General features: G+C 49.9%; 57 protein-coding genes and 2 tRNA genes (2 of these 59 cut by a window edge). 18 read left to right on the top strand and 41 right to left on the bottom strand.

Annotated elements, in window-relative coordinates; genetic code table 11:
* Nucleotides 1-425, top strand: partial view of a 4-hydroxybenzoate octaprenyltransferase gene (gene ubiA, locus GS501_RS05655; RefSeq protein WP_160830896.1) — the end only. It extends 490 nt beyond the left edge of the window; 425 of the gene's 915 nt are visible here — the last part of the coding sequence; the start codon falls outside the window, past its left edge; it ends in the stop codon at nt 423-425.
* Nucleotides 426-443: 18 nt separating this feature from the next.
* Here ubiA and GS501_RS05660 read toward each other — a convergent pair whose 3' ends face one another.
* From GS501_RS05660 to GS501_RS05680, 5 genes are all read right to left on the bottom strand, one after another.
* Nucleotides 444-1,856: an MFS transporter gene (locus GS501_RS05660; RefSeq protein ID WP_370517945.1), complete on the bottom strand. Its 1,413-nt coding sequence runs from the start codon at nt 1,854-1,856 to the stop codon at nt 444-446.
* A gap of 4 nt (nt 1,857-1,860) precedes the next feature.
* Nucleotides 1,861-3,273, bottom strand: a complete 1,413-nt coding sequence (locus GS501_RS05665) for a sugar porter family MFS transporter (RefSeq protein WP_160830897.1) — start codon at nt 3,271-3,273, stop codon at nt 1,861-1,863.
* Nucleotides 3,274-3,391: 118 nt separating this feature from the next.
* A complete protein-coding gene (der, locus tag GS501_RS05670) occupies nt 3,392-4,771 on the bottom strand; it encodes a ribosome biogenesis GTPase Der (RefSeq protein WP_160830898.1) in 1,380 nt (459 codons plus the stop codon).
* A complete protein-coding gene (locus tag GS501_RS05675; RefSeq protein WP_160830899.1) occupies nt 4,764-6,182 on the bottom strand; it encodes a PQQ-binding-like beta-propeller repeat protein in 1,419 nt (472 codons plus the stop codon). The genes der and GS501_RS05675 overlap by 8 nt, the downstream gene beginning before the upstream one ends.
* Nucleotides 6,179-6,871 carry a hypothetical protein gene (locus tag GS501_RS05680; RefSeq protein ID WP_370517946.1) on the bottom strand — a complete coding sequence of 231 codons (693 nt, stop codon included), beginning with the start codon at nt 6,869-6,871 and terminating at the stop codon, nt 6,179-6,181. The genes GS501_RS05675 and GS501_RS05680 overlap by 4 nt, the downstream gene beginning before the upstream one ends.
* Before the next feature lie 110 nt (nt 6,872-6,981).
* Between GS501_RS05680 and GS501_RS05685 the strand changes: the two genes are divergently transcribed.
* Complete coding sequence (locus GS501_RS05685) at nt 6,982-7,908, top strand: glycosyltransferase family 2 protein (RefSeq protein ID WP_160830901.1); 927 nt, start codon at nt 6,982-6,984, stop codon at nt 7,906-7,908.
* 105 nt (nt 7,909-8,013) lie between these two features.
* Here GS501_RS05685 and GS501_RS05690 read toward each other — a convergent pair whose 3' ends face one another.
* From GS501_RS05690 to GS501_RS05720, 7 genes are read right to left on the bottom strand one after another with little or no spacing between them, the layout of a single operon-like run.
* Nucleotides 8,014-9,336 carry a dihydroorotase gene (locus tag GS501_RS05690; RefSeq protein WP_160830902.1) on the bottom strand — a complete coding sequence of 441 codons (1,323 nt, stop codon included), beginning with the start codon at nt 9,334-9,336 and terminating at the stop codon, nt 8,014-8,016.
* Nucleotides 9,326-10,249 carry a glycosyltransferase family 9 protein gene (locus GS501_RS05695; RefSeq protein ID WP_160830903.1) on the bottom strand — a complete coding sequence of 308 codons (924 nt, stop codon included), beginning with the start codon at nt 10,247-10,249 and terminating at the stop codon, nt 9,326-9,328. Before GS501_RS05695 ends, GS501_RS05690 begins: the two co-directional genes overlap by 11 nt.
* On the bottom strand, nt 10,246-10,944 hold the full coding sequence (dnaQ, locus tag GS501_RS05700; RefSeq protein WP_160830904.1) for a DNA polymerase III subunit epsilon: 699 nt from the start codon (nt 10,942-10,944) through the stop codon (nt 10,246-10,248). Before dnaQ ends, GS501_RS05695 begins: the two co-directional genes overlap by 4 nt.
* Nucleotides 10,945-10,954: 10 nt before the next feature.
* Complete coding sequence (gene coaE / locus GS501_RS05705; protein ID WP_160830905.1) at nt 10,955-11,566, bottom strand: dephospho-CoA kinase; 612 nt, start codon at nt 11,564-11,566, stop codon at nt 10,955-10,957.
* Nucleotides 11,567-11,569: 3 nt separating this feature from the next.
* Entirely contained in the window at nt 11,570-12,415 is an 846-nt protein-coding gene (locus GS501_RS05710) for a shikimate dehydrogenase (RefSeq protein WP_160830906.1), read from the bottom strand.
* Between the two features lie 4 nt (nt 12,416-12,419).
* Complete coding sequence (locus GS501_RS05715) at nt 12,420-13,190, bottom strand: N-formylglutamate amidohydrolase (RefSeq protein WP_160830907.1); 771 nt, start codon at nt 13,188-13,190, stop codon at nt 12,420-12,422.
* Nucleotides 13,190-13,765: a TlpA family protein disulfide reductase gene (locus GS501_RS05720; protein ID WP_160830908.1), complete on the bottom strand. Its 576-nt coding sequence runs from the start codon at nt 13,763-13,765 to the stop codon at nt 13,190-13,192. The genes GS501_RS05715 and GS501_RS05720 overlap by 1 nt, the downstream gene beginning before the upstream one ends.
* A gap of 10 nt (nt 13,766-13,775) precedes the next feature.
* On the opposite strand from GS501_RS05720, the gene argH reads away from it, so the two are divergent.
* Nucleotides 13,776-15,209 carry an argininosuccinate lyase gene (gene argH, locus GS501_RS05725; RefSeq protein WP_160831104.1) on the top strand — a complete coding sequence of 478 codons (1,434 nt, stop codon included), beginning with the start codon at nt 13,776-13,778 and terminating at the stop codon, nt 15,207-15,209.
* A 14-nt stretch (nt 15,210-15,223) separates the two neighbouring features.
* Complete coding sequence (gene lptM, locus GS501_RS09865) at nt 15,224-15,382, top strand: LPS translocon maturation chaperone LptM (protein ID WP_202405346.1); 159 nt, start codon at nt 15,224-15,226, stop codon at nt 15,380-15,382.
* Nucleotides 15,383-16,074: 692 nt separating this feature from the next.
* On the opposite strand, the gene GS501_RS05730 is transcribed toward lptM, so the two are convergent.
* From GS501_RS05730 to GS501_RS05765, 8 genes are all read right to left on the bottom strand, one after another.
* Complete coding sequence (locus GS501_RS05730) at nt 16,075-16,632, bottom strand: T4SS efffector SepA family protein (RefSeq protein WP_160830909.1); 558 nt, start codon at nt 16,630-16,632, stop codon at nt 16,075-16,077.
* Nucleotides 16,633-17,281: 649 nt separating this feature from the next.
* Complete coding sequence (locus GS501_RS05735) at nt 17,282-18,076, bottom strand: MBL fold metallo-hydrolase (RefSeq protein ID WP_160830910.1); 795 nt, start codon at nt 18,074-18,076, stop codon at nt 17,282-17,284.
* Nucleotides 18,073-18,858 (bottom strand): TatD family hydrolase, encoded by a 786-nt coding sequence (locus GS501_RS05740; protein WP_160830911.1) that lies wholly within the window; start codon nt 18,856-18,858, stop codon nt 18,073-18,075. The genes GS501_RS05735 and GS501_RS05740 overlap by 4 nt, the downstream gene beginning before the upstream one ends.
* Before the next feature lies 1 nt (nt 18,859).
* Nucleotides 18,860-20,389 carry a methionine--tRNA ligase gene (gene metG / locus GS501_RS05745; RefSeq protein WP_160830912.1) on the bottom strand — a complete coding sequence of 510 codons (1,530 nt, stop codon included), beginning with the start codon at nt 20,387-20,389 and terminating at the stop codon, nt 18,860-18,862.
* Between the two features lie 46 nt (nt 20,390-20,435).
* A complete protein-coding gene (locus GS501_RS05750) occupies nt 20,436-21,362 on the bottom strand; it encodes a DNA polymerase III subunit delta' (RefSeq protein ID WP_160830913.1) in 927 nt (308 codons plus the stop codon).
* A complete protein-coding gene (gene tmk / locus GS501_RS05755) occupies nt 21,359-22,015 on the bottom strand; it encodes a dTMP kinase (protein WP_160830914.1) in 657 nt (218 codons plus the stop codon). The genes GS501_RS05750 and tmk overlap by 4 nt, the downstream gene beginning before the upstream one ends.
* A complete protein-coding gene (locus tag GS501_RS05760; protein ID WP_160830915.1) occupies nt 22,015-23,265 on the bottom strand; it encodes a D-alanyl-D-alanine carboxypeptidase family protein in 1,251 nt (416 codons plus the stop codon). The genes tmk and GS501_RS05760 overlap by 1 nt, the downstream gene beginning before the upstream one ends.
* A gap of 95 nt (nt 23,266-23,360) precedes the next feature.
* Nucleotides 23,361-24,377 (bottom strand): lytic transglycosylase domain-containing protein, encoded by a 1,017-nt coding sequence (locus GS501_RS05765; protein WP_160830916.1) that lies wholly within the window; start codon nt 24,375-24,377, stop codon nt 23,361-23,363.
* 148 nt (nt 24,378-24,525) lie between these two features.
* On the opposite strand from GS501_RS05765, the gene GS501_RS05770 reads away from it, so the two are divergent.
* A complete protein-coding gene (locus GS501_RS05770; protein WP_160830917.1) occupies nt 24,526-25,089 on the top strand; it encodes a VTT domain-containing protein in 564 nt (187 codons plus the stop codon).
* Between the two features lie 8 nt (nt 25,090-25,097).
* Nucleotides 25,098-26,165, top strand: coding sequence for an ATP-grasp domain-containing protein (locus GS501_RS05775; protein WP_160830918.1), 1,068 nt, complete (start codon nt 25,098-25,100; stop codon nt 26,163-26,165).
* Nucleotides 26,166-26,214: 49 nt separating this feature from the next.
* Here the strand turns inward: GS501_RS05775 and GS501_RS05780 are convergent, their stop codons facing one another.
* Nucleotides 26,215-26,673 carry an MlaD family protein gene (locus GS501_RS05780; RefSeq protein ID WP_160830919.1) on the bottom strand — a complete coding sequence of 153 codons (459 nt, stop codon included), beginning with the start codon at nt 26,671-26,673 and terminating at the stop codon, nt 26,215-26,217.
* Nucleotides 26,674-26,817: 144 nt separating this feature from the next.
* On the opposite strand from GS501_RS05780, the gene GS501_RS05785 reads away from it, so the two are divergent.
* Genes GS501_RS05785 through GS501_RS05795 form a run of 3 tightly spaced genes read left to right on the top strand, consistent with a single transcriptional unit; the run spans nt 26,818 to nt 30,823 of the window.
* The gene (locus GS501_RS05785; protein WP_160830920.1) at nt 26,818-27,657 is read left to right on the top strand and encodes an undecaprenyl-diphosphate phosphatase; all 840 of its coding nucleotides are present in this window, start codon (nt 26,818-26,820) and stop codon (nt 27,655-27,657) included.
* A gap of 52 nt (nt 27,658-27,709) precedes the next feature.
* Nucleotides 27,710-29,242 (top strand): APC family permease, encoded by a 1,533-nt coding sequence (locus GS501_RS05790; RefSeq protein WP_160830921.1) that lies wholly within the window; start codon nt 27,710-27,712, stop codon nt 29,240-29,242.
* A 57-nt stretch (nt 29,243-29,299) separates the two neighbouring features.
* Nucleotides 29,300-30,823, top strand: coding sequence for an amino acid permease (locus GS501_RS05795; protein ID WP_160830922.1), 1,524 nt, complete (start codon nt 29,300-29,302; stop codon nt 30,821-30,823).
* 138 nt (nt 30,824-30,961) lie between these two features.
* Here GS501_RS05795 and GS501_RS05800 read toward each other — a convergent pair whose 3' ends face one another.
* A complete protein-coding gene (locus tag GS501_RS05800) occupies nt 30,962-32,140 on the bottom strand; it encodes an MFS transporter (protein WP_160830923.1) in 1,179 nt (392 codons plus the stop codon).
* A gap of 260 nt (nt 32,141-32,400) precedes the next feature.
* Here GS501_RS05800 and GS501_RS05805 point away from each other — a divergent pair, with 260 nt between their 5' ends.
* Nucleotides 32,401-33,312, top strand: a complete 912-nt coding sequence (locus GS501_RS05805; protein WP_160830924.1) for an AraC family transcriptional regulator — start codon at nt 32,401-32,403, stop codon at nt 33,310-33,312.
* A gap of 154 nt (nt 33,313-33,466) precedes the next feature.
* Here the strand turns inward: GS501_RS05805 and GS501_RS05810 are convergent, their stop codons facing one another.
* Nucleotides 33,467-34,696, bottom strand: coding sequence for a mechanosensitive ion channel family protein (locus tag GS501_RS05810; RefSeq protein ID WP_160830925.1), 1,230 nt, complete (start codon nt 34,694-34,696; stop codon nt 33,467-33,469).
* A 178-nt stretch (nt 34,697-34,874) separates the two neighbouring features.
* Here GS501_RS05810 and GS501_RS05815 point away from each other — a divergent pair.
* Nucleotides 34,875-34,949: transfer RNA gene (locus GS501_RS05815), tRNA-Met, on the top strand.
* Between the two features lie 152 nt (nt 34,950-35,101).
* Here GS501_RS05815 and GS501_RS05820 read toward each other — a convergent pair.
* Both GS501_RS05820 and prmC read right to left on the bottom strand, forming a co-directional pair.
* Nucleotides 35,102-35,602, bottom strand: a complete 501-nt coding sequence (locus tag GS501_RS05820) for a DUF4167 domain-containing protein (protein ID WP_160830926.1) — start codon at nt 35,600-35,602, stop codon at nt 35,102-35,104.
* Nucleotides 35,603-35,791: 189 nt separating this feature from the next.
* Complete coding sequence (gene prmC, locus GS501_RS05825) at nt 35,792-36,682, bottom strand: peptide chain release factor N(5)-glutamine methyltransferase (protein WP_237442442.1); 891 nt, start codon at nt 36,680-36,682, stop codon at nt 35,792-35,794.
* On the opposite strand from prmC, the gene GS501_RS05830 reads away from it, so the two are divergent.
* Nucleotides 36,676-37,149, top strand: coding sequence for a hypothetical protein (locus GS501_RS05830; RefSeq protein ID WP_370517947.1), 474 nt, complete (start codon nt 36,676-36,678; stop codon nt 37,147-37,149). The genes prmC and GS501_RS05830 overlap by 7 nt on opposite strands.
* A gap of 7 nt (nt 37,150-37,156) precedes the next feature.
* Here the strand turns inward: GS501_RS05830 and prfA are convergent, their stop codons facing one another.
* From prfA to GS501_RS05860, 6 genes are all read right to left on the bottom strand, one after another.
* Nucleotides 37,157-38,230, bottom strand: coding sequence for a peptide chain release factor 1 (prfA, locus tag GS501_RS05835; protein ID WP_160830927.1), 1,074 nt, complete (start codon nt 38,228-38,230; stop codon nt 37,157-37,159).
* The gene (hisS, locus tag GS501_RS05840; protein WP_160830928.1) at nt 38,227-39,477 is read right to left on the bottom strand and encodes a histidine--tRNA ligase; all 1,251 of its coding nucleotides are present in this window, start codon (nt 39,475-39,477) and stop codon (nt 38,227-38,229) included. The genes prfA and hisS overlap by 4 nt, the downstream gene beginning before the upstream one ends.
* The gene (gene ispG, locus GS501_RS05845) at nt 39,477-40,622 is read right to left on the bottom strand and encodes a flavodoxin-dependent (E)-4-hydroxy-3-methylbut-2-enyl-diphosphate synthase (RefSeq protein ID WP_160830929.1); all 1,146 of its coding nucleotides are present in this window, start codon (nt 40,620-40,622) and stop codon (nt 39,477-39,479) included. The genes hisS and ispG overlap by 1 nt, the downstream gene beginning before the upstream one ends.
* A 72-nt stretch (nt 40,623-40,694) precedes the next feature.
* Nucleotides 40,695-41,852: a helix-turn-helix domain-containing protein gene (locus tag GS501_RS05850; RefSeq protein ID WP_160830930.1), complete on the bottom strand. Its 1,158-nt coding sequence runs from the start codon at nt 41,850-41,852 to the stop codon at nt 40,695-40,697.
* Nucleotides 41,853-41,933: 81 nt separating this feature from the next.
* Nucleotides 41,934-43,004 (bottom strand): nitronate monooxygenase family protein, encoded by a 1,071-nt coding sequence (locus GS501_RS05855; protein WP_160830931.1) that lies wholly within the window; start codon nt 43,002-43,004, stop codon nt 41,934-41,936.
* The gene (locus tag GS501_RS05860) at nt 42,997-44,229 is read right to left on the bottom strand and encodes an aspartate kinase (RefSeq protein WP_237442455.1); all 1,233 of its coding nucleotides are present in this window, start codon (nt 44,227-44,229) and stop codon (nt 42,997-42,999) included. The genes GS501_RS05855 and GS501_RS05860 overlap by 8 nt, the downstream gene beginning before the upstream one ends.
* Nucleotides 44,230-44,442: 213 nt before the next feature.
* Between GS501_RS05860 and ubiG the strand changes: the two genes are divergently transcribed.
* Nucleotides 44,443-45,189, top strand: a complete 747-nt coding sequence (ubiG, locus tag GS501_RS05865) for a bifunctional 2-polyprenyl-6-hydroxyphenol methylase/3-demethylubiquinol 3-O-methyltransferase UbiG (protein WP_160830933.1) — start codon at nt 44,443-44,445, stop codon at nt 45,187-45,189.
* A gap of 62 nt (nt 45,190-45,251) precedes the next feature.
* On the opposite strand, the gene GS501_RS05870 is transcribed toward ubiG, so the two are convergent.
* The 7 genes from GS501_RS05870 to GS501_RS05900 form a co-directional block, all read right to left on the bottom strand.
* A complete protein-coding gene (locus GS501_RS05870) occupies nt 45,252-46,505 on the bottom strand; it encodes a lactonase family protein (protein ID WP_160830934.1) in 1,254 nt (417 codons plus the stop codon).
* Between the two features lie 117 nt (nt 46,506-46,622).
* Nucleotides 46,623-47,144, bottom strand: coding sequence for a DUF2147 domain-containing protein (locus GS501_RS05875; protein ID WP_160830935.1), 522 nt, complete (start codon nt 47,142-47,144; stop codon nt 46,623-46,625).
* A gap of 3 nt (nt 47,145-47,147) precedes the next feature.
* Nucleotides 47,148-47,408, bottom strand: a complete 261-nt coding sequence (grxC, locus tag GS501_RS05880; RefSeq protein ID WP_160830936.1) for a glutaredoxin 3 — start codon at nt 47,406-47,408, stop codon at nt 47,148-47,150.
* Complete coding sequence (locus tag GS501_RS05885; RefSeq protein ID WP_160830937.1) at nt 47,395-48,192, bottom strand: ComF family protein; 798 nt, start codon at nt 48,190-48,192, stop codon at nt 47,395-47,397. The genes grxC and GS501_RS05885 overlap by 14 nt, the downstream gene beginning before the upstream one ends.
* A 23-nt stretch (nt 48,193-48,215) precedes the next feature.
* Nucleotides 48,216-49,622: a phosphoglucomutase/phosphomannomutase PgmG gene (gene pgmG / locus GS501_RS05890; RefSeq protein WP_160830938.1), complete on the bottom strand. Its 1,407-nt coding sequence runs from the start codon at nt 49,620-49,622 to the stop codon at nt 48,216-48,218.
* A 7-nt stretch (nt 49,623-49,629) separates the two neighbouring features.
* Nucleotides 49,630-50,499: a UTP--glucose-1-phosphate uridylyltransferase GalU gene (gene galU / locus GS501_RS05895; protein WP_160830939.1), complete on the bottom strand. Its 870-nt coding sequence runs from the start codon at nt 50,497-50,499 to the stop codon at nt 49,630-49,632.
* Nucleotides 50,500-50,743: 244 nt separating this feature from the next.
* Nucleotides 50,744-50,830: transfer RNA gene (locus GS501_RS05900), tRNA-Leu, on the bottom strand.
* A gap of 57 nt (nt 50,831-50,887) precedes the next feature.
* On the opposite strand from GS501_RS05900, the gene lipB reads away from it, so the two are divergent.
* A complete protein-coding gene (lipB, locus tag GS501_RS05905) occupies nt 50,888-51,589 on the top strand; it encodes a lipoyl(octanoyl) transferase LipB (RefSeq protein WP_370517960.1) in 702 nt (233 codons plus the stop codon).
* Here the strand turns inward: lipB and GS501_RS05910 are convergent.
* On the bottom strand, nt 51,570-52,211 hold the full coding sequence (locus GS501_RS05910; protein ID WP_237442443.1) for an outer membrane lipoprotein carrier protein LolA: 642 nt from the start codon (nt 52,209-52,211) through the stop codon (nt 51,570-51,572). The genes lipB and GS501_RS05910 overlap by 20 nt on opposite strands.
* Complete coding sequence (locus GS501_RS05915; RefSeq protein WP_160830941.1) at nt 52,208-52,507, bottom strand: BolA family transcriptional regulator; 300 nt, start codon at nt 52,505-52,507, stop codon at nt 52,208-52,210. Before GS501_RS05915 ends, GS501_RS05910 begins: the two co-directional genes overlap by 4 nt.
* Nucleotides 52,508-52,629: 122 nt before the next feature.
* Here GS501_RS05915 and GS501_RS05920 point away from each other — a divergent pair, with 122 nt between their 5' ends.
* The 4 genes from GS501_RS05920 (at nt 52,630) to GS501_RS05935 (ending at nt 57,202) form a co-directional block, all read left to right on the top strand.
* Nucleotides 52,630-53,232 carry a DnaJ domain-containing protein gene (locus tag GS501_RS05920; protein ID WP_160830942.1) on the top strand — a complete coding sequence of 201 codons (603 nt, stop codon included), beginning with the start codon at nt 52,630-52,632 and terminating at the stop codon, nt 53,230-53,232.
* 61 nt (nt 53,233-53,293) lie between these two features.
* Complete coding sequence (locus GS501_RS05925) at nt 53,294-54,262, top strand: AAA family ATPase (RefSeq protein ID WP_160830943.1); 969 nt, start codon at nt 53,294-53,296, stop codon at nt 54,260-54,262.
* A 6-nt stretch (nt 54,263-54,268) separates the two neighbouring features.
* Complete coding sequence (locus GS501_RS05930) at nt 54,269-56,095, top strand: cobaltochelatase CobT-related protein (RefSeq protein ID WP_160830944.1); 1,827 nt, start codon at nt 54,269-54,271, stop codon at nt 56,093-56,095.
* A gap of 222 nt (nt 56,096-56,317) precedes the next feature.
* On the top strand, nt 56,318-57,202 hold the full coding sequence (locus GS501_RS05935) for a hypothetical protein (protein WP_160830945.1): 885 nt from the start codon (nt 56,318-56,320) through the stop codon (nt 57,200-57,202).
* 92 nt (nt 57,203-57,294) lie between these two features.
* Here the strand turns inward: GS501_RS05935 and dnaE are convergent, their stop codons facing one another.
* Nucleotides 57,295-57,671, bottom strand: partial view of a DNA polymerase III subunit alpha gene (gene dnaE, locus GS501_RS05940; protein ID WP_160830946.1) — the 3' end only. 3,049 nt of this gene lie beyond the right edge of the window; only the last 377 of its 3,426 coding nucleotides appear in the window; its start codon lies off the right edge, out of view — the gene reads right to left on this strand; it ends in the stop codon at nt 57,295-57,297.

The raw sequence follows: 57,671 nt of genomic DNA on the forward strand, positions 1-57,671 counted from the left end.
CCTTCGGTTTCGCGGCCCCTATGGGCTATATCGCGAGTGCAGGCTCGTTCGATCTCACGGGAAGTCTTCTCTATGCCGGCGTCATTATCTGGCAACTTGGCTTTGACACCATCTACGGCTTTCAAGATATGGAAGACGATGCACGAATTGGCGTTAAATCCACCTCACGCCGTATGCTGAACCACGCCAGTTTATTTGTAAGTGGTTGCTATGCCACCGCGCTGTTTCTCTTCACTCTGAGTGCGATACGCGCCCACTTAACGCCTTTCTTTTGGCTCGGCTTCATTCCCGCTGCGGGATGGCTGCTCTTTCAGGGCTTTTCCCTCGCCCCACATAATGCACCAGATTGCCTCAAGAAATTCCGCCAAAACATTCCTATCGGTATTCTGCTCGCCCTTGGCTTCATTATGGGAAGAGTTTTCTAACTCTTCCCTAACGCACAGCTAAATTGTTTTACGCACCACTTTAGCTTTAAAAACCGCTCGCGCTGCGCTCAGACTTGCCCCAAGCACAGCCACACACGCTGCTGCCCCTAAGCAAATAAAGGCCGGATGCGGGAAAAGAGTAAACAACCCCGCGACAAACAAGGCTCCTGTTGTCTGACCAGAAAGACGTGAGACAGACAACATACCACTCGCCCCCCCTTCACGCCCTGGAGGTGCCGTTACCATAATGGCACGGTTATTAGGGGGTTGGAAAAACCCAAATCCCATTCCCGCCACTAAGGTCCGCCACGCGATATCAACGTTACTCGCATGCTCAGGCAATATAGCAAGGAGAAGAAAACCACAGGCCGTTACGCATAACCCAATGGATGACAACATCGACGCAGGAAAACGGTCTGCAACACGCCCGACCACAAAAGACATTGACGCTGTGCCAACAGCCCAGGGCGCAATCAATAAACCCACCGTCGCAGGATTACGATGAAAGGCCACCGTCAGCGTAAAGGGCATTGCCACAATGTAAAGGTTGGAAGCAACGAACCCAAAGAAACTAACCAAACATGCAATAAGAAACGGGCCACGTTTTAGCAAATCCAGAGGCACAATCGGCTCAGCGCGACCTTTTTGCCAACGAAGCAACAAGAACCAGCTCACTAAACTGCCCCCTGACAGCACAACCCCTGGCCCAAAATCCCCATGCATGAGGCTATCAAGCCCAATACCCGTTAGGGCAAACGATAGAATTGTAAGCAACGACCCCGGAACATCCGTCTTCACAGAACTCTTGGGTGTTTCTGGAAGAGCCATGCTGGATAGAATAAACGCTATCGCGCCCAGCGGTAAATTTACCCAAAAAATCCATGGCCACGAGGCAACAGAAAGAATAAATGACCCGATAGTTGGCCCAAGTGCCACGCCCATCCCAATGAATAATCCATTGATCGCAATACCACGCCCAATCAACTTGTGAGGGTAAATAAAGCGAACAAGCGCAATATTAACACTCATTACACATGATCCCCCAACCCCTTGCAAAGCGCGCGCAAGGGTCAGTTCGAGCATGTTTTGTGAAAGTGCACAGGCTGCTGACGCGACCAAGAAGACCAAAATACCAATCTGGCTCATCCGTCCAAAGCCAATCCGAGAGCCTAACGACGCAAGGGGCAATAAACACGCCAAACTGGCAAGCTGATACGCGTTGATCACCCAGATTGCTTGCGACGGTGCAGAATGTAGGTCAGAAGCAATACTCGGCAACGCAACATTGGCTACAGCATAATCAAGAACAGAAAGTAAAAGGGCGAGCAAAACAGCAGTCATCGCCTTGAGGCGTTGTATCCCATAGAGGCCAGCATGGCGCTCCGGGTCATATTCTCCCTCTAAACTGATATCTACTGTTTGGTCGCCCACTCTTTTACTCTCCTAATTTACGTAACGCTTTGCCTGAAAAAAGATTGGTTTCAATTTTTTCGAGGGACGCACCACGAGTCTCCGGCACGAACCCTAACGTTATCAAAAGGAAAATACCATTGAAGAGAGCGAATAAGACGAATGTCCAAGACGCACCAGCAGCCAACATCAAAAGTGGGAAAATACTGGAAATTACCCAGTTTGCAGCCCAGTTTGTCACTGTTGAGCAACCAATGCCAAAATCACGCCCTCGTGTTGGTTGAACCTCCGAGCACAATGCCCACACAAGCGGCCCTTCACCAATGGCAAATCCTGCAACGAAAAGAAGAATAAGCCCACATAGAATAAAAGCCGTGACCGTACTTTGATGCCCTAGCCCCAAGATGATAGCCACTCCAAGCAAAGACACACCTACAATCGAACAACTCATAATCAATAGAGGACGACGCCCCCAACGGTCCGCATACCGAATGGCCACAGCAGTAAAGGCCATATTGGTTAGCCCCACCAGAGTGGTCGCCCAAATCGAGGCGTTTGTCCCAAAATGTGCCGCTTCAAACACACGCGGCGCGTAATAAAGCAGCGCGTTAATCCCGCTAAGTTGCTGCATAATTTGCAGAACAACGCCTAGAAACACTGAACGGCGGAAATTCCGATTACTGCGAAAAAGCCCAAACCCGGCATCACTACTTTTTTCTAAACGTCCACGAATATCAAGCAGCTCTGCTTCAGCGACTTCTTCATCTGACCGCAATAAATGCAGCACACTTCGCGCTTCATCATGTGCGCCCTTCATCATTAACCAGCGCGGGCTATGAGGAAGAATAAGCACCACAATGACGAAGAGTAACGCTGGGACCATCATAATCCCTAACATCCAGCGCCAATGTCCTCCGTCAGACAACACGCTATCAGAGACAAAAGCGAGAAAAATCCCCAGCGCAACCATCAATTGATAGAGCGAGATCATCGCTCCGCGCGCAGATTCCACGGTGATTTCAGAAATATAAAGCGGTGCCGCAAACGCCGCGACCCCTACAGCAAGGCCGAGGAAAATACGCCCTATCACTAAGAGCGTCACTCCAGGAGCCAACGCGCACAGCAACGTACCTATGAGGAAGAGAATACCGGCGCCAAACATAGCCCCAGTGCGCCCGAATGTAACCGAAATCCGCCCGGCGAATAAGGAACCAAAAGTTGCCCCCGCCATCATGGAAGAAACAATCCAACCTTGCATGGCCGTACTGGCATGGAAATCCGTCGCGATAAAAGGCAAAGCCCCTGCAACGACCCCTGTATCCAGCCCAAACATCAGCCCAGACAAAGCTGCTAAAATACCCAGAACAGTCGCCCGCCCCGTGCTCCGTTGTGAGGTTACGTCTCCCTCGCTACGGGATGTTGTTGGCACCCCAACCATGTTCTTCTCCTCATTCTAGAATCGCTGACGAGCCCACGATTCCTCCACGCAGAACAAGCCAGGAGAAGGTTCTTCTCCTGGCCCATGCCACGGTAAATTTACATCAATAGACTTACTTCTACTTGTTGTCGCCTTGATTTACATATGGATTGCGACTTCCACGTAATTGCAGACGTATAGGTGTTCCTGGCAGATGAAACGTCTCTCGTAAACCATTGATAAGATAACGTTTATAACTTTCTGGCACCTGCTCAGCGCGCGTCCCGAAGATCACAAAGGTAGGAGGGCGTGACTTTACCTGTGTAATATAGCGCAATTTTAACCGTCGCCCATCAACGAGTGGAGGCTGATGGCGCTCTAGCGCATCCTCAAACCAACGGTTTAAGTCACTTGTGCCCACACGTGCGTTCCATACCTCACTAGCACGACGCACTGTTGGTAAGAATCGATGGAGCCCTTCTCCCGTCAATGCCGAGAACGTCACCACGGGGATGCCACGCATCTGCGCCAATGAGATTTCAATACGGTCACTCACCGCACGTCGGGTCGCTTGTCGGTCTTCAACCGTATCCCATTTATTAAGCGCGAGTACACAGCCACGCCCCTCTCGCTCAATCAAACGCGCAATCTGCAAATCTTGCTCATCAACACCACGCGTTGCGTCCAGCACGAGCACGACAATCTCCGCCATTTTCATGGCTTCAATCGACGCAGAAACAGAGACCCGCTCCAGCCCCTCTTGCACACGCGCTCGTTTACGCATCCCCGCCGTGTCAATAATCTCAATCGGGCCATGCTCATCTTCAAGCTGCGCATTAATCGCATCTCTCGTGAGGCCTGCCTCTGGCCCGGTAATGGAACGTTCCTCTCCCAACAACGCGTTGAGCAAGGTTGACTTCCCCGCATTGGGACGCCCGACAATAGCGATACGAAGCGGGCGAACCACCTCGCCATCTTCATGATTAGCTGCGGACTTTTCTTTTGGTAAACGATCCACAATGGCGGACATAAGGTCGGCAATACCTTCCCCATGTTCAGCCGACAGGGCCAGCGGCGTTCCAAGCCCGAGAGAATAGGCCTCTAACGCCGCATCCGTTCCCGCACGCCCTTCTGCTTTATTAGCCACTAGAAGCACCGGCTTATTCTGCCGGCGCAACCAACTCGCAAAATGAGCATCAGCAGGGGTGATACCTGCACGTGCATCCACGCAAAAAACCACTAAATCCGCTTGGGAAATCCCCTTTTCAGATGATGCACGCATCCGCCCAAACAACGTCTCAGGCGCCGCTTCTTCTAACCCAGCCGTATCAATGAGCTTCACACGACGCCCACGCAATAAAGCTTCACCTTCTTTGCGGTCACGCGTCACACCCGGCGTGTCGGACACAATCGCCTGACGACGCCCAACTAACCGATTAAAAAGTGTTGATTTCCCAACATTTGGGCGACCCGCCACCACAACAACGGGCAAATCGCCCTCTTTCTTATGTTCAACCATATGCGCGTAGCACACCATCCTGTGTCAGTGCTAGCACCTGCCCATCACAGACAATAGGCGGTACCTGGCAAGAAGCTTGTATTGCAGTTTGTGCTTCCACACGCCCTGTCATGGCATTCACCACAACCATTCCCTCTTTCGGAAGGGACGAGAAGCACACAATGCGATTATTAACGAGTAAAGGCCCAACCCACTGGACAGACCCCTTCTGACTGTCCTCATGCTCAAAGCGACGCAGCTGCGTGACCCACGCTACTTGGCCTGAAAGCCGATCTAAACAGGCAAGTTGTTGATCAAGCGAGATGACATAAAGCCAATCCCCACACACACAAAGTGAGTTCTGACTGCTGGCTTCACGCTCCCATAAGCGACGCCCCGAACGCATATCAATCGCCACAAGAACTTGGGACATTGACACCGCATAGGCCGTACCATCAGCAATAACGGGAGCACCCCGTACACAAGCGAAGTCTAGCATGGCGCCCATACCATTCCCGCCACCTAAGCTGTCACTCCACACCACCTCACCAGAGGTTGCACGCAGAGCTACAAGATCACCACTGCCAAAACCAGCCAACACAATCCCATCCACAATGGCAGACGTTGCTTGTCCGAAAATACCGGTGCTGACTTCCGTTGCCTGATACGTCCATACTTGATGGCCCGTTGCGGTATCCAAAGCATAAAGACGCTCATCAATGGTTGAGAAAACCATCAAACCATTCTTAATGGTTGGTGCTGAACGGCCTGGCGTTACGAGATCAACAGCCCATTTCCGCCGCCCTGTTGCGGCATCCACAGCTAAAGCTTGGGCAACACCATCAACGATATAAAGCGTATCGCCGACTAAGGCCGTTCCACCACCGATATTGGTTGAACGCGTGTGCTTAGCAGGCTGATAATGCCACAACAAATCCAATTGCGGCCAGCTCCACGCCCGCACATGTCCTTGCGCGTCTGTGGTGAAAATACGCTGATTGCCAATGACAGGCGGCGATTGCAAAGCACCGCGACGATTCGGCACCATGGCGATCATCGCGATATAGCTAACCGGATCGACCTCAGCCCCAATTGAATGGTGCCAAAGCTGCTTCGTCCCACCGGACCACCGCGCATTAACAGCCTCATGCGAGGGTACACGCCCATCAAAACACCATTCCGTAACATTTTGAACAGAAGGCAAACTTACGGAGAGTTTATTATGGGAGTCAGTACTTAACCCAGCCCCTGTTGAAAGCACGTCAATTCGCCGTCCGGGCAGAGCTTGCTTGCGCCCGTCATCACTAAACAGATCGCACCCACCCAAAGCCAAAAGCGCTCCGCTAGCGCAAGCGGCCTTCAAAGCCTCACGCCGAGGCATCCCTTTTGCCCCTTTGCGCTTGGGCTCTGAAGCAAGAAAACGACGAATCATCCAGCATCTCCCAACGTCTGTAACAACAACCCTGCCCGATCACGCAATGCTTCACCACTATCAGGTGAAGACCGCACTTCTTGTAATAAACGGCGTGCTTCCCCACGCTGAGCGTCTGTGCTGCCTGGGCGCATATCTAAAACAGCCAAACCTTCCCGCGCGAGAGAAGCCCAGCTTCCCCCTTTTTTAACCAGTTCCTCGTAGCCTGACCGTAACATTTCTGGCTTTGCCGTATCCATTTGCGCATTAAGGCTGAGATACACCGCCATATCCTTTAATGCTGGATTAGATGTTTTGTCCTGCTCTACTTGTTTCCATAGCGAAAGAGCCGCCGCTCCCTCGTGATGGCGCTGCTTTATATCAGCAAGAGACATAGCCGCATAGCTTCTTACACCGTCAGGGCCATGCTGTGCCAAACCGGTAAACGTTTCTTCTGCCTTTTGCTCAGCCTGCGCGCTCGTCCTAGCCTGTGGGCCATGCTTGCTCAGCGATTGAATGGCTTCCAAATAGCGTTCCGAAGCCGCATGTTGGGCCATATGAAGGGCGTGCACACGCCACCCCCACACGCCACCCCCGATGCCCCCAACAAGCACCACCCCCGCAAGCACAGCTCCGACACGACGTGCCACAACCCGAAGGCGCTGTGCTCGCAGCTCCTCATTAATTTCCTGAATAATTTCGTCAGCCACGCTGTTTCCCTGCTGGATCAGTCGGTTATCTTCAGGCAAGCATACAGCGACGGCCCCTCTGCGGCAAACAACCTCTCCGACAGATTGCTATAAAAAGAAGGAAAAATAGGATGGCCATTGTCAAGGTTATGATGATGCAGAAAAATGAAGGACCTCGCTTAGCGCGGTGGTTAACGCATTACGGCCAAATTTTCGGCATGGAAAACCTTCTAATTTTCGATAATGGTTCCAGCGATAAATTTACCATTTCCCTTCTTAATGAAGCAGAATATCGCGGCGCCCATGTGCGACGTGACCTGAATAGACCGGTCGATTTTCAAATGAAAGGGCAGCATTACAACAATGTGATTGCCTCTCTCGACCATGATGAGGAGTATGATTTTGCCCTCCCGGTCGATTGTGATGAAACACTGTGCGTCTTCACAGAGGGCGGCTTGTCCCTCGATGCACGCGATATTCATGCCGAGTTTGAGCGTCTAAAATCCTATCGCGGTGCTTTTTCCATCGGCCTTTCTCTCTTCAACGTCCCCAATAGAGAGGGATGGTACGCCCCTAACCGTTTTTTCCCTAAAGGGTTTGTTCCTGCACGCTGTGGCGCCCGAATCGATAACGGTCACCACTTTCCTACTTCCAGTGAAGTGCCTGAATCCTTCTTAACGCGCTTTACCTACCTGCATAATCACCATCGCCCCTATCGTGAGATGATCCGCAATGCACGCGCTAAACTTGCTTTAGAAGTTGAGAATGTCACTGACAAAGAGCTTCTCAGAGAACATGCCCGCCGTGCTCTTCCAGGCGGACATTTGGTTCATCTCCTGCTGGGAACTCAAGCAGACTATTACACCATGTATAAAAATGAAGTACAGCTCTACTTTCAAGGTAATGATGTGCTGCTACAAGAACCCGGGAAAAAGAATGTCCGTTATTGGGACGCAAAACGTTACCGGGAGTGCCATCCTGATACAGTCGTCTATGAAGCTGGGCTTCTCAGCCACTATCTCACCTACGGGGCTCCAGAGGGACGAGAACTTCCCTAATCTTTGCAGAACAAGACATCGAGAGAGAGAGCCAATAAACCACCAACACTCTCTCTGATGCGCATTTTTTTACTTAATAAAGAAGTATTTCCGTCCTTGCGTATATTAAGGCTGGAAAGAAACAATCTTTCCTTTCTGCGATGAGATAATCGTATCATCCTGCATGACCACATGCCCACGCACGATGGTGCTCACCGGCCACCCTGTGACCTCTACCCCATCGAAAGGTGTATGCCCAACAGGTGATGCAATCCACTCTTTGGTGATCGTCCGGCGTTTCTTCATATCAACGAGCGTAAAATCGGCATCAAACCCAACAGCAAGACGGCCTTTTGTCGGCACACCATAGACACGTGCTGGCCCTGCAGCCATGAGGTCCACGAAGCGCGATAAGCTCAAGCGCCCTGCATTAACATGATCCAGCATCACAGGAACAATTGTCTGCACACCCGTCAAACCAGCCGAACATTCCATCCAAGGCTTGTTTTTATCCTCTAAGGGATGTGGAGCGTGGTCAGAGGACACAACATCTACGCGGCCATCGCGAATAGCAGCCCAGCTTTCCTCATAATGGCGTCGCTCATTACGTAAAGGAGGGTTCATAACCGCCATGCCCCCCAAACGCTCATAGCATTCTGGCCCTACTTGCGTGAGATGATTAACCAACACCTCAACCGTGGACACGTCCCGGTTTTCTGAAAGGTAAACAAGCTCTTCAGCGGTTGAGACATGCAAAATATGAACAGGACGCCCTGTCTTACGAGCTAGAGCAATAATGCGCCTTGTCCCTAAAAAAGCACATTCAACATCACGCCACTCAGCATGATTGGCGTAAGGTTGGCCTTTATGGAACAATTTCTTACGCTCTTGCAGGCGATATTCATCCTCGGAATGAAAGGCCACACGACGATGCCCTGAGCGTAAGACAGCCTCAATCCCTGCATCATCTTCAATCATCAAATTCCCGGTTGAAGAACCAGCAAATACTTTCACAGCACAGACACCAAGCTGCGTCTCTAGTTCCTTTAATGCTGGCGTGTTGTCACGCGTGGCACCAACATACATCCCTACATCAATATGAGCGGTTTGTGCAATATGGTCCCGCTTCCATTTCAGCATATCAACGGAGGTAACGGCCGGGTTTGTATTGGGCATATCAAACACCGTCGCAATACCACCCAGCGCAGCAGCCCGCGTTCCGGTCTCTAACGTTTCCACTTCTGGCTTACCAGGATCCCGCAAATGCACATGAGCATCAATCAACCCTGGTAAAACATGCAGCCCCGTCGCATCAATCACACGGTCAGCTTCATCCGAGGCCGCAACAGAGAGTGACGCAATGTGATGATCCTTCACCCCAATATCTGTCTGGGCTTCTCCCCACGGGAAGACACAAACCCCATTTCGTATAATCAGATCATAATGCATGCTTTCTCTCCTCTCGGTGTGTACTCATATGATGTAAAGACTGCGCCGCCTTAAAAACCTCATCCACGCTCAACGCCTCCATACGACCTTGGCCTTCTGGCCCCGGAGCACAAAGCGTTTGGGTATAAGGACCTGATGGCGCATATTGTGAGACAAAACTTGGGCCAAACAAGCCCAATGTAGGCACCCCAGCCGCCGCTGATAAATGCATCAAACCGGAATCACTCCCGACGAAAATCTGACAACGCTGCAACAAACAGGCGACTTCCCCTAAAGGGCGGTTTCCCCCCATATCCAAGGCCTCTGGCAATGCCTGCACAATGGGAGACGCATAATGCTTCTCAACCTCTCCAGGACCGTAGAAAATAACAGGACGAAATCCTTCTGCCATGAAGCGTTGCGCCAACTGCACAAAAGACCGTGCAGGCCATGATTTGGTGGGTGTCCCTGCCGTCGGTGCCAACGCTAGCAACAGTTGAGAAGACTGCAGCAATTGCTGAGCTGCATGTTTCTCTTCAGGACGGAGCCATAAGCGCGGCATGAGCGGGGTCTCGCAACGAAGAGCGCGTGCGTGTTGTGCAATCTTTAATCCCGGCCGCCGCCCTCCACGTACGATAATACGATGGCGCGCCCATAAACCCCAACTCACCACAGATGACCGGAGATCTACCACCATAAACCAACATTTGCCGACAGACTGCCGCCAAAGAGAGAGCCAATGCCGATTATGACGTTTCTTCGTAAGTGATATCACGCGTTCACAACGCGGAACCGCCGTAAAAAGACTTTCAACCGCAGGTCCACACACAATGGTAAAAACAGCACGCGGATAGCGTTCTTGTAACAGATTGAGGACAGCTGTTGATATTACGGCATCACCCAAACGATGCGCCGTAATAAAGAGAATTTTCATTTTTCACGCTGCCAGAGAGGATTACTGATCCCGTCAAGGAAGGCCCGATGCCGCGCCAGTGTCCCTTCATCAGGCATCGCCATAGGGCGTGGTGTCCGTCCCGTCACACGGCGCCGTTGGCGTGCCCCCGCCTCTCCTCCTTCTGATTGTGACGGCCCTGAAAGCCCTAACCCACGCTGCCGCCCACCAATCAGCTCAACATACACATCGGATAACAAGCGACAGTCAAGCAACGCGTTATGCGTTCCACGTTCTGAAAGGTCGATCCCAAAACGGCGGCACAGCGCATCCAAACTGGCCGGCATCCCCGGATATTTCTTGCGCGCCATGATAACTGTATCAACAGCTCGGCTTGCATAATCCAAAACAGGGCGGCCACATTTCTTCAGCTCAGCATTGACGAACTTAAAGTCAAACGGTGCATTGTGAGCGATCATACGGCTATCGCCAATAAATTCTAAAAAATCATCGGCAATGTCAGCAAAAATGGGCTTATCGCGCAGATCATCAAGCGTAAAACCATGCACACGTGTCGCTTCTGGCGGAATATCCCGCTCTGGATTAATCAAGACATGGTAATGACTGCCCGTCCGCAGATCATTCACCAATTCAAGCGCTGCGATTTCAATAATGCGGTCACCTTGGTCAGGATCAAGCCCTGTTGTTTCCGTATCAAAAAGAATAGACCGTGTCATACTACGCTACTCACTGCGCTCTTTCTGTTTCCAGCCGATGAACCAAAGCATGCACTTGGCGTGCCAAATGCCCTCGGGACAGCCCTGTTTGTAACACAATATCCGCCCGCCGTCGCCGCTCTTGGTCTGACATTTGACGCGCGATCAAACGACGCGCCTCTGCCTCACTCATCTTCCCATCTCGACGAAAGCGCTTCCGAATACGGGCCAAGCGAACAGACAAAGGGGCCTGCACGACCAGCACAAGGTCACATTCTTTATCAGCCCCTGTTTCCATCAAAAGAGGAATATCCAACACGCATAAATGCACCCCATAATGCCGGCATTTTTGGAGAAAGGCTTTTCTCTCTTGCCTGACCAAGGGATGAATAATGGCTTCTAACTGGGCCAATGCGCCTTCTTTTTGTGCGATGATGGCGCGCAATTTCTCACGCTGCAACACTCCTTCTTTCACCGCTTCTGGGAAAGCGCGCTCAATTTCTGGAATGGCTTTCCCGTGCGGTTTTTGCAGGTCACGCACACAGGCATCAGCATCAAAGACGGGGACACCTGCCCGGCGGAAAAGCTTTGAAACGGTGCTTTTCCCCGCTGCCATACCACCGGTCAGGCCAAGGATATACATCCCTTACTCCGCCGCCTCTAAGTTGAGATCACGCACGAGAAGATTAAAAACAGCCTCTGTGATCTCAGGCATAACCCCAAACCATTGGTGGAACCCTGCCCGCGCTTGATAGATCAACATGCCAAGCCCATCCACTGTCTGCCATCCACGCTGACGCGCCGCTTTGATCAGAGGCGTTTGGCGAGGTGTATAAACAATATCCGCAACGGCCAATCCATCATGCCCATTCGCCAAGGCTTCAAACCACTCTAACCCAGGGACACCCCCCATGCCTAATGATGTCGCATTCACTAAGAGCTGAACATCTTTTAAACGACGCGGCCATTCATCCCACGGCACCACCTCGCCTTCCCCTAAAGCCTCCACTAAAGCACGTGCCCGCTCTTCAGAACGGTTGGTGATAAGAACTGAGCAACCACGGTCAAGCAACGCCGCCGCAATCGCGCGGGCTGCCCCACCAGCCCCGAGAATAAGAACACACCCTTTTAACGGAATATGATGAGCCTGGAGGTTATCACAAAAGCCTGTGCCATCCGTGCAATCCCCAATAATCTTTCCCTGCTCAAAACGCACCGTATTCACCGCTCCAGCGCGCTGCGCCATAGCCGTCAGCTCATCACAAGCGCGATATACGACCTCTTTATGCGGAATGGTTACATTAACCCCTCGGAACCCAGCCGCCGCCAGCCCCCGAAGAGCCGTTTCCACCATGTTGGGAGCAACGGGTAACGGCACATAAACACCATTAACATGATGTTCCTGACACCAATAATTATGCATCAAAGGTGAGCGCGAGTGGCTAACGGGCCAGCCCATCACCCCAGCGAGTTGGGTTTTCCCATTCACCATCACACTACCCCCTTTTCGCGACCCAGAGACGTGGCAAAAGGCGCGCTAAACGCTCACCCCATTCGCGCTGTCCAGTCTCATCCGTAATCAAATCTTGGCGAATCTCAATTTCTAACGCAGGCAAATGACGAGACGCTGCATGATACGGCACGGTATATTCATTCGCTCTATTCAATATGTAAGGCTCGTTATCCCCAACATGTAATGATGGGTCATCCTCCAATAAAAGCGACCGCATGAGATGAGCCGTTTCCTTATCATGATCATGCAGCAAACCAATTTGCCACGGGCGCGGGCTTCCATCAGCCATCGCCGGCGTAAAACTGTGCAATGAGACGAAAAGCATCTCCTGGCCTGCACGCTCCTTCACCAGCTCTTCAATCTTATCATGATAGGGGTGGAGAATTTCTTCTTCCCTCCTGCGCCGCTGTTCGGCCGTTAACCCCTCATTAGCAGGGATAGGCGTCGCATCACTCACGGCAGGGATGGACGTCGCATGACCAGGAGCACGATTGCTATCAATCACCAATCGTGAATAAACCTGCTCAATCAAGGCACACCCCAAACAGTCACGCAGGTGATGCCCCACCTTTTTGATGCCAATATCGTAAGCAATATGGCGTTCCCACTCATGCGATGGGATCCCCATAAAACCGAGCTGTTCGGGTGTTTCACGCCCCGCATGATCACTGACAAGCAAAAAAGGGCTCTCCTTTTTTGCCGGCCAATAGCGGTACGGCACAGGGTCTGCCTGACCTAAAAGAGATGCCGCCATCACTGCGCCTCTTTCAATAAATGCGTCACTGTTTGCGTAGCATCTGGTGCGTTCCAGGCGACACCCCCATCAGACACAGCGCGAATACGCCCCTGCGCATCAACTAATAAAGTCATAGGTAAACCAGGCTCTGATAAACGCGCTAAAGCTTGATGAACTTGGTGCTTATCCGCTGTCCATACAGGGAACGCCTCGAGATGAAGACGTTGTTGCACAAACGCTCTGACACGCTCAGGCGTCCCGCTATCCATGGCTACCGGCACAATGGGCAGGTCTGGATGGGCTTTAAGGAAAGCCGCCAATTGAGGGAGTTCCTCACGGCATGGCACACACCATGTCGCCCAAAGGTGCAAAAGATAAGGCTGCCCTGCTTTAAGAGGTAATGTTTCTTTTGCTTGGTTCTCTCCCATTAAAGAGAGCGTAAAAGGTGCAGAAAGAGGCGCCTGCACCTCTAATTCTTGAAGTTTCTGGAGCTCTTCAGCCTGCGCAGAATTGTATAGCACGCTCCCTGCCGCTAGAATTGCTACGCTGTAAGTGAAGAAACGGCGATCGATCTTCTTCCAAAAACTCAACATAATGGCCACCATGACTCAATTTATGAACGGAAATACACCACCTGAAAGCCATACGCATGAGAGCGCTAACCCCCAATGGGGCGGACGCTTTGCCAGCGGCCCTGCCGCTATCATGAGTGAAATCAATGCGTCCATCGGTTTTGACCGCATCCTATGGCGTCAGGACATTAAAGGATCACTGGCACACGCAGCCATGCTTCGCAAGGTTGGCCTGCTAACACAGGAAGAAGAAAACGATATCCGCCGTGGGCTTGCTGAGATCGGCAAAGAAATTGAGGAAGGCCGTTTCCCTTTCTCTGCTGACCTCGAAGATATTCATATGAATATTGAATCCCGCCTGTCTGAGCGGATTGGCGAAGCCGGAAAGCGCCTCCACACAGCACGCTCACGCAATGACCAAATCGCCACTGACTTCCGCCTCTGGGTGCGGGATTCGATTGACGGGATTATTGGCCAAACACACGCCCTCATGGCCACTTTAGCACGCCAAGCCTTGCAGTATCATGACGTACCGATGCCTGGCTTTACGCATCTCCAAGTGGCACAACCTGTCACATTTGGCCATCATCTCTTGGCCTATGTGGAAATGCTAGCACGTGACGTCTCACGCCTGCGTGATGCCCGCACTCGCCTCAATGAATCTCCCCTTGGTTCAGCAGCACTCGCAGGGACCTCCTTCCCGATTGATCGCACAATGACGGCGAAAGAATTGGGCTTTGACCGCCCCACGGCCAATTCACTCGACGCCGTGTCAGACCGTGACTTCGCGCTTGAATATCTCTCTGTTCTCTCCATTGAAGCCATGCACCTCTCGCGTTTATCTGAAGAGATTGTGCAATGGGCATCGGCAGCATTTAACTTTGTTCATCTCTCTGATGCGTTTACGACCGGCTCTTCCATTATGCCGCAAAAACGCAACCCAGATGCGGCTGAATTGGTCCGCGCAAAGGTTGGCCGCATCACAGGAGATCTCGTCGGTCTGCTCACCGTGATGAAGGGTCTTCCCCTTGCCTACGCCAAAGACACACAAGAAGATAAAGAGCCCGTTTTTGATGCCACAACAGCCATCACCCTTTCTCTCGCCGCGATGGAAGGGATGATTCGCGACCTTAAACCCAATAAAGAGCGTATGCGTGAGCTCGCTGGTGCAGGCTTCTCTACCGCGACAGACCTTGCGGATTGGTTGGTGCGAGAACTGCGTCTTCCTTTCCGCACAGCACACCATGTGACCGGACGCCTTGTGGGTATGGCCGAAAAGAAAGGCTGTGACCTCGCTGATCTCTCCCTAGAAGAGATGAAAAGCGTTGAACCGGGCATCAATAACTCTGTGTATGATGTCCTAACAGTCGAGGCTTCTCTTGCCTCACGCACCAGTGAAGGCGGCACAGCACCAAGCAATGTCAAAGCCCAGGCTGAAAAATGGCTGGCAACCTTAGCCGCCTAATGGAGAGATTTTTTATGATGAATTTTCACATTCCCCGGCGTCTCAGGGCACTGGTTCTCCTCGCCCTCTGCGTCTCCTTCTTCGGTCTCACAGCCTGTGGACGCAAAGGCGCGCCTACTCCTCCCGGCCCAAATAAAGACATCACCTACCCGCGTTATTATCCGTCTGAATAACACCACCTGCCCCCTTGACCGCCAAAGGGGGCACACCCTTCCCAAACAATCCTCCATAATATTGTCGATACCCTTGTCTAGGAAAAGAAAAAGCTGTGCAGGAACAGCATATGCTATACCTGGAGTATTCAGATTCTTTCTCTGATGATTCTTCGTTATTTAAAATCGGCAAAACACCATCGGCGGGCATGACATGTCTGAATTTTCTTGCCATCTTTCACGGCCTTTCTATGAGTTCTGACGCGAACCCGAGCTTATAAGCATCTTATTAGAGCACGGTCCTCCCTGACCGACGATGCGCTCCAGCTATCGTTACGTGGCTAAGAAATAAGCCCGCACGTCTAAAAAGTCGCGAGCGTCACTAGAATGGCATCGCAAAAGATGGTTAGTTTCCCCGCTAAGTAACAAGAATGTTTCAGAGATATAATATTTAATTGGCTAACAATCTTGTCTTTCAAATAAAAAACCTATCTCTTCGTAATAGAAATCCTAAATCGATTCACCATTACCCACCGAAAGGAGTAGGCCACCGAGATAGATGCGTAGATTTACTTTGATTAGTTTTTGTCCTTGTCTAAGGGAAACAACCTTCCTCATATTTTTTATTTTTAAATCGCCAAAGTTCCGTTTTAGCTACTGGAGCTTTGTAACATTAAAGAAATTCTCTGTTTAATACGCACTAAAGGGAAACCCTACCTAGAAGAAATACAAAACTCTCCTGTTTTCCCAGGATAGAATGCGCCCTCACGATCACGCCACGTTATTCTCAAAATAAGAGAATATCCTAGAGCCTGAATAGCGTGAGCTATTGCTCTCCAAGAACCATTTGCATCCTGCCCCTGAACTGAGATGCCTACTTTTTGCAGGTACCTAAACCCTTCATCTGTCTTTAAGCCTTTTACAAATCTAACGGATAAGTTCTGATGTAGCTTATCTGTATCGTTTCCTGCATCTTTAGCAACACTCTCAGCTAGAATATTTAAAATTCCATTCCAATTAGAATTTTTTTTATCAAGAGGTTTTCCATTTATTTCAGCATATATAACTTTTGAATGAGTTAAATCAGGAGCTATAAATGGATTTAACGTTAAAATATTATCTCTAATTTCTTTGTTACTATTTTCATTATTATTAACTTCATACGCATCCAATATCTTATTAATTACACTTTCTATTGTATCTACAAGAGGTTCCGCGTGAGATTGTAGTCTAGAAAATGTCTCTTTTTTGATTGTGATGGACCGAGACATGAGGAATAACTCCATATTGATTTCATATAAGCCTTTTACGATTGCTAACTCAGATAGTCAATTTGTTTCTCCTCATTACCTCCGATTTATTATCGTATAATTTTTGAAAATTATTGGAATAACTAAAGAATAAGGAAGAGTGTTGTGTAACGTTACAACTCCTATTCTACCTGAATTTTAAAGAATATGCTGACGCCAAAAACGAGGCATATCTATTTGAAAAATACATATAAAATTTGAGATGAATATCAATTAGATGAAACATATCCTCCCAGAGAAATCGGGATATCAAGATACTCATCCAATTTTTAAGAATAGGATTTACTTAAGATTCTAAAAGATGTGCTACATCCTCAAAATTTAGAATGATCATTTATGGTCCGGGAAATGATCACAGACTGTAGTTATATAACTCACCACATAGCTCACGGTAGCAAAGTCACGATCGCCAAGAGGCTGTCACAAGATTTGGACACCGAACTAATATTATCGTTCCAGAAAGTTATCGCCGCCATATGAAATATCTAAGCAACGCACTTGAAACCAACCATGGTAAGCTCAAACAGCTGACAGATCTGTTTTCAAGTTCAAAACGTTAAAAACGACCTCGATCATCTTCGAAAACATAAACCTTCCTTCAAGAAAAGGGCTACACCTCCAAAACCATCCCATCCCACGCCGGTTCCACCCCTTCTGGTAGGGTTTTGCGTAATGTTGCGTAATCCATGTCTGGGCCCATATGAGTGAGGATCGTGCGTTTCGGACGGATAATTTCTCGCCATTCGAGTACACGTTCAAGCCATGCATGGGCTGGGTGCTCATGATATTGCAGGCAGCCAACTATCCACAGATCCAACCCCTTAAGGCGATCCAACACCCCTTCAGGGAAATGCTTCACGTCCGTGCAATAAGCGACTGAGCCAAAACGCATCCCCAAGCTCATTACACGCCCATGATGCTGTGGAAAGACCTCCCCCTTTAAAGGGCCGAACACAATGGGACCATCAGGTGCGATCGCCTCAACCTCAAAAGCGGGTCGGTAAAACTCTCCCCCTTCCCACGGGCGAAAGGCGTAATCAAAACGCGCTTTCAGCTCTGATAGCACCTCAGCCGTCGCTTTGAGGGGAAGTGGTCGTTCAATCACACGATTCACCGCCCGTAGCTCATCCACCCCGGCTATATGGTCACTATGAGCATGGGTGTAGAGAACACCATCCACATGGTTTAAGCCACAACTCAGCATTTGCCGCCGGAAATCAGGCCCACTATCCACCAAAAGACGGAAGCCATCTTGCTCTAAAATAATAGACGAACGTGTCCGTCTATTTTTAGGGTTCTGAGGATCACAGTCTCCCCAAATCCCCGTAAGAGCCCCCTCGCCTTCAGCGCCCCCAATCATGGGAACACCTGGAGACCCACCACAGCCGAGAATGGTCACTTTCATGGTCGTGCTCGCGAAAAAAGACGGTAAGCGTTCTCAGTCGTCACGGCCCTTAAACGCTCATTCTCCATGCCGCGCACTTCTGCAAGGCGAGCCGCTGTATGCGCGACATAACCCGGCGTATTCGGCTTTCCACGCTTAGGCACTGGCGCCAGATAAGGACTATCCGTTTCCACCAAGAGACGCTCTTCTGGAACATCACGCGCCACAGCACGTATTTCCTCACATTTCGGGAAAGTCAGTAGCCCTGAAAAACTAATATAGCCCCCAAGCTCCAGCGCTGTTTGCGCTAAAGCCGGACCAGCGGCAAAGCAATGAAGCAAGAAAGGGAACGCTCCCTTAGCATGCTCATCACGTAAAATCGCCGCCACATCATCATCCGCTTGACGAGCATGGATCACCAATGGCAACCCGGTTACGCGCGCTGCCTCAATATGGCGCCGGAATGTCGCATGCTGTGCAGGCCGCACCTCTTCTGTGCCATGGAAATAGTCCAGCCCAGCTTCGCCTACAGCCACAACCCCTGGAGCACTCAACGCTTGTTCCATCTCATCAAGCTCAGGAAGGCGCTCCTCATGTGCATGGTCCGGATGTGTCCCAATCGCGCACCAAATACGCAATTCGGGGGAGCTATGCTGCAACAGCCCCAATTGATCCTGTTTGCGTGACCACCGTGTACCGATGGTCACCATCCCCACAACCTCAGCCTGACGCGCTGTCTCCAGCGCGGCTTCAAGGTCATCCAAAAGGTCAAGATGACAATGTGTGTCGATCAACCCACTCATTCTATTCCTCCACAAAACGTGGGAACACTCCTTGCGGCTTTGGCAAGATACGGCCACCGGGGAGAAGTGTGTTCAACGCCTCTAACGTGCGTTCATTTTCTTCCACACCCAGCTGATCCAGCATGCGGCTGATACTTTGCGGCATATAAGGCTGAAGCAAGGTCGCGATAACGCGAATAACATCCACCAACACCCGCAAAACATCCGCCATGCGTGCTTTATCCGTTTTCTTCAACGCCCAAGGAGCTTGGCGATCAATATAGGCATTGGCCGCACGGATCAGCTTCCACACCTCTTCCAACGCATCGCTAATCGCCAGTCGCTCAATATGCGCTTTGACAAGCCCCGGTAAATCTGCCGCCTGTTTTAAAATAACCTGATCATCATCTGTTTCTGCACCACGCTCTGGCAGCACACCATCCAGATTTTTAGCGATCTGGCTGAGCGTCCGTTGGGCCAAATTGCCCAGATCATTCGCCAGCTCAACATTCATACGCGTAATCATGGAGCGACGGCTAAAGTTTGAATCCCCGCCGAATGGCACCTCGCGCATGAGGAAAAAGCGAAGCTGATCCAACCCAAATTCATCGGACAACGCTTTGGGGTCAAGAACATTCCCCAAAGATTTGCTCATCTTCTCCCCTTCAACCGTCCACCATCCATGGGCAAAGACTTTAGAAGGAAGCGGCAAGCCAGCCGCCATCAGGAATGCTGGCCAATAGATGCAGTGAAAGCGGATAATCTCCTTCCCCACCACATGCACATCCGCTGGCCAGTAACGCCCCTTTTCTCCCGTTAGGTCGGGATAACCAGCTGCCGTCAGATAATTGGCCAACGCGTCAAACCACACATACATTACATGGTCCGCATCCCCTGGAACCTCAATCCCCCACCGGAAGCTTGTGCGGCTAATAGATAAATCTCGCAGCCCTTGGCGTACGAAACTTTCGATCTCCCGCTTTGGACCAGCCGGACCAATAAAATCAGGATTCTCTTGATATAATTTTAAAAGACGGTCTTGGAATTCAGAGAGTTTAAAAAAGTAAGAAGGCTCCCGCACCCACTCTACCGGAGCCCCAGAAGGCGCTGTTTTACGGCCATCTTCATGCGTTGTGACTTCATCTTCACCGATGAACGCCTCATCACGCGTTGAATACCACCCTTCATAAGCCCCTAGGTAAATGAAGCCATTATCAGCCACTTTTTTCCAAAGCGCTTGAGCAGATTTTTTGTGACGCTCTTCTGTCGTCCGCACAAAGTCATCCGCCGATACATCCATATCCTGTTGCATCTGACGAAACTGCGCTGAAACACGATCCGCAAATTCTTGTGGAGGGACATTCTGTGCCAGAGCGCTTTGTTCGACTTTCTGCCCATGCTCGTCCGTACCTGTTACAAACAAGACATCCTCGCCCATCAAGCGATGGAAACGCGCCAACACGTCACACGCAATGGATGTATAGGCATGACCGATATGCGGTGCGCCATTCACATAGAAAATGGGGGTTGTGATGGTAAAGCGCCGCGTCATGTTTCTTCCTATATCTCTATGTCACAGTTGGGAATGTAAACACCTCTCAGACAGAGGCAAGGGCTAATGCCTGCCGCATTGCCTGTTCCTTGTCCAGACTGAATGATTCGGTCTGTCGGCGCAATGTCTCTAGCGAGGCTGTTTTTTCCGCAAAAAAAGCCGCTCGCGCCACATGCCCTTGAGAGGCTTCATCTTTCGCTTTTTGCACAAAGCCATTGCTTAATCGATCACAGAACAACGCAAAACCCGCCGTCTCACGCGCTATTTGATGCAGCGAATGCCATAGATCTTCATCAAGCTCTCGCCCGTCGAGAACTTGCCGGACAAGCGATTCAATGCGGCCATGATGATCTTGCGCTAAAAAAAGAGCGCGCCCCGGGGACCCTTGGGCATTTTTTAAAGCCTCTTCTGGGAGATCAGGTAAAAGCTGATGCATCTCTTCTTCTGTCAGAGGCGATAAAGCCATCGCACGGCATCGGCTCCGAAGCGTGGGGAGAAGCGCCCCAGGAGCCGCCGTTGTCAGCAGAAAAAGCGTTTGTTGCGGGGGTTCTTCCAGGAGCTTTAACAACGCATTCGCAGCAAAACGATTGAGAAATTCCGCGCCATCTACAATCACCACACGCCATCCCCCTTCCGTGGCTGTGTGATGGAGCAGATGGTGCACCGGCTGAACATCAGAAACCGTAATTTCCCCACGCAGGCGCCCTTTTTTCGGGTCATGCTGGCGTGCAATCACCAACAAATCCCCGTGCGTTCCCGCACTAATGCGTCTCCCCGTCGCGCTTGATAAAACATCACCCTTAAGAACAATACGCGCTAAACGATACGCTAATGTCGCCTTACCAATCCCTGCAGGACCGCTAATTAACCACGCATGGTGAAGGCGCCCAGCGCGCCATGCTTCAACAAAAGCCGCCTCTTCCTTTTGATGTCCATAAATAACCGGTGCCTGATGGGGTTCAGGCAGAGTCATACGCCTTTCTTCCGCAATAGTGCCCATACGCTTTCATAAAGCTCTGTAAATACCTCATCAGGGGCTGCTTCTGCATCAATACGCTGAATACGCTTGCCATCATCATGCTGGTAAATATGCTCGAATCCCTCTCGCACACGCCGATGAAACGCATCATCAAGCCCTTCATACCGGTCCAACTTTCCCCCGCGTTGGGCAAGACGCCGATAGGCCGTCTCAAGGGAGACATCCAACCAAAAAGTAGCTTCTGGCTCGTAATGCAAGAGCTCACGTAAAGACGTAATAAACGTTAGACGTTCAAGAGCACCATGGCCGATCCCATACCCTTGATACGCCCATGTGGAATCATGAAAGCGATCACAAATCACTATTTCCCCGGCCTCAAGAGCCGGAGATATATTTTGGTCAAAATGATCACAGCGCGCCGTCATATGCAGCAGAATTTCAGCTTTCCAGGAAAATTCCTCTTTCCCGAAAAGCAATTGCTGACGCAACGCTTCTGCACCTGGTGTTCCACCGGGTTCACGCGTTAAGCGTACCTTCAACCCGTCATGCCTTAAAGCCTCAGCTAAAAGACGCGACTGCGTTGATTTCCCACCACCTTCACCACCTTCTAAGGTGATAAACAAACCGCCTTTAACGTGACGAACCATTACTTATTACTTATCCGTCTCATTGCCCGATCAAACAACCCAAGCTGTCCAACGGGCTGGGCCGCATAGAGCGGCTGTGCATAGAGCTCTTTATCCGCCAACATAATCGTTACACGTCCATATTCTTTCCCCACTAACACAGGGGCGGATAATGGCGCGGCATAATCAACATTGATGCGAACACGCGACTGCCACCCAATCGGAAGGGTCATCACGACATCTCTTTCCACTAAGAGAGGAACACTCTTCTGCGCGCCCATCCAGACCGGTGCGTCTTTTTCAATCACCTGCCCTCGACGCAGCAAAGCGGTAGTCTCAAAATTGGCAAACGCCCATGACATCAAGCGCTCCCCTTCATGAGCACGCTCATTGCTGGACGCTGTACCGTTAATCACGACAATCACACGGCTGCCATTGCGCTCTGAGCTGGCACAAAGGCCAAACCCGCCAGCATCCGTATGGCCGGTCTTCAAGCCATCAGCCAATCCTTTATCCACCAGGACGTTCCGGTTGCCTTGGTGAATGTGATTATAGGTAAAATCTTTCTCACCAAAGAAATGATAATATTGTGGGAAATCATGAATGAGATGATCCGCAATCGTCCCAACATCACGCGCTGTCATATAATGATTGGCATCTGGCCACCCTGTGACGTTAGCGAAATGTGATCCCCTCAGCTTTAAACGCCCAGCAGCTTGATTCATTAAAGCAACAAAGCGCTCCTCTGAGCCAGCAATCCCTTCTGCCAACACAATGCACGCATCATTACCAGACTGGATAAGCATCCCCTGAATCAGCTCGCGCACAGAGACATTACCCCCCAGTGGCACGAACATTTTGGACCCCTGCATCCGCCATGCTTTGTCACTAACAGGGAATGTTTGATCCAGTTGGATGCGTTTTGCTGCCAAAAAACTGAAAACGACATAAGCCGTCATCATCTTTGTGAGGGATGATGGTGGCATTTGGTTGTCAGCGTCTTTCTCCAGCAAGACGGTGCCCGTCGTACTATTAAGAATATACGCCCAGCGTGCTGACGTCGCAAAAGGCCCAACAAGGGTGGAGGCCATCCCCCCTGTTGTTTCTGGCGGTGTGTTCCCTGCTGGTGTAGCCGGACTTCCACCCTTTCCATGCCCATGTGCCTTTGCACGTGAAGCCGCTAATGCGGACTCCCCTAACTGCCACCCTGACAGTGCCGAAACAGCCGTAATTCCAGCTATTCCCCCGATAACAGAACGTCTTGTTCGCACGCCGATCCCCGCGCTGTTGTCTCGCTGGCTCCTAAAAGCCAGCTTACGATCATTAATGGCTACTTACACAGCCCCGATACATCTTCAGTGGGCTTCTAGGCAGAATCACGCGTAATCGCATCGCCCAAAAGCCCGACGGCAAGAGCATAATAATCGGACGGGTTGTAAGCCCGAATAGCCCGGAAATTATCATACACTAAAAAGACTTGGCCGCCAGGGCCATCAGGCTGCAATAACTTCGCCTTTCTTTGAGCATCGTCAAAAGCCTGCCCATCCCTTCTGCTAACGCCTAATGCACTCCATTCCCCAACGGTTCTCTTCGGCGCATTTTTTGATTTTTGTGCGGCAAGCGATGAAAAACGTCCTCCACTTCCCAGCGGGATCACTACCTCCTCACCCCAACTCTCACCAGTTTGCCATCCAGACCGGCCAAGATAGTTTGCAATGGAGGCGAAAATATCGATCTGCGAATTCCATATATCTTTACGCCCGTCATGGTCCCCGTCCGCTGCGAAACGAAGATACGCACTTGGCATAAATTGTGCCTGCCCCATCGCGCCTGCATAGCTTCCCAACATATGCGCTGGAGCAATATTCCCATCCGCCAAAATTTTGAGCGCTTTTAGCAGCTCATCACGGAAAAAACGGGAACGCCGCCCATCATACGCCAATGTTGCCAAAGCATCGATAACGGAGAAACGCCCTTGCGTCGCCCCAAAACCCGATTCAATTCCCCATATACCCATCACAGGGGACGGATCAGCGCCAAATTCCTGACAGGCTCCATGCATGTCTTGTTTGACATTCTGATAAATAGCTCGGCCTTGCTGGCATCGTTTCGCATTCACAACACGATCGCGATACTGCGCCCATGTCATGTGGAATTCGGGCTGGTGCCGGTCTCTTTTCAAAACATCCGCATTCGGCGTGGAGGTGAGTGACAAAGCCTCATCGACGATCTCTGCTGGAATTCCCCGTTCAATCGCCTCTCGCCGAATCCCCGCACAAAAGTCAGCATAGCTCCCTTGTGCACCCGGTGCAGCACACACCGACCCCAGCGGAGCCATAAAAGCACCAGCTGCCAACCCTGCTACAAAATATCGTCGCTTCATCCCCATGCTCCTCTATAAAAGGCCCGCAATCTCACCTTGTCCCGTTTGACCAACCACTATCATTCTCTTTTTCCAATCACCAGAGAGATTGCTCTTCAACGTAAGACATGCCAAAATCTCAATCGCATTACTGGGACCAGCTTTTATCGTGATCCATATCGGCTCTATTCTCACCGCTCAGCCTGTTTGGCTAAAGATCGTTAGCATCGTGGTGGGGACCTTCATTTTAGAAGATGTCGCAACCGTTCTTTCCGCTGTTGCGACACAAGCTGGCCGCGTAAGTTTCTCAGTTGCTCTCTGCTCTCTTTATTTCGGTGTTGTCGTGGGGGATATAGGCCTCTATGCCTTGGGATTCGCCGCAGCACGCTGGCCGTTCTTGCGACGTTTTATTACACTCCCCAACCATGAGCAAACCGAGCGTTGGTTCTCGAGCAATACGATTAAAGTGGTTGGCATTGCACGTTTTATACCCGGGGCACGCCTACCACTCTATACAGCCTGTGGCTTTTTTAAAGCGCCATTCCTCCCATTTGCCATGACAGCCATCGTCGCCACACTTGTTTGGATTACGTTGCTTTTTCTGCTTTCTCTTCGCATTGGTAAGTGGCTTTTGGCCCACCAAGGGGGATGGCGGTGGGCTGGAATTGCTGGCTTCGTTCTCTGCATTATTTTCATAGGCCGCTTTGTCGCCCGCCTTCAACGTGTGAGCTAAACCAGTCTATGACTGACAAAAACCCAGAACATCATAACCCTCTGTCCATGTTTGAATTTTGGCCAGAATCCCTTTTTTACACCCCCATTGTTCTTTACTGGATCATCATGGGGTTACGTTATCGCGACCTCAGTATTGCCACTGCCGCGAACCCTCGTATTGAAACGGGGGGGCTATGCGGAGAAAGTAAAAGCTCCATTCTCGATATGGGCGGGCCAATCGCCCAAACCGCCATTGCCCCTTATCGCGTTTTCCGTAATGGAAAAGATGCCCTCTCACGAGCATTGGCCGCGATGGAAGAGTTGAATCTTTCTTTCCCTGTTGTGGTAAAGCCCGATATTGGCTGCAATGGCACAGGCGTAAGGCTCATTGCCGACCGGGAAACTTTGGAAAAAGTCTTACCACTCTTCCCCAATGATGTGTCCCTTCTTATCCAAAAACTGATTCCATACCCCGTTGAAGCGGGTATTTTTTATATTCGCCATCCTAACGAAAAAACGGGGCAACTAACCTCTGTCACCTATAAAGAAGCGCCCATTATCATTGGAGATGGGACGTCGACCTTACGTGAGTTAGTCTTAAAAGACCCACGCATGAGCCAAGTTCCACAGCTCTATCTACCAAGGCTCAATGGCCAAGATGATGTCGTTCTTCCTGCAGGTGAACAACGCTCCCTCGTTTTTGCCGGGAACCATTGTAAAGGCTCCATCTTCCGCGATGGTCGCTATGATGTGACAAACGAACTCACACATCGCATCAACGACATTATGATGGATATCCCTGATTTCCATTTCGGACGAATTGACGTCAAAGCCACATCGATAGAAGACTTACGTCGTGGCGAGGGCTTCGAAATTATCGAAATCAACGGTGTCGGCTCAGAAGCCATCCATATATGGGACCGTCGCACAACCCTCTGGGAAGCCTATAAAACCCAGTTTTACCACTACCGACAGACTTTTCTCATTGGTGCAGCCAATAAAAAGAAGGGATGGCGGAGTTCAGGTGCGCTCTCTTTATTTCAATCTTGGATCAAACAACGCCGCCTTCTTGCATCATATCCCGTTAATGATTGAGACACCGCATCTCCTCCCGCTCGACATACCGAGCGGGAGTTAAAATGACTTATAAATTTCCTGCACCAAAAATATAGTTACTAATTTGCTGTTCTAGCGACAATAATGGATGCGCATTCAAAATAGTACTGCCCGGTTTAAGCGGGGTACGGCTATGGCCCGGCTCAAGAAAGAGAGCATCATCACCACCGACGGTTGGAGCTGCAATCGACACGGCCGTATCTGACGGCAAGACCAACTGGCTTTCCACATCAAAAGCAACATCTGCCACGGCAATATCGGAGTTCAACGTAATAGAACGCACTCGACCAACCGTGACCCCTCCCAGATCAACATCACTCCCAGCAGCAAGCCCATTGGCCGAGCTAAAAGAAGCATGAAAGACCGTCCTATCCCCCAAAGGACCATGGTTCAGGGCATAACCATAAATAATGAAAGCCGCTGAGAGGACCAATACACAAGCACTTGCCAAAAAGGCACCGCCCCTTCCTTTTATAATAGCATGCATACGTGAACCTCTTACTTCCTACCGTGCTCTACTCTCTTCTCGCGAGGTAGATGTCCTGCTAGAACTGGTCAAGATCTTTTAACATAGTTTTCCTCTCTCTCAAGAAACAATAAAGACAGGAGCAATGTGAGGTATGCCCATCTTATGACTCTTTTTCAGGCTCTTATTCTCGCAATCGTTCAGGGTATTACCGAACCATTTCCTGTAAGTAGCCTTGGGCACGCTGTATTGCTCCCCGGTCTGTTGCATTGGTCTTTAGACGAACATAGCCCATTTTTTCTCCCCTTCCTGACCATGTTACATGTCGGCACACTTCTCGCTTTGGCGCAGATTTTCTGGGGCGAATGGGTCAAAATTATCCGTGGGTTACTCGGTCTTTCTGGCCAAACAGAACGTCACATGGCCGTGCAACTTTGTGGCCGCCTCATTGTCGCAACACTGCCCGCCATTGTTATCGGAGGGCTCTTTGAACATTTTTTACGCTCTGTTTTCGCAAACCCTCTAATGGTTTCAGGCTTTTTGATCCTCAATGGCTTCTTACTGATCATCACGTCACGGCGTCATCATAACACAAGACCAACGGTTGATCATTTATCACAGATTACAGTTCGGGATGCTCTCATCGTAGGATGCTGGCAATGTCTTGCTCTCTTCCCTGGGCTGTCCCGATCCGGTGCCACCATTAATGGCGGATTAACGCGAGGCTTTAGCTCCTTTACGGCAGCGCGCTTCTCGCTCCTCCTTGCCCAACCCATCATTCTCGCTGCCACAGCCAAAGAAGCCTGGCAACTTCGCCACGTTACCGTAACATCTTCTATGATGGAGCAAGGAATTCTCGGTGCTATTGTCGCGGGGATTACCGCTTTGATCTGTTCACGGCTTCTGCTGCGTTTCTTGCGCTATTCTGACAATAATGCCCTCACCCCTTTCGGGATTTACTGTATTTTAGCAGGACTTTTCTCAGGAATCTGGCTTCTATTCTAATTCCCCTCATCCTACCATTTCCCTTTGCTTATACGACGACACTGGAGAACGCATGACCAACACCCCATCCCCCCCATCTTCAGCGCGGCGTAAAACATTGAAACAACTGTCCGAAGAGCAAAAAGGACATGGTCTCAAACGAAGTTTAACCGCAACACAGCTCCTGGTCATGGGGGTTGGTACCACAGTGGGGGCTGGGGTCTATGTTATGACAGGGACTGCCGCTGCCGAATATGCCGGCCCAGCTATTTTATTATCGTTCCTGCTTTCTGCCCTCGCCTGTTTATTTACAGCACTTTGTTACGGCGAATTAGCCTCAACCTTCCCGGTCTCCGGCTCCGCTTACTCCTACGCTTATCTTTCAATGGGCGAAAAAGCGGCTTGGGCCGTTGGTTGGTTGTTGCTTCTTGAATATTGCGTAGCAGGAACGGCTGTTGCCTCCGGTCTCTCCGGCTATCTCACATCTCTTTTAGAGATAATCCATATCCATGTTCCGGCTTTTCTATCCCAAACAACATTGCAATCACGCGTTACGCCAAGTGGAGGCACGCTTGCCCTCCATCCAAGCTTTAACCTTGTTGGCTTTATTCTTGTTATTCTTGTCAGTCTTCTGCTCATTCGTGGCACAGAAGAATCCTCACGCTTCAACACGCTCATCGTCTTTCTCAAAATTGGCGTGTTAGCATTATTCATAATCATGGGTGTCGGTGCCATTAACCCGCATAATTGGCACCCCTTTATTCCACCATCCCAAGGTAATTTTCATTACGGCCTCAGCGGTGTTTTTCGTGCGGCTTCAATTGTTTTCTTTGCCTATGGCGGTTTTGAAATTGTCTCGACCGCCTCTGCCGAGGCACGCAACCCCACACGAGATGTCCCGATCGGGATTATTGGTAGTCTGGCCATTTGCACTGTCATCTATATCGCCGTTGCCGCTGTTCTTCTGGGAATCGTTCCTTATCAGCAACTTGATGTGGCCGATCCTCTCGCTGTTGCCACAAAGGTCATGCACAAGCCGTGGCTTGCTGTCTTCATTAACACAGGCGCGACCATTGGTCTTTTTTCTGTTTTGTTCGGCCTCATCTATGCCGCATCACGCATCCTACTAACAATTGGCCATGACCAGCTGATTCCCTCATTTTTTTGCCGAATTCATGACCGTTTCAAAACACCATTGCTTGGAACATTAGTCCTTGGCCTCATTATGGGCACGATGACGGCAACGCTCCCTATCGCCCTTGTGGGAGACCTTTTATGCATCGGCGTTACGCTGGCTTTTGCCATGGTTTGCTTCACGGTCATATGGCAGCGTAACCGTGATCCAGAAACCGAACGCCCCTTTCGTGTTCCCTTCGGAGGCGTAACAATACACGGTTTCTGGATAGGAATTATCCCAGGCCTCGGTATTCTCTTTTGTTTCTTCATGCTGCTACCACTCTTCTGGAACATGATTCACGCCCTGATGAGTGGCAACCCGCTCCCTTTTATTCTTCTAGTGATTTATGTGGGGCTAGGCGTTGGCACTTATTACGGTTACGGCAAGAAACATTCTATTATGGCTCCTAGGAATAATCCTCCGTCATAATAAGCGTGTCTTTTTCTCTATTCTTTACAGGGTATTTATGAGGTTTTGTCAGGTATCATGACCGGTTCTGCTTCATCACGTAATCCACGTCGTAAAAGCCTCGCTCAGGTTTCTGCAGAAAACGAAAATCACAAACTAAAACGCAGCCTTACAGCGACACAGCTCCTTTTCATGGGGGTGGGTACTACTGTGGGCGCAGGTGTGTATGTGATGACAGGAACAGCCGCAGCAAATTACGCTGGCCCTTCCGTTCTTCTCTCTTTTCTCATTGCAGCCGCAGCCTGCCTCTTCACAGCCCTGTGCTATGGTGAATTAGCCTCGAGCTTTCCTGTCTCTGGATCGGCTTATTCCTACGCCTATATTTCAATGGGTGAAAAAGCAGCCTGGACTGTGGGATGGCTTCTCCTCTTAGAATACGGCATTTCATGCACGGGAGTCGCTGCTGGTCTCTCCGGCTATTTCACCTCCTTACTGGATAGTTTTGGCGTCCATATTCCCACTTTTCTCAGAAGCTCTACGCTGCAACCCCTACCGGGGAGCGATGACACTATTTTGACGATTAACTGGCGGCTCGACCTTGTTGGACTTTTGGCCGTTCTCTTTGTAACCGCTTTATTAGTACGCGGGATTGAAGAATCTGCCCGCTTTAACACCGTCGTTGTGGGACTAAAAGTGGGTGTCCTGCTGCTCTTCATCGTCATCGGCATCAATTTCGTTCACCCTGAAAATTGGCACCCTTTCATTCCTCCCTCACAAGGAAATTCTCATTACGGGATTGCTGGCATCTTCCATGCGGCTTCAATTATGTTTTTTGCTTATGCAGGGTTCGAAGCTGTTTCGACAGCCTCCGCCGAAGCACGCAACCCAACGCGTGACATCCCCATTGGGATCATTGGTAGCCTGATCATCTGCACCATTATTTACATAAGTGTGGCCGCTGTACTCCTCGGTATTGTCCCCTATAAGCAGCTCAATGTGGCGGACCCCCTCGCCATCGCCACAAAGATCATGCACAAGCCATGGCTTGCCCTTCTCATCAACACGGGCGCGACAATTGGTTTATGCTCCGTTTTGCTTGGCCTTATGTATGGTCAAACACGCGTTCTTTTAACGGTAGGACGGGACGGGCTCATTCCCTCGCTCTTTAGCCATATCCATCCTCGTTTCCGTACACCTTGGATTGGCACGCTGATTATCGGCACACTCGTCGGCCTCATGACGGCGACAATGCCCATTGATATTATCAGCAACCTTGTCTCTATCGGGACAGCTCTGGCCTTTGCCATCGTATGCTTCACCGTCATATGGCAACGCAACCAAGCCCCCCACGCACCCCGCCCCTTCCAAGTTCCACTAGGCGGGATCACCATACGGGGCATTTGGATTGGTATCGTCCCACTCTTAGGGATTATTTTTTGTTGTGTGATGGCCTTCCCGCTTATCTTCAACATGTTTCATGCTGTAATAGCGGGGAACCCTGTCCCCTTAATTTTGTTGGTCGTCTATTGCGGCCTTGGTGTTGCAACCTACTATTTCTATGGACGCCATTACTCATCCATGGCGCCACGTAATCAACCATAAATCTCTTTAACCTTCCTGGGGTTAGGACTCATTCATTAAATTGAAAGAGTCCTAAATCAGCCGTGCTTAAGAGATTGCAAGTAAGAAATCTTATTGTAACGAGCAAAGAAGCACGCACCAAAACCATATTCGGCACAATCATGAGAGTAATACTCTTCTTCCCTGCGCTAAAACACTTAACGCCATGAGAAGTAGAACGACACTTCCGATAAAAGCTCCTGGAATACCCGTATTATTGAGAAGTTCTCCCCCTAAATAGGAGCCAAGTAAAATAGCTCCCTGGATAATCGCAACCATAAGACTTCCTGCCGCTTCAGGTTGATCTTTTACATTTTGAGACATCCATCCCATCCAGCCAATGGATAAAGCAGGGTTTGCGGCGCCCCACATGAACAAAAGGAAAGCTGTCAAAATTTCTGATGAACCTGACCATAATAATGCAAGCGTCACAGCCCCCATAATAGCCGGAACCATTTTGAGTAAAATAAGCACATGGTTCTCGGCTATTCGACTTCCTATCGGGCTACCCACAAAGCCCGCACAACCAAGAACTAGAAACATCAAAGACAGTTGATCGGTATTTAGACCGGCTTTTTGCTCTAAATAAGGGCGCAAATACGTAAACATCGTAAAAGCACCGCCAAAGGTCAGTGCCATAGCAATCATTCCAAAAAGAAAATATTTTCTTTTCAATAACTGCCCTAAATCACGCAGTAAGATACGGTCCTTTGACGGTAAAGAAGGTAAGGCGATCCACATCCAAATAAGGTTAACCATCACGAGAGGGACTAAGGCCTCAAACACACCGCGCCATCCTATGAGGCCACCGAGAAAACTGCCAAGCGGTGCCGCAAAAGCTGAGGCAATAGCTTGCCCCATATACATCACACCAAGTGCTTGCGTTACTTTCCCATCAGGAACAAGACGCATGATAGTTGATGTCGCTAAGGCCCAAAAACCACCTACAGCAACCCCCAATAAAGTGCGTGCCACCATTAAGATCAAAAAATTAGGTGTGACAGCCATCACAAGCAAAGAAAGCAACTGACAGGCTGCCATTGTTACCAGCACATATTTACGGTTCACCCGCCCGGCGAGCGTAGGGATGATCAGAGCCGACATCATCGCAAAAAAACCACTAATGGCTATCGCTTGACCTGTTTGACCAGCTGTAACACCAAGGCCTTGCGCGATAGGGGTCAACAAACTGACAGGCATAAATTCCGAGGCTAATAACAACGCGACACAGAACGTCATAGACAACACGGCACTCCAGGGAATGGTGGTATCGCGTGATAATGACCGTTCAACTTTCATTATTCGTTTCCAAATATGTGCAAAAAATTAAATGAATGCCTCAAAGAGACAGGACATGATGAACGTATAGACCAGCGCTCTCATTCCAATTTTTCGCCCCAACGTCAGGAAAATAGCCCATATACCGCTCCTTTCTTCGTGAGAAACGGGATGTAATGTTTCACATCATAAGGAGAGCACGGTAGAAATTTCCCACTATTTTCTTGCCTATTCCTCCAAACTGGCCACGTCATCACTATGCATTGATCAGGGGATCTTACATGCCATCATCACAAGAAAGTCATGCCCGTGACCGTGAGCCGTTAAATCAAAAAATAGCCCACCAGATTACCTTATTGATCGGTGAGGATCATGACCGATCAACCCTGCTGCATGATCTTAAAATTTTTCGGAGAACAGAATCCTCGCTTGCGTGCCCGTGTCTTTACGAACCGAGCCTTATTCTCGTCGTGCAAGGGCAAAAGAAGATGCTGCTTAACAAGCAAGAATTTATCTATGACCCGCATCATTTTCTGCTGACATCTCTTGATATTCCGGCCAGCACACAAGTTCTTGAGGCTCATCCTGATAAACCCTGCCTGGGTTTATCGTTACATTTAGATCGAAAAATCATTACAGACTTGGGAAGCCATCTTTCTATTCCCTCGAATGTTTTGCCTGAGAAAAGCGCAGCAACCAGTGAAACACATCTAAAGATTCTAGACGCTATATTCCGATTATTAGAGTTACTACAGGAACCTGAAAGTATTTCTTTTATGGCACCGTTAATCCTTAAAGAAATTTATTACAGGCTACTAAAAAGCGATGTAGCACCTCTTTTATGGAATATCGCTGCTTCAGGGAGCACAGGGCATCGCGTAGCACACGCTATCCAATGGCTGAAGCGACATTACGCGCAACCTATTCTTATGACTGAGCTCGCGCAAAATGTACAAATGAGCCCGTCAAGCTTGCATCATCATTTCCGTCAATTAACCGGGAAAAGCCCTTTGCAATATCAAAAGTGGCTTCGCTTGAATGAAGCCCGACGTTTAATGATTAATCACCATCTTGATGCTGCAACCGCTTCTTATCAAACAGGGTATGAAAGCCCCTCACATTTTAGTCGCGATTATAAGAAGCTCTTTGGTCTTCCACCCAAGCAAGATATGAAACGTCAATCATCATGCTGACATCAGCTATCCAAACGTAGAAATTGCGGCGAAGCGCATAACTCACCGGAGAAACAGCCCAGCAAGCTTATATTCGTGCTGTCATGCTGGGCGTGAAACAGAGATTCTTTCTCTAATGCGCCAATCCTATACCCCGCTTAAATGACTCATTACATCATTTATAAGGCGTCGATTGATGAGAGGATGCCGCATTAGTCACGCTTTCCGGCCCCATATAACTTCCTGCTGGCGGGCGAGAAATCGGCGGAGACAGCAAAGTATCGTCATGCGTTGGGTCAAAAGATACTCCCGTCTTAGGGTCCACAAAAGACATACGCGTGCGTGGCAAAGCCTGAGGATATTCTGCTCGAATACGCGCAATCGCCTTTTCTCGAATATCACACCGCAAATCCCAGCTTTGCATCGCACTGCGCGCACTCGCGATAATACGCACAGACACGGCATGATGAGTGCACTCTGATATCTGTGCATCAAATACCTTACCATCCCAAAGGGGGCATCCACGCACAATCTCACGCAGCATTTCGCGAATTTCTTCCATCGGGGCTTCATAATCCAACCACAGATAAACCACCCCGGTAATCGCGGCTGAATTATGCGTCCAGTTTTCGAAACGATTCTCAAGAAAGTACGACAGAGGAACGATATGACGACGCCAATCCCACACGCGAAGTACTACATAGGTCGCTGTGATTTCCTCTACCCAACACCAATCGCCATTGATGATCACCAGGTCTTCCATACGGATCGGTTGTGTAATGGCAATTTGCACACCGGCAATAAGGTTGGTTAACAATCCCCGCGCCGACAAACCAACCACCAAAGAGGCCGCCCCAGCAGACGCAAAAAGCGACACACCATATTGCTTAACTGAGGGAAACAACATCAACGCTGACGCCACGGTGATGATACCAATAAGAATCTCACCCAAACGCCGCAAAACTTTAATTTGCGTTTGATGAGCGCGCACCATGATGTCATCCGCATAATCGCGCTTTGTCAGCCTGTTAAGATAGCCCTCCGCCATGAGGCGAAACGTAATAATAATGGAAGCGCCAACCACTAAGATTAAGGCAAACAACAGAAGCCGCTGAAAGGTCTGCTCTGTCTCATAGGACAAACCCGTTGCTGCAGGCAGTGCCGCTAACAACGCTAAAAGCGTCACAATAATCCGTGAAGGACGACGCAATGCACTGACAAAATTGCGTAATATCGCCGCACTCCGCGTTCCTGGGATGCGAAGCAACACCACGATAGCGCCTTGGCCAAAATAAAACGCCGCCAACCCAACAATTGCCAGCATCACCGTGGACACGACAGAAGGAGGCAACCACGAAAGGGCATTGCTAAACGCAAACAGGATATTGGTAAAATGCTGCAACAAGGACACTTTTCTCCAGAAGAGCACAATTTTAAGGTGCGCAGAGTGGCAGGGCGCCTCCAAAAAGAAAACCTCAAAAGAATGTTATTCTTTCTTGGTCTCCCGTTGACATATCACGGAAAATACCATAGAAGCTCCCCACAGCGGCGGACGTAATACGGTTCGCCTCAGAAGTAAAGATGGCGGTGTAGCTCAGTGGTAGAGCAGGGGAATCATAATCCCTTGGTCGGCGGTTCAAATCCGTCCACCGCTACCATCACTTCATTATTTTCTCAAAAAATATATCTACTGGATACGGGCTTGTAGCGGCCTTCCCGCTACTGCTCCTGCAACGTTTATAACCGACCGTCCTATTTATGTGACGTCTAAAAGGGAAGATTTTACTCTTCCCTTCCTTCACTTATTTAATCATTCATCTTCATCAACGTCGAGACTGGGCGCTGGTGCACGGCGTCTCCGTGGGGGGCGGCCTTCTGGTGGAGATGGCTGCTTGACCGGAACCTCACGCTCAACAGCGGCAGGCACGACCTCTTCTTCCTCTTCTCCATCAAGCGACGGTTCACGACGCTCACGGGTAATAGCCTCCCGGCGCTCCTGATACGCACGTTGACGCTCTGCACGCTCTTGCTGTGCAGTCTGCACGGCCTGATTCATCGCATTCAAAATACGGAAATAATGTTCTGCATACTGGAAATAGGCTTCTGCCAGGACACGATCTCCCGTACCCGTTGCATCACGCCCAAGCTGCAAATATTTCTCTGAAAGCTGTTGCGCCGTCCCACGAATACGCAAGTCCGGGCCATTGCTTTCAAAGACGTGGTTTCGATTCAGTGGAACCTGACCGTTATTGCCACGTGACGTCCCTCCACCGCCTCCCGAACGATGATGGCGGCTTCTCATACGCTTCATAATCTACAACCCGTTAATGTCGCTCTGATGGTTTCTTGACAAAGCACCCCAACTCCACATCTCCCATCATTAGCAGAAGAGACCGTGTATCACTCTGGAGATAGTGGTGGGCTAAACAGCTAGGAATTCTCTATCATCCTGCCTTACGGCGTAACTCTAGCAATTATCTTACCAGAAGCCAACCGCTTTCTACGAATGTGCAAGCACCAATGCACGAGGAATCCCTCCGAGATCCTTCCGACACATAATTTTCTTAAGGCCATTCTGTTCTGCTAGTGCTGTCACAGCTTCTTCTTGCCCTGCCCCTAATTCAAAAATAATGAAACCACCCGGTGCTAGAATGTTCGGCAACAGACGACACAATAAACGATAAGCACTCAAGCCATCATCCCCTCCGTCCAAAGCACGATGCGGCTCATAAAGAGCCACTTCCGGCATGAGATGTTCAATCTCTTTTTTCTCGATATAGGGAGGGTTTGACAGAATAATATCAAAATGTCCTTCCACACCCTCAGTCCATGAACCAACCTGAAAAGATGCCCGTTTATCCAAATCATGCTGCTGCGCATTATGTTGTGCTAAAAGCACCGCCCCGTCGGAAATATCCACACCAACACCCAAAGCATGAGGATATTCCACTAACGCCGCCAATAAGAGACACCCTGTTCCTGTTCCAAGATCCAAAATAGACCGTATTTTTGAGCGTTCAGGACATAGTGCCAGCAATGCTTCAATCAAGGTTTCACTATCAGGGCGCGGGATAAGTGTGTCAGGTGACACCGCCAAATCAAGCGTCCAAAAGCCCTGCTTTCCTGTAATGAAAGCCATAGGCTCCCGCTGAATACGTCGCCGCACCCCTTCTAGGAAGCGCTCGGCACTTTCAGCAGGAATGTCTGTATGGTGCAGCAAATGCAAGCGGTCCCATCCTGTCGCCCACTGCAAAAGCCATTGCGCTTCCAAAGGAGCATTCTCAATCCCAGCTTGACAAAAACCATCAATCGCCTGTTGCACTAAAGGTGCTTTACGCATTACCGGAAGATTCGTTGAAACATTGCATGGTTTGGGCCCTTCACGTGACATCTCGCTCTACCCTCTTCCCTCTTCTACTTCTCGCCGTCTTTGGCACAGCCCATGCGCAAGACAACACGACCATGCCAGATGGTCCCACAAGTGGCAGCTTTACCGTCATGGATGAACGCGCCCCAGACGAGATATCGGAAGTCTCTCGCCTTTACATCAATGGCCATCTTGCCGCGACATTCCAACTCGATCTCACTCATTCCAGCGCCCAAGTTACCGTGCCTATTCCCCTAGGACGGACTGACCTTTCTTATTCTTTATGCGGTGCTGTCACTATGTCTTACAATGGCCGCACGGTAACACGCATCGTCAGCAGCGACGGCACGCTCCATAATCCGGATGGCCGGAATTATGAAGCTGTGGGCAATGAGCATTTTACGGACTTCTTTTTAGTCGATCCCGACGATCCCTCTGCAGAAGAACACCTCACGGGTCATTCAGCACGATGCACCGTTCCTAATAGCTAGAGGGCTCCTATAGAGCGCCGGATTCAGCGGCCAAAAGGTCCATTTGCTCATGATGCGTCAATGAATCGACAATTTCATCAAAATCACCGCTCATCACCTGCATAATTTTATACAATGTTAAATTAATGCGATGATCTGTGACCCGATTTTGTGGGAAATTGTACGTCCGTATCCGTTCCGAGCGATCCCCCGTCCCGACCTGAGACTTACGATCAGCCGCGCGCGTACTATTAACACGTTGACGCTCTAATTCGTACAAACGCGCTTTAAGAATTTTCATCGCCTTTTCTCGGTTGCGGTGCTGGCTTCTCTCTTCCTGCATCGCCACAACAACCCCACTCGGCATATGGGTAATACGTACCGCACTTTCTGTTTTATTCACATGCTGCCCACCTGCACCGGAAGCACGATACACGTCAATGCGCAGATCCTCATCGCGAATATCGACATCGACATTTTCGGCTTCTGGCAGTACAGCCACCGTCACTGTCGATGTATGAATACGTCCCTGACTTTCCGTTGCTGGCACACGCTGAACACGATGCACGCCTGATTCATATTTAAACCGTGCGAACACCCCACTCCCTGTAATGGTTGCAATGCCCTCCTTAAGGCCGGACAACTCATTTTCCGACAGGGACATCAATTCAAAACGCCACCCATTTTTCTCGGCAAACCGACGATATGCATCGAACAATTCTGCAGCAAAAAGCCCAGCTTCATCTCCTCCCGCTGCGGGACGGATTTCAAGAATAGCACTTCCCTCATCCGCCGCATCTTTCGGTAAAAGAGCGAGACGCATCCCATGCTCGAGCTCAGGTAATTGCGCATCAACATCACGCAAATCCGCTTCTGCGAGCTCTTTTAACTCCGGGTCTTCCAGCAAAAGCTGCGCTTCTTGTTTCCGCTCAAACGCTTTTTGCCACGCTCTGATAGCCGCTACAGGCTGTTCTAATGCCGCATATTCCTTGGAAAGCCGGGTAAAATCTTCCCCCGCCCCTTCACTGGACGACATCAACGCCTGGAGTTCCTCAAAGCGCGCGACAATCTGTTCTAAACGATGGTCAATGGCAGAAGTCATGCGTCACATTCATGCTTTAATATGGTCAGGAGCTGAGCAATAGGCACTTCTTTTTGCTCACGATTCGCCAACACTCGAAGCTGAACAACATCGCGCTCTAGATCATCATCACCAAGGAAAATCACATGTGAGGCCCCTGATTTCACAATCCGGTCCATGCGCTTTTTCATATTCCCACGGGTTTCAATAGCGACACGATGACCACCATCACGCAATGTCTGGGCAATCGTCGCGGCTTTGAATGTCGCGGCCTCTCCAAGAGGAAGAACAGCAATCCCAGCGTGACTCTCTGTTGGCGCTTCAATGAGGGACGCAAGGCGCTCAATACCAGCCGCCCAGCCAATCGCTGGAATGGCAGGCCCACCCATTTCTTCAACCAACCCTTCGTAACGTCCACCAGCCAACACGGTGCCCTGAGCGCCTAGTTGATCGGTAACAAATTCGAAGACTGTATGGCTATAATAATCAAGACCGCGCACAATACGTGGGTTCTCAACATAAGACACCCCAAAAGAGTGAAGTGCCTTGCGTAATTCATCCCAAAACTGACGCGACTCTTCACTGAGATAATCATCAAAAACCGGCGCATCGGCGACAAAACGACGATCCCGCTCATCTTTACTGTCCAAAATGCGCAATGGGTTCACTTCCAAGCGCGTCCGACTATCTTCTGAAAGTTGATCGGCATATTGGCGGAAATACACAACCAAAGCCTCACGCCACGCTTTACGACTCTCCAGATCCCCAAGAGTATTCAGCTCAAGCGTAATATGCTCCCCCAACCCCAATGCCGCGAGAAAATCACGCGCCATTGCGATGGTCTCTGCATCCCGCAAAGGCCCTTCAGCGCCGAGAAGCTCGACACCAATTTGATGAAACTGGCGGTAACGCCCTTTCTGAGGGCGCTCATACCGAAACATCGGGCCTTGATAGAAGACTTTTTGCGGCAAAGCTTGCGTTAAGGCATTGGAAACCAACGCCCGAGCAATACTCGCCGTCCCCTCAGGGCGCAACGTCAAACTTTCACGATCACGATCTTGAAAGCTATACATCTCTTTGGAAACAACATCCGATGTCTCACCAAGAGAACGTGCAAAAACACGGGTCTCCTCAAAAATGGGCGTTGCCCATTCTGAGAAGCCATAACGGCTTAGAATCTCACGCCCGGTCTCCACGACATGACGATGACGGAGCATATCCTCGCCAATAATGTCATGCGTGCCACGTACTGGTTGAAAGCGTGCCATTAGTGTGCCGCCGGATCCATGGCCTTTGCGGTTGAACCTTCAATTTCTCCCGCTTCAATAGCACTGACATGCTTCTCAACCAGATCAATAATATGGTTGATCATATCATCAGCCGGCATTGTATGGTCCTGCTTCCCGGCAGAATAAACCATATGACGCCCCTGGCCACCACCAGTCACACCAATATCGGTCATCAGGGCTTCGCCTGGGCCATTAACAACACATCCAATGATGGAAAGCGTCATCGGTGTTTTAATATGCTGCAAACGCTCTTCCAGCGTCTGTACGGTCTCGACAACATTAAATCCTTGCCGTGCACAAGACGGACAGGAAATGATCTTTACACCACGATGACGCAAGCCCAGTGATTTGAGAATATCCCAGCCCACAAGCACTTCTTCTTCTGGAGGCGCTGACAGCGAGACACGCATTGTGTCACCAATCCCAGCCCACAGAAGATTCCCGAGCCCGAGAGCGGATTTTACAGTCCCCGCACGCTTAGAGCCTGCCTCAGTAATGCCGATATGCAGAGGATGATCACAGCAATCCGCCAATTGCTGATACGCCGCAACAGCCATGAACACATCAGAAGCCTTCACACTAATTTTGAATTCATGGAAATCATGATCTTGCAAAATTTTCGCATGTTCCAGGGCACTTTCAACAAGCGCCTCTGGGTTAGGCTCCCCGTATTTCTCCAATAGATGCTTCTCAAGCGAGCCTGCATTCACACCGATACGAATGGAACAGCCATGGTCACGCGCTGCATTCACCACTTCCTTAACGCGAGCGGCGCTTCCAATGTTACCAGGGTTAATACGCAAACATGCCGCCCCAGCCTCAGCCGCTTCAATGGCGCGCTTATAGTGGAAGTGAATATCCGCCACGATTGGCGCATTCACTTCTTCCACAATCGTTTTTAATGCCTTTGTGCTCGCCTCATCTGGGCAAGAAACACGCACAATATCGACACCAGCTAACTCGGCCTTGCGGATTTGAGCAATGGTTCCTTCAATATCCGTAGTCAGCGTATTGGTCATGGTTTGCACCGATACCGGGGCATCTCCACCAACGGCAATATTGCCGACATGGATTTGCCGCGATTTACGACGCTCAATATGCTGATAAGGGCGAATACTGCTCATGAATAACCTCTCTGGGCCCAAACTAACGGGCCCATGATAAACAATGCTAGCTCTTTCGAGTTATAAGACTATTTAGTGCGATGCAGCGTTATGATCCAGCGTTGGAACGGTAGAACTATGATCTTTCTGAAGATCATTTGGCACAACAGACATGCCGTCTGGTAACGTACCATGACCATAATGGCCATCTATAACCCCCTGGGCCGTCACACTGACATTACGCTTCACTGTGCCAGAAGGACCGAGCGGTTCACTCACAGCATCTCCTGCCTGCAAAAGAACACCCCCCGCATTCCCAGCTGTAATGCGATAAGGAGCCGACTGATCATCCCCTACCCAACTCTCACCTTTTTTCATTACGCGAGACTGCACAACGCGCCCTTGTGCATTTTTAATCTGCACCCAGCTATCTTGCGTCACCCTTAAAACAACTTGATGCGGGTCAAGCGTGGAGGACACCTTAGGCGCTGGCGATGTCTCAGGATGAGCCTGAGCTTGCTTAGGCGCTTCAAAAGGTGATGGCTGAGACGCTTCATTACTACCAACAAGGGGAGCCGGTGTCGGTAACGTCATGTTGGCAGCATTTCCACTCTCACCAGAATGAGTGCTTGGCTCTGGCTCCGGTGTTACATCCGGCGTCTGCCCTGCCCCGGCATCACGCGCTGTATTGGACCCAACATCCGGCAATGTTGGCCCAGAAGGAGTTGTCGGCGATTCATCCCGACTACGCGACTCATCATTTTTGTCATTCGGAACAGAAGAGGTATCCTCCTTCTGTTCCGACACAGCAGCTGGTGTTGCCACTGATGGAACGGATGTGTGGTTTGCAAAACGATACCAGCAAACATAAGCCACGATCACAATAATGATCCCGACCACAACCAGCAAAACAACCGAAACGCCACGATCTCCATTGGGAGAAAACCTTGTGACAGCTGGTATGCTTGCTTTCTCAGCTCGTTTTAACTCTCCCTGATTAAGGGACCCAACCAGGGGCGCTGCATCCAAATTTAGAAAAGCAGCGTAGCTCCGGATAAAGCCCAACACATAGGCCTTTCCAGGAAGCTTCTCGTAATCATCTTTCTCCAACGCCTCTACAACAGAGGGACGCATTTTAAGATGACTGGCAACGTCATCAATCTGCCACCCGAGCTGCTCCCGCCGAGCACGTAACGTCTCACCAACGCCTGAATGACTAGGCACTGTTTCTTCTGAACGCGGCTCGGACATCAATGATCCCTTTCTTATTGCAGGCTAGGCCGAGCATCGCACTCAGCAACTGAGAAATAACAATTACGCAACACTACTCAACTAGGACAATATATGTGACGAGGAACGAATACATCCCTCACGTCTTTCAATAGCGGCAATAGCTTGATCAACCAACATTGAAATAATCTCAGAAACAGGTTTGATTTCTTTAACCATTCCAACGGATTGCCCAGCCATAAGCGACCCATTTTCAACGTCACCCTCAATGACGGCACGCCGCAAAGCGCCAGCCCAAAAATGCTCGATTTCTAATTGCGCTGCTTCGCGTTCGATATCACCATTTTTGAAACGACGTAACATCTCTGTCTGATGTTCCATAAAATGGCGCGTCGCCGCGTTGGCTAAGCCACGCACGGGAATAACCGGAAAACGTTCATCAAGTTGAACAGAGACAACAGCATCACGCGCATTACCACGGCGGAAAGCCGCTTTGAAATTCTGATGCGCAATACTTTCCTGAGAGGCTGCAAAGAGCGTTCCTAACTGAGCCCCAGCAGCCCCCTGCTCTAGGTAAGAGAGAATAGCATCTCCCCGTCCCAATCCACCAGCAACAAAAACAGGGACATCCCTTATGTGAGGAAGAATTTCTTGGGCCAAGACAGTCAATGAAACAGGACCTACATGCCCACCGGCTTCTGACCCCTCAATGACCAAAGCTTCGATACCGAGCTTAATTAAACGACGCCCTAAAGCGAGGGCCGGTGCAAAACCAATCGCACGCGCTCCACCATCGCGCACACGCCGGATGCTTGCACCACTTGGCACACCACCTGCTAGCACAATATGCGTCACTTTATGAGCTAGGCAGACCTCAATCAGCTCATCAAGCTGAGGGTGCATGGTGATCAGATTAACCCCAAAAGGGCGCTTCGTCATCGCTTGCGTTGCGACAATTTCTTCCCTCAAGCGCTCAGGCGTCATCGCTCCACACGCGATAACCCCAAAACCACCCGCATTAGAAATTGCCGAAACAAGGTTTCGCTCACTCACCCAGGACATGGCGCCACCGAGGATGGCATATCTACTTCCTAGAAAGTCACAACCCGGCTTCCATAAGCAATCCAGCCTCTCACGCGCCTTCTCTCCCTCACTCATGGACGTATCACTCATGTGTTGTTTCTTCCTTTTTGCCATCCAATCCATAGGCCGTGTGCAAAGCTCGCATGGCGAGTTCTGTGTATTCAGCATCAATCAGCACAGAAATTTTAATTTCGCTGGTTGAAATAACCTGAATATTAATCCCTCTCTCTGCGAGGGTACGGAACATCGTCGCAGCAACCCCAGCATTAGAACGCATCCCCACACCAACGACGCTAATTTTCACAACATCGTGGGAGGTCGTTAATTCCCCAAAACGGATTTCGGAACGCATTTCTTCTAAAAGAGCACACGCCTTCTGTTCGTGACCCTTACTTACAGTAAACGTCATATTTGTACTACGGTCGACGCCAATACTCTGGACAATCATATCGACATTAATTCCGGCAGCCGATAACGGAGCAAAAATTTTCGCCGCAATCCCAGGCTCATCGGGAAGATTACGAATACTGATCTTCGCATCATCCTGGGAATACGCGATCCCCGCAACCAGCTCTTTCTCCATGCCGTCATCCTCATCTACAACCACGGTGCCGCTTGTATCATCTGTTTCCTCAAAAGAGGATAAAACGCGCACATTCACCTTTTCACGCATTGCTAGGCCAACACTACGAGTCTGCAGAACCTTCGCCCCTACGGACGCAAGCTCCAACATTTCCTCATATGTAATACGCTCTAACCGCTTAGCGCGCTTAACAATTCTTGGATCCGTTGTGTAAATACCATCAACATCGGTATAAATGTCACATTGATCTGCACGTATAGCTGCAGCCAAAGCCACAGCCGATGTATCAGATCCGCCACGCCCTAATGTTGCAATCCGCCCATGGGAATCAACCCCTTGGAAACCAGCAATAACCGGGACAACCCCATGATTCAAACTCTCAAGAAGGGCTGCCCCCTCAACACGATCAATCGCAGCACATCCGTGAGATTCATCTGTAAAAAGTGGGATCTGCCACCCTTGGAAAGACCGCGCTTTAACGCCAATAGCTCCCAAAGCAATGGCTAGAAGACCGCTCGTTACTTGTTCACCAGAAGCGACAACAGCGTCATACTCACACGAATCTGCTTCTGGATTAAGATCGTAACAATATTTGACCATCTGGTTTGTCACACCAGACATGGCAGACACAACAACAGCGACCCGCCGTCCCTTCGCTTGTTCAGCTTTCACCTTACGCGCAACGACACGAATACGGTCCAAGTCCCCCACCGATGTGCCACCGAACTTCATAACGACCGTTCTGGGCGTTCTTTCTTCTTTTGATGTCAAAACGGCATGAGGCGTACCGCCCTCTGCACTATCAAGCATGGACATGATGTGAACCTTGGCTCCGATTACGGATCAACTTATTTACATAAATATCCGCCCCACATACCGACATCACCCTTTTCCGTCCAGCCGAAACGTGGCAGTAAGCATATGTTCTATAAAGAGGATCTACTCATGACATCTCCTTCCCCATCAGAAACTCTTTCTTCGGTGGTCGGAGAAGAAATAAGTCATTTCAGTGCATTAGCTGACAAATGGTGGAACCCTAAGGGCCCGATGGCCCCTCTCCACGCCATGAACCCCATTCGGACTTCATGGGTAAAAGACCATCTTCCTGATGCCCTTTTTCAACAGTCTGAACCGCCTCGACTTCTTGATATTGGCTGCGGAGCCGGGCTAGCGAGCGAGCGCTTTGCGCAATTGGGGTTTAACACACTCGGTGTTGACGCAAGTGCGGAGGCGATTGCCGCAGCAACAGCGCATGTCAAAACAGTACCGCTTCCCGTTTATGCTGCCCCTCTACACTATCAAGAAGGCCATGCGGAGCTTCTTGTTGAACAGCATAAACGTTTTGATGTGGTCTGCGCATTAGAGATTATTGAACATGTTCGTGACCCTGCGGTCTTCCTACAATTACTCGCAGACCTTACGGAGCCAGGTGGTTTTGTTGCCGTATCAACACTCAATCGCACGATACGCTCTTACCTGATGGCTAAATTGGGTGCTGAATATCTGCTACGGCTTCTTCCAATTGGCACTCATGATTGGAAAAAATTTATTAGCCCGGTCGAACTAGACCGTATGGCCAAACAAGCGGGCCTTACATTATGTCACCTCAACGGCATGTCCTTCATCCCGCCCCGTTGGCATATTAGCCGCGACACAAGCGTCAATTACATTGCACTCTTTAAAAAAGCATAAAACAGAAAGGGGCCCGTTAACCCCTTTCATATATATATATATCTTTTTTCTCAAATCACTGACTAAGTATCGGTCACCATAAAAGCAAACGTCGTCGGGCTTCCGACCGGCGTAAATTGATTGGTGAAAGTCGGCCTCCCCGTTGCCCGATTAACACGGAATGACGTTACCGCATCAGAACGCTGATTAGCACAGAACAAGAACGTCCCACTTGGGTCGAACATCATGGCGCGTCCATAATCAGCATGCATCCAGACTTCATCTTGCAAGGTCAGTGTTCCATCTTGCCCCACTTCAAAGACAGCCATAGAATCACCCAAGCGGTTTGAAACGTAAACAAATTTACCACTTGCCGAAATAAGAATTTCCGCCGCCAACGTCGACCCACGAAAATGAGAAGTGACCGTGCTTACACTTTGAATAAAGGTAATTTTTCCTGTTTTGGGATCAAACTGCGACACCACCACCTTGGAGTTCTGTTCACACAAATTATACAGAACACGACCACTATGATCAAAAACAAAGTGTCGTGGTGCACATCCTGGCTCCATATTGTAATACGGCGTTTCTGCCGGGATCAGCTTCCCACGTTCAATATCCAACGTCCCTACATAAACGCGATCAAGCCCTGCATCATCAACCAGGACGTAACGACCACTCGGGTCTGTATCAATCATATGCGGATGTGACCCCGAATGATCTGATACAGCAAAGTTACCTTGCGGGTTATCTGCGGCTCTTTCCGGCTGACGCGGCCCTGTATTATGGACGATATCCGTCGCTTCTCCAAGCGACCCATCTGCATGGATCGGCAGAACAGCCACACACCCACCAACATAATTGGCAACCAGCACATATTTCCCTGATGGATGAACACTAAGATGCGCAGGCACCGCCCCACCAGAACTCACCGTATTCAGTCGCGCCAAGGTGCCTGTTTTTGTATCCACAGAATAGGCCGTTACGGAGCCATCACCATTTGAGTTGTAATCACTGATTTCACTCAAGGCGTAAAGAAACTTACGATCTTTCGTCAACGTAATAAAAGATGGACTCGGCGTGTCCATAAAGGTCGTAATAAGTGTAAGGATACCCGTATTGCGTTCCATCTCAAACACAGAGATTCCCTTGCCGTTCCCTGCACCGCCTGGAGGACCATGCTCTGTATAGCCACCAACAAAACATAATGTCCGCGGTAGAGAATTTGCAGTCTCGGGCGCAGAATCATCATCTGCATGAGCCCGACCTGCTAATGCAGCCGTTCCAACCCCTGCAAGCGCTAGGGAAAAATGACGCCGGGAAAGACGCTGAGACATAACGGGGAACTCTCCTTTAACAGGATACCAAACTGAAACAATCAGACAATATCCTCAAAGATTCACTCTCGAGATTAGGTGAAATCTACCTAAAGGAATAGTCCATTATTGCATAGCTCATTTACGATCAGATGCCATATGACACTTCTCGCCAATCGGCGGGCCTTGATAACGTGTCCATCGCTGAACTTGCCCAAAAAGCGGCAATCCAAGATAGCCTAACAGCTTCAAACGCCCATGTTTATCCAACCACAAACGAGCACTATAGGAGCGACCACTTCCCGGATCCAACACATGACCATTCCAACGACCATTTTCCCCGCGCTTCATATCGGAGATAATTTGCAGCCCGCACTCGGAACGCCCCCATACGTCTTTGTCAGGCTCTGGTGTCGTGTAATCCATGCCCACAAGCCAGCCGCATAAATTCCCTCCTCCTGGCTGGCAAGGACCGATACGAAAAATACCATCCTTGCCCTCAACCAGCCACAAACCTTCCTCAGACAATGGAGAGGCCTGTTGAGCTTGGGCCATGGGAACGACACCGCCGGAACAAAGCAAAACACTCGCTAAAAAGAGACTCGCGGGAAAGAACTGTGCTGTACCCCGCCATTTCTTATAAAGCCAGGACAGCACCATCCTTCATTCCCCCCTCAAAAGAGCATCTAATTTCCCAGAGCGATCAAGCTGCATTAACTCATCACATCCCCCTAAGGGACGACCATCAACAAATGTCTGGGGAACCGTTCTTTTTCCACCCGAACGCTGAATAGCTTCTTCACGTTCTGACGTCCCACGAGGCGCATCAATCTCTTTGAAAGGAACATTCTTCTCTTTCAATAAAGCCACAGCTCGAACACAAAATGGGCACCCAACTTGGGTATAAATTTCAATCTTTGGCATACATATATCCTACAGCTATATCCACGTCCCCCGCACAGGCACGCGCCATAACGAGTACATCAACACTCTGACATCCCACCGCAAGTAGAGCGCGCGTGCAAGCCTCAGCTGTTGCGCCCGTGGTGAGAATATCATCAATCAGAACAATTTTTTTCCCTCGCAACACGTCGCTATAGAGCTCTTTAACCTGGAAAACATCGTGCAACTCATCGCGCCGCTCTGCAATAGTTAGATGAGCTAAAGGGCGTGTATGACGTTGCCGCAAAAGCCCATCTATAATGACAGGCATGCCACTTTCTTTCCCAATACAACGCGCTAATAACGCCGCCTGATTATACCGTCGCTGCCGTAATTTTTGACGGTGCAAAGGAACAGGAATGAGGTAACTAGGCTCATTCAATATATCCCGCCCCGCACGCACCATAAACTGCGCTAAACGCCGTGCATATGATGAGCGATCAGCATATTTTAAAGGGAAAATCAAACGACGTGCGGCATCATCATATATTAGGGCGGCACAAGCCCGGCCCCATAATGGCGGCACTTCGCGACATCGTGCACAAACACCCGTCCCAAACCCCAATGCCGGTAATGCAAAAGGCTCACCACAGCGTGCACAAAACGGTTTCGCAATGAACCGTAACGATGCAAAACAAGAGGAGCACAAAACCCCTCCTGCCATGATATCAGCACCGCAAGAAAGACAGGTGGGCGGGCAGACGAAATCTAACATTCGCTTGCCTATCCCAAGAACTGCCTTCTTCCAAAAGAGGACAACACTCATGGCTGCCCTCCTCCCTTATTGTGTCAATGCGCTGCTGGCTTATCAAAATCAGGCGCCTCAAGCCCAGAAGCTTTAAGCTGAGCGGTAAAAGCTGCCTTCAACCGATCCAATCCTGCCTGATCATTCGCTTCTATACGCCCTACCAACACAGCTTGTGTGTTAGACGCACGAAGGAGCCACCAACCATCTTGTGTCCGAACACGAACACCATCAATGGCGGAAACATCTGCACCTTCTTTTTCTAGGCGCTCTGCAACCTCACGAATGACATCAAACTTGCGTGTGTCCTCACAGGGGAAGCGCAGCTCAGGAGTGTTCACCATCACGGGCAAGGCATCACGCATATCTGCCAGCGTGCCAGGAAGGCGCGCTACAATGCCCAGAACGCGGATGGCACCGTAAAGCGCATCATCAAACCCATACCATTTATCAGCAAAGAAAATATGCCCGGACATCTCCCCCGCTAATGGCGCCTTTGTTTCAGCCATTTTGCTTTTGATAAGTGAATGCCCTGTCCGCCACATTAAAGGCTTACCACCGGCTTTTTCCACTTCGTCAAAAAGAACCTGGCTGGCTTTTACATCAGCGATAATGGTGGCACCTGGATGCTTCTCCAACACATCACGCGCAAGAAGGACCAAAATTTGGTCACCCCATAATGGCCGGCCTTTACCGTCCACAATCCCAACGCGATCCGCATCACCGTCGAAAGCAATGCCCAGATCAGCTTTCTGACGCTTCACTTCAGCAATCAAATCCTGAAGGTTTGCTTCAACCGTTGGGTCTGGATGATGGTTAGGGAAACGCCCATCAATTTCTGGGTATAAAATGGTATGATCACCCGGCAATTTCTTCACCAAGCGCGTCAGCACCTCACCCGCTGCCGAATTCCCATTATCCCAAACGACTTTTAGGGGACGTTTACCATCATAATCCTTTAGAAGACGCTCGATATACGCTTCGGAAGGATCAATCGTTTCAACACGTCCCTGCTCTTCAGGCACTACATCTCCGCGAGCTGATAGCTCACCAAGCTCACGGATTTGTTCACCAAAGAAGGGCTTACCCTGCAACATCATCTTGAAACCATTATGGTCCGGCGGGTTGTGGCTTCCCGTCACCATAATGGCGCCATCAGCATTCCGTGTTACCGCTGTATAATACAGCATCGGCGTAGGGCCACGGCCGATCCGTGTCACTATCACACCGGAAGCGACAGCCCCTTTGACCAAAGCTTCTTCAAGCGTAGGCGACGAGAGACGCCCGTCATACCCTACGACAACATGCTTCCCACCAGCACGGCGTACAATACTCGCAAACGTACGCCCGATAGCGTAAGCATCCTCTGGATGTAACGTCTTCCCAACAATCCCGCGAATATCATATTCGCGCAAATTTGTAGGTTCAAATTGATGTTTAAAAGCAGTCATAATATCCTCAGACGTATTTCTTTAGGAAAGAACGTACAGCAGCCCCTAAATCTGGCCGGCTAACGGACATTGCAATTTGCGCTTCTAAAAAGCCCAATTTGTCGCCGCAATCAAAACGTGTTCCCTCATAACGCAGACCATGAAAAGGCACTTTTCCAATCACTTCAGCCATAGCGTCTGTTAATTGAACTTCACCGCCAACGCCTGTTTTCTGCTCTGAGAGTGGCTTCAAAATATCTGCCGTCAAAACATAACGACCAATAATCGCTAGGTTAGAAGGAGCATCCGCAGGTTTGGGCTTCTCAACCAAGCCTGTAATCTCAACAAGGCTTCCATCATCCTTGCCGGTTTTAAGAATACCATAACGATCTGTACGATCAGCAGGCACTTCATCAACAGCAACAACGTTACCACCTGTCTGTTGATAAACATCAGCAAGCTGCGCAACACAACTACGCCCGCCACTAACGATATCGTCAGGAAGCAGAATGGCGAATGGGTCATCCCCAATAAAGTTACGGGCACACCAAATAGCATGACCAAGCCCAAGAGGGTTCTGCTGTCGCACGGCAACGAGAGATCCTGCCGGTACACTGCTGCTTTCCAGTGCCGCCATGGACGATATTTTTCCACGCTCACGCAATGTTGCTTCTAGCTCATACGCCACATCAAAATAATCAATCAGATTATCTTTTCCACGCGCCGTAACGAGGCAAAATTCCTCAATACCAGCCGCTTTCGCTTCATCAATCGCATATTGAATAAGGGGCTTATCGACAACTGGGAGCATCTCTTTCGGCATAGCCTTAGTCGCCGGGAGAAAACGCGTGCCAAGACCTGCTACAGGCAACACAGCTTTACGCAATGGTTTAATCATACTCTCTCCTCACTTGTTACGCCGCCCTACGCCATTGAGTAAGCGTATGAAGACACCCTTAACGTTTTTTATAGAGATAACCCGATAACTCTTATCAGATCACACCCAAGGGGAATAGAGAGCATAAATAGGTCGAAAATAAGGAAATAGAAAGTTACGCTTTCATGACATCTCGTTTAAATTTGATGCCCGCGCCAACCTATCTTTTTGTAAGGAAAATTTAACGTCCACTCTTTCAGGACTATGGTGCGGCCGAGAAGACTCGAACTTCCACGGGGTTATCCCCCACAAGCACCTCAAGCTTGCGCGTCTACCATTCCGCCACGGCCGCTCCGTGACAAGCGGTTGTTTTTCAACGTGACCGCCTCGGTGAGATGGCCTATAGCCCATACACAGCAGGAGGGCAATCACCATGACACAGTTTTCTAAAGAAATTATTTGGCGACGTGATAAAATGCTCCGCGCTTATCCTGATGCTCTCCACTATATGGAAGCAAAAGCGAAAGACATTCACCTCGGGAAAACGGCAGAAGAACTATGGCTCACTGAGCACCCGCCTCTTTTCACAGCCGGAACCTCCGCCAAAAAAGAGGATCTCCTCAACCCACAACATTACCCAACATATCATGCAGGACGAGGCGGCCAATGGACCTATCATGGCCCCGGTCAACGCATTGTTTATGTCATGCTCGACTTAAAACAGCCTCATGGCCTCGTTCCGGCGCGCGATATTCGCGCCTATGTGAAGGGGTTAGAACAATGGATCATCCTCACACTATCCCGATTCGGAATTGAAGCCTTCACGCGTGAAGACCGTATCGGCGTATGGTGTATTGACCCTATTTCTCACCAAGAGACCAAAATCGCCGCTCTGGGTATTCGCTTGAGCCGATGGGTCAGCTGGCATGGAATTTCCTTAAATGTCGCACCAGCATTAGACGATTTTTCAGGCATTATTCCATGCGGAATTCGAGACTATGGCGTTACGAGCCTAGAGCGCTTTCATCATACCATCCGCATGGACGATGTCGATCACGCCCTTCTCTCCACATGGCCAAAAATTTTTGGATCTATTCCGAAGGCTGCGTGAAAATATCTGCCGATACAGGCTCATTCTCTTTGACTTCATATAAAGACAAGCCGAAATGATGCCCACGCCCATCCACACCTTGTATTCCAATTAAGGAAAGATGGCTGTGAATATCTGAGAATTGCAATGTGAGCAGCCCTTGGGAAGGATTGTCCGCTTGTGTCAGTGAAATCTGAAGAGAGTCCATTCCTTTCATCACATTACTCACCTGAACACCATCATCGAACTTCAGAGGATGTCGTAACAAAAAGCCCATTGGATTACGCTTGAGAGACATCCTCGTTACGGCACCACTATTTCCGTCATTCAACGTCAAATAGTCACCCTTAGCAATGAGTACCGTCTTGTTCGGAATGTCGTAATCTAAACGTAACGCGCCTGGCACGTAGGTAAAATGCCCATCTCCCTGCTGTCGCCCTGGCCCTTCTTGTGCAAAATTAGCTTGAAGCGATGAGAGGTCATTAAAATACTTCTGAACACGACGAGCCGCATCCTGTTGCGCATCGGGTAAGTGGTGATACCCACTCACAGCACACCCTGACAGAGACATCACGGGCACCGCGAGAATCCCCATGCTCAGCGCAATACTCGACCATTGTCGACCTCCCATTTTCTGTCTCATACGTCTTTGGTTCCCTTCAATGTCAAAGAAAGAGCATGCAGCCCCTGTTCAAATTCGGGCGCCAAAAGTTCATTCACAAGACGATGACGAGCTAAAGCGCGCATCTCGTCGAACTTATCGCTCACGATTTCAACAGCATAATGCGTCTCACCAACCTGCGCAGGACCACGACTATTCTCCTGCACAGAACGCATATGAGCATGATGTTGATGGCGCGCACTGTCATCACGAATCACCAGCATTGATGGATTCAATGCTTCTTCTAGGAGAACCGTCATACGTGTCTTACGATCCATAACCTCTCCTTCCTACATATAGACTACTACGATAAAATAGACGATATTCTTAATCAAAGCCTTATTTTAACACAGAGTAAGGTGCTTGCATCTTGTAGGCCTTCCTCCCCATATCACCCACCATGCAGCGTAAAATGTCCAGACCTCGAGCTTTTGATCCTGACCCAGATGCCCCGGAGACATGCTGTGATCACCCCGATTGCACGCTCCCCGCGGGATATCGTGCACCTCGTGGGCGCGATAATCTCCGCAGCTATTATTGGTTCTGTTTGCAACATGTGCGCGAGTATAATGCCAAATGGGATTATTATCGCGGGATGACCCCTGGGCAGATCGAAAACCATCTCCGAGCGGATACATCTTGGCAGCGCCCTTCCTGGAAATTAGGCAATATGGGCGGAGCAGGTCGTGCCTCTTTCACCGTCGATGATCTGCACGATCCACTCGATATTTTAAAAGCACGCCGCGCTCACCCCTCACACGAGGCCCCACCGCGCCAGCATGCTCCAGAACCTTTACGCCAGCCTCTGGCCCTGCTTGATTTGGGATGGCCGACGACATTAGATGACGTCAAGAGTCGTTACCGTGCCTTGGCCCGGCGGTATCATCCCGATGCCAATAAGGGAGACCCACGTGCTGAAGAACGGTTCAAAACGATCGGTTCGGCCTACGCCACATTGCGAGCACACTTTACCTCAACGGAAAACACCGCCACTGCTGGTTAGAGACTTCTTTTACTTTCGTTAAGCCTAAGGCTTTCTCTATAGACGCACATAGGAGCCCGACATGACCATCTCGACGACACATTCTCTAGCCGAGACCCTGCCGCAAACTCCTGATGGTTTGCGCCCAGCGCGTGATCTCTTTGATCTGGACCTTGATTTTGACGTGCCCGTTTGGTCGCGCAAAACAGAACAAGTGCCTGATATTGATCCGGCATATCGCTTTGACCGTGATACGACACGAGCCATTCTTGCCGGATTTATGTATAATCGCCGTGTGATGGTCCAAGGATTTCACGGAACGGGAAAATCATCTCATATCGACCAGATTGCTGCCCGTCTTAACTGGCCTTGTGTACGTATCAACCTTGATAGTCATATTTCGCGTATTGATCTCATCGGGAAGGACGCCATTACCCTCCGTGATGGCAAGCAGATTACAGAATTCCGTGAAGGGCTCTTGCCTTGGTGTTTGCAGAGCCCCTGCGCCCTCATTTTTGATGAATATGATGCCGGACGGCCTGATGTAATGTTTGTTATCCAGCGTGTGTTGGAAGCTCACGGGGCGCTGACGCTGCTTGATCAAAATCGCGTCATCCACCCTCACCCATCCTTCCGCCTTTTTGCGACAGCCAATACGATTGGCCTTGGTGATACATCGGGCCTATATCATGGAACACAGCAAATTAACCAAGGCCAGATGGATCGCTGGAACATCGTTGCCTCTCTCAACTATCTCCCTGCTGAGCAAGAAATTCGCATTATCGACGCTCGCATGGGGGGCAAAATAGACCACTCTCTTATTGAGAACATGGTAGCGTTAGCGAATCTCAGTCGTGCAGGCTTTATGAATGGTGATATTTCAACCGTTCTTTCCCCACGCACCGTGATTTCATGGGCAGAAAATACCCTCATTTTCGGTGATACTGCTTTTGCGTTCCGTCTAAGCTTCCTCAATAAATGCGACGAAACCGAACGCGATACAGTGGCCGAATATTACCAACGCTGCTTCAACACCTCTCCTTTGGGGTAAAATATTATGGCTAACCAGCAGGATCCATTCCGCAAAGCCTCGTTTGCCACGCTGCGTGCACTGAGTGGTCAGAAAGAGATTGACGATACGGTCAATCTCTCGACCTTGGATGCAGAGGATCTCTCCGCTGAGCAGCAACAAGAAATCCGTGGCGAGATTGATGCGTCAGCACTGCGTCAGCGTTACCATGATCCACATCTATCACCCGTCATGGCTGATCCTGAAGCACGCCAAATCTTTGATGCTGTCGAGCAGGCGCGTTACGAGGTTTATGGCTCTCGCCATCTGGCAGGTGTGCGCGCCAATTTACAAAAACGCCTTGAACGCCGTTACGCCGAACTCAATGCTCATACCATGAGCAAACGGGAAGATATGCCGGCCTCGCTGGCTCTGGAACTCCTAACGCGTGAAGCACTCTCCCAAACGCCATTGGCCGCGTCTTTAGAAAGCCCGGCCCTCGAAAAATGGCGTCATTCCCTCAGCGCTCAAGCTAAAAAAGCGCTGAGTCACATGGCCGAAACGCAGAGCGACCAACGTCAATTCTCTCAAGTAAGCAAAAAGCTGATTGAAGAATGCGGCTTACATCCCAAAAAGAATGAAGCAGAGTCTGAGACGGCGCCTCCCTCAGGCGATCAAAACTCTGATGATCAAGAAAGCGAAGCCTCTTCAACATCGCATTCTGATAGTCAGGGAGAAGAGAGCGCACCGGAAACAAGCGATACCCCAAGCCAAGAAGCTACAGATGGAAGGAGTGCGAGCGAAGGGGCGACCTCTGAAGAAATGGAGGCGCTTCTTGCCGCTGGTGAGCATGGAAATGAGGAAGCCGCCGGTCCATCTTCTGATTCGCCTGCACCGCATTCTGATGCACAACATGATAACTACCGTGTTTACACGCGGGAATTTGATGAAGAGGTTCAAGCTTCCGACCTTTGTGACCCTGAAGAACTCGACCTTCTGAGGGAAACGCTTGATACACAGCTTGAACAGACACAGGAATTTGTCGCCCGCCTCGCCCATAGGCTTCAACGCCGTCTTCTGGCGCAACAACAACGCCGATGGTTCTTTGATCAAGAAGAAGGCATTCTAGATTCAGCTCGCTTGCCGCGGATTATCAGCAATCCTTCGCTGCCTCTTTCGTACAAACGTGAAGGGGAGACCGAATTTCGGGATACAGTCGTCACCTTGTTGATTGATAACTCCGGATCAATGCGTGGCCGGCCCATTACCACGGCGGCTATTTGTGGGGATATTTTAGGACGCATTCTCGAACGTTGTGGCGTGAAGGTGGAAATCCTAGGCTTTACGACACGCGCCTGGAAAGGTGGGCAAAGTCGCGCCAAATGGTTGCAAAATAACCGCCCATCCCAGCCGGGCCGTCTCAATGACCTCCGCCATATCGTCTACAAAGCAGCGGATACACCTTGGCGACGTGCTCGGCGTAATCTTGGCCTTATGCTTCGTGAAGGAATCCTGAAAGAAAATATTGATGGTGAGTCTCTGCTCTGGGCTTGGCAGCGCCTAAAACATCGCCCTGAACATCGTCGTATTTTGATGGTCATTTCCGACGGTGCTCCTGTTGATGACAGCACATCAACGGCCAATGGCCCCGACTACCTAGACCATCACCTCCATCATGTTATCCGGAAACTGGAGCATGACCCCAGTGGCGAGCTTTTAGCAATTGGCATTGGCCATGATGTCACACGTTATTACGAGAATAGTGTCACCATCGGTTCTGAAGAAGACCTCGGCGATACGATGGTTGCACAGCTTACTTCTCTCTTTAGTCCCCATTCAGGGCGAAAAATTAAAGGCTCTAAGCTTATTAGATAGGTAAGGCACGTATAACCCTCAAATAATGATCTTTTTGACCTTACCATGTTCTTGAAATACAAAATTGTTTATAGAGAGCTGGTAGGTTGGTATCATTCTAGGATAGCTTCTTCCAAGTATGTCGCATTTTTTCAATGACATCGGAGGGCCATACTTCTTTCTAACATTGTCTGATGACTCAGAACATATGGTGTCGACCAATATTCAGGATTCAATCCAACGATGACTTCTTTCTCTTTTCAGCGGAAGCTTTCTATTATAGGCGCCTTCGCAGCGAGTATAGCGGCGCCAGCCATCGCTCACGCCAGCATCCTCCCACAAATTCCTGCCTCCTGCTTTACCTATACAGTAGGGCATGAAGACGCGGCCCCTAATCAGCTTGATGCCAAGAGCTTCCATGCAGAGCTTACGGGCACGGGATATTCTCTCAATGTCGCATCTACCAAGATGGTCGACCATGATAAGAAGCTCGATTCTGCTGGGTTAAGCCGCGTCAATGCAGCTTCCGCTTATGCAGCACTCACTGCCTATCATCGCGGCGTAAGCCAAAACTGCCTTCAGCAACCCATTCCAGAGACGGATGAAATCAAGGGTTCACGCCCAGAAGCTACATGGTCTGGCGTCACCTTATCTCATGCGGGCAAGAAAGACATCCATTTACAAGCTGTTCACATAAACGTTGTCAGCTCAACACCAACGATCCATATTCTTTTTGCAGCATCGGGCCTTCCACATGATATCAGCCCGATCATGCCAAGCTCGCTTTCTGGTGATATTGACTTCACGCCTGCCCCTCATCCGCCTTACGAAGTGGCTCTTAACAGCATGAAGAGTACAATTGGCACGAGCACCATCGAAGGGCACGGCACAATGAATGTGGCTCAAAGTATTAAAGCGTCACAGGCCAATATTCATCTTACCATCAGTCATATCGGCAGTCTCATTGACCAAGTCAAAAAAGTTGCCCCCCTCAAAATCACCACAGCATTGCTAATCGCTCGTCTCATGGGTGACAATGAGGGAGACCATCGCACGGGTTGGACGATTAAACTAAATAATGGTGAAATGCTCGTGAACGGTGTGTCCGTTCCTATGATTTTCCCATAAATCTTCCAGCTTATAGACACACGTAACACACAGCCCTCACCTTTCCTTCAGTGAGGGCTGTTTTGTATCCGTTGGACAATCTTCCCTGTCTGTTATCGATTTTCTAATCGATTCACACCTTGGATGGTGCTCAAACGCTCCGCTAGACGCGGCGTAACACGATAAGAAAGCGGAAGCGTAATCTCCACATCACGTGTTTCAGCCAAAGATGGCAACAAAACAACACGCCCTCGTCCCCCGCGCAAAGGTTCAAGTGTTTCTCGAATCTGCTCAAGAGCTTCTTGGCGATCAATCCAGACACGTAGCTCTCCAGCTTCCTCTGCTGCAGCACGTTCAAGATCGACAACATGCTGAGCCGTAATCCGCATAGCATCGCCATCCAGCTTTAACTCGGCATGAACTAAAACCGCCTGCCCCGCTACAAGAAGATCACGGCATCCAAGCAACGTCTCCGAGAAGAGCGTCACCT

This window comes from Saccharibacter sp. 17.LH.SD (genome assembly GCF_009834805.1).
Taxonomy (GTDB): domain Bacteria; phylum Pseudomonadota; class Alphaproteobacteria; order Acetobacterales; family Acetobacteraceae; genus Saccharibacter.

Coding starts and splice junctions, on each gene's coding strand:
- GS501_RS05665 (WP_160830897.1), bottom strand. CDS start 3,273: ATGGTTGGGGTGCCAACAACATCCCGTAGCGAGGGAGACGTAACCTCA.
- der (WP_160830898.1), bottom strand. CDS start 4,771: ATGGTTGAACATAAGAAAGAGGGCGATTTGCCCGTTGTTGTGGTGGCG.
- GS501_RS05675 (WP_160830899.1), bottom strand. CDS start 6,182: ATGATTCGTCGTTTTCTTGCTTCAGAGCCCAAGCGCAAAGGGGCAAAA.
- GS501_RS05685 (WP_160830901.1), top strand. CDS start 6,982: ATGGCCATTGTCAAGGTTATGATGATGCAGAAAAATGAAGGACCTCGC.
- GS501_RS05690 (WP_160830902.1), bottom strand. CDS start 9,336: ATGCATTATGATCTGATTATACGAAATGGGGTTTGTGTCTTCCCGTGG.
- GS501_RS05695 (WP_160830903.1), bottom strand. CDS start 10,249: ATGAAAATTCTCTTTATTACGGCGCATCGTTTGGGTGATGCCGTAATA.
- dnaQ (WP_160830904.1), bottom strand. CDS start 10,944: ATGACACGGTCTATTCTTTTTGATACGGAAACAACAGGGCTTGATCCT.
- coaE (WP_160830905.1), bottom strand. CDS start 11,566: ATGTATATCCTTGGCCTGACCGGTGGTATGGCAGCGGGGAAAAGCACC.
- GS501_RS05710 (WP_160830906.1), bottom strand. CDS start 12,415: ATGGTGAATGGGAAAACCCAACTCGCTGGGGTGATGGGCTGGCCCGTT.
- GS501_RS05715 (WP_160830907.1), bottom strand. CDS start 13,190: ATGGCGGCATCTCTTTTAGGTCAGGCAGACCCTGTGCCGTACCGCTAT.
- GS501_RS05720 (WP_160830908.1), bottom strand. CDS start 13,765: ATGTTGAGTTTTTGGAAGAAGATCGATCGCCGTTTCTTCACTTACAGC.
- argH (WP_160831104.1), top strand. CDS start 13,776: ATGACTCAATTTATGAACGGAAATACACCACCTGAAAGCCATACGCAT.
- lptM (WP_202405346.1), top strand. CDS start 15,224: ATGATGAATTTTCACATTCCCCGGCGTCTCAGGGCACTGGTTCTCCTC.
- GS501_RS05730 (WP_160830909.1), bottom strand. CDS start 16,632: ATGTCTCGGTCCATCACAATCAAAAAAGAGACATTTTCTAGACTACAA.
- GS501_RS05735 (WP_160830910.1), bottom strand. CDS start 18,076: ATGAAAGTGACCATTCTCGGCTGTGGTGGGTCTCCAGGTGTTCCCATG.
- GS501_RS05740 (WP_160830911.1), bottom strand. CDS start 18,858: ATGAGTGGGTTGATCGACACACATTGTCATCTTGACCTTTTGGATGAC.
- metG (WP_160830912.1), bottom strand. CDS start 20,389: ATGACGCGGCGCTTTACCATCACAACCCCCATTTTCTATGTGAATGGC.
- GS501_RS05750 (WP_160830913.1), bottom strand. CDS start 21,362: ATGACTCTGCCTGAACCCCATCAGGCACCGGTTATTTATGGACATCAA.
- tmk (WP_160830914.1), bottom strand. CDS start 22,015: ATGGTTCGTCACGTTAAAGGCGGTTTGTTTATCACCTTAGAAGGTGGT.
- GS501_RS05765 (WP_160830916.1), bottom strand. CDS start 24,377: ATGAAGCGACGATATTTTGTAGCAGGGTTGGCAGCTGGTGCTTTTATG.
- GS501_RS05775 (WP_160830918.1), top strand. CDS start 25,098: ATGACTGACAAAAACCCAGAACATCATAACCCTCTGTCCATGTTTGAA.
- GS501_RS05780 (WP_160830919.1), bottom strand. CDS start 26,673: ATGCATGCTATTATAAAAGGAAGGGGCGGTGCCTTTTTGGCAAGTGCT.
- GS501_RS05785 (WP_160830920.1), top strand. CDS start 26,818: ATGACTCTTTTTCAGGCTCTTATTCTCGCAATCGTTCAGGGTATTACC.
- GS501_RS05790 (WP_160830921.1), top strand. CDS start 27,710: ATGACCAACACCCCATCCCCCCCATCTTCAGCGCGGCGTAAAACATTG.
- GS501_RS05795 (WP_160830922.1), top strand. CDS start 29,300: ATGACCGGTTCTGCTTCATCACGTAATCCACGTCGTAAAAGCCTCGCT.
- GS501_RS05800 (WP_160830923.1), bottom strand. CDS start 32,140: ATGAAAGTTGAACGGTCATTATCACGCGATACCACCATTCCCTGGAGT.
- GS501_RS05805 (WP_160830924.1), top strand. CDS start 32,401: ATGCCATCATCACAAGAAAGTCATGCCCGTGACCGTGAGCCGTTAAAT.
- GS501_RS05820 (WP_160830926.1), bottom strand. CDS start 35,602: ATGAAGCGTATGAGAAGCCGCCATCATCGTTCGGGAGGCGGTGGAGGG.
- prmC (WP_237442442.1), bottom strand. CDS start 36,682: ATGTCACGTGAAGGGCCCAAACCATGCAATGTTTCAACGAATCTTCCG.
- prfA (WP_160830927.1), bottom strand. CDS start 38,230: ATGACTTCTGCCATTGACCATCGTTTAGAACAGATTGTCGCGCGCTTT.
- hisS (WP_160830928.1), bottom strand. CDS start 39,477: ATGGCACGCTTTCAACCAGTACGTGGCACGCATGACATTATTGGCGAG.
- ispG (WP_160830929.1), bottom strand. CDS start 40,622: ATGAGCAGTATTCGCCCTTATCAGCATATTGAGCGTCGTAAATCGCGG.
- GS501_RS05850 (WP_160830930.1), bottom strand. CDS start 41,852: ATGTCCGAGCCGCGTTCAGAAGAAACAGTGCCTAGTCATTCAGGCGTT.
- GS501_RS05855 (WP_160830931.1), bottom strand. CDS start 43,004: ATGAGTGATACGTCCATGAGTGAGGGAGAGAAGGCGCGTGAGAGGCTG.
- GS501_RS05860 (WP_237442455.1), bottom strand. CDS start 44,229: ATGAAGTTCGGTGGCACATCGGTGGGGGACTTGGACCGTATTCGTGTC.
- ubiG (WP_160830933.1), top strand. CDS start 44,443: ATGACATCTCCTTCCCCATCAGAAACTCTTTCTTCGGTGGTCGGAGAA.
- GS501_RS05870 (WP_160830934.1), bottom strand. CDS start 46,505: ATGTCTCAGCGTCTTTCCCGGCGTCATTTTTCCCTAGCGCTTGCAGGG.
- GS501_RS05875 (WP_160830935.1), bottom strand. CDS start 47,144: ATGGTGCTGTCCTGGCTTTATAAGAAATGGCGGGGTACAGCACAGTTC.
- grxC (WP_160830936.1), bottom strand. CDS start 47,408: ATGCCAAAGATTGAAATTTATACCCAAGTTGGGTGCCCATTTTGTGTT.
- GS501_RS05885 (WP_160830937.1), bottom strand. CDS start 48,192: ATGAGTGTTGTCCTCTTTTGGAAGAAGGCAGTTCTTGGGATAGGCAAG.
- pgmG (WP_160830938.1), bottom strand. CDS start 49,622: ATGACTGCTTTTAAACATCAATTTGAACCTACAAATTTGCGCGAATAT.
- galU (WP_160830939.1), bottom strand. CDS start 50,499: ATGATTAAACCATTGCGTAAAGCTGTGTTGCCTGTAGCAGGTCTTGGC.
- GS501_RS05910 (WP_237442443.1), bottom strand. CDS start 52,211: ATGAGACAGAAAATGGGAGGTCGACAATGGTCGAGTATTGCGCTGAGC.
- GS501_RS05915 (WP_160830941.1), bottom strand. CDS start 52,507: ATGGATCGTAAGACACGTATGACGGTTCTCCTAGAAGAAGCATTGAAT.
- GS501_RS05920 (WP_160830942.1), top strand. CDS start 52,630: ATGCAGCGTAAAATGTCCAGACCTCGAGCTTTTGATCCTGACCCAGAT.
- GS501_RS05925 (WP_160830943.1), top strand. CDS start 53,294: ATGACCATCTCGACGACACATTCTCTAGCCGAGACCCTGCCGCAAACT.
- GS501_RS05930 (WP_160830944.1), top strand. CDS start 54,269: ATGGCTAACCAGCAGGATCCATTCCGCAAAGCCTCGTTTGCCACGCTG.
- GS501_RS05935 (WP_160830945.1), top strand. CDS start 56,318: ATGACTTCTTTCTCTTTTCAGCGGAAGCTTTCTATTATAGGCGCCTTC.